This window comes from Bacillus sp. NEB1478 (assembly GCF_031582965.1).
Classification (GTDB): domain Bacteria; phylum Bacillota; class Bacilli; order Bacillales; family Fictibacillaceae; genus Fictibacillus.
The window spans coordinates 2,709,417-2,767,087 of the sequence record NZ_CP134049.1 but is presented as its reverse complement, the minus strand read 5'-3'; the positions used below and the strand labels follow the sequence as shown (position 1 = coordinate 2,767,087).

The 57,671-nt window shown below is 34.9% G+C and carries 59 protein-coding genes and 1 pseudogene (1 of these 60 only partly in view); 48 read left to right on the top strand and 12 right to left on the bottom strand.

The features are described from left to right. The 6 genes from RGB74_RS13790 to RGB74_RS13765 all read left to right on the top strand — a co-directional run. Positions 1-395, top strand: partial view of a DinB family protein gene (locus tag RGB74_RS13790; protein WP_310759875.1) — the 3' portion only. It extends 94 nt beyond the left edge of the window; 395 of the gene's 489 nt are visible here — the last part of the coding sequence; the start codon falls outside the window, past its left edge; the stop codon is at positions 393-395. A gap of 109 nt (positions 396-504) precedes the next feature. Beyond that, the gene (locus tag RGB74_RS13785) at positions 505-879 is read left to right on the top strand and encodes a YciI family protein (protein WP_310759874.1); all 375 of its coding nucleotides are present in this window, start codon (positions 505-507) and stop codon (positions 877-879) included. A 295-nt stretch (positions 880-1,174) separates the two neighbouring features. Next, positions 1,175-1,585, top strand: coding sequence for a DinB family protein (locus RGB74_RS13780; RefSeq protein ID WP_310759873.1), 411 nt, complete (start codon positions 1,175-1,177; stop codon positions 1,583-1,585). Between the two features lie 67 nt (positions 1,586-1,652). Continuing rightward, positions 1,653-1,883, top strand: coding sequence for a hypothetical protein (locus RGB74_RS13775; protein WP_310759872.1), 231 nt, complete (start codon positions 1,653-1,655; stop codon positions 1,881-1,883). 260 nt (positions 1,884-2,143) lie between these two features. Beyond that, positions 2,144-2,791, top strand: a complete 648-nt coding sequence (locus tag RGB74_RS13770; RefSeq protein WP_310759871.1) for a pentapeptide repeat-containing protein — start codon at positions 2,144-2,146, stop codon at positions 2,789-2,791. A 77-nt stretch (positions 2,792-2,868) separates the two neighbouring features. Next, a complete protein-coding gene (locus RGB74_RS13765; protein ID WP_310759870.1) occupies positions 2,869-3,714 on the top strand; it encodes a cupin domain-containing protein in 846 nt (281 codons plus the stop codon). A 56-nt stretch (positions 3,715-3,770) separates the two neighbouring features. Here the strand turns inward: RGB74_RS13765 and RGB74_RS13760 are convergent, their stop codons facing one another. Together RGB74_RS13760 and RGB74_RS13755 are read right to left on the bottom strand one after the other, a co-directional pair. Next, complete coding sequence (locus tag RGB74_RS13760; RefSeq protein ID WP_310759869.1) at positions 3,771-3,902, bottom strand: bacitracin ABC transporter ATP-binding protein; 132 nt, start codon at positions 3,900-3,902, stop codon at positions 3,771-3,773. A gap of 186 nt (positions 3,903-4,088) precedes the next feature. Further along, positions 4,089-4,232: a hypothetical protein gene (locus RGB74_RS13755; protein WP_310759868.1), complete on the bottom strand. Its 144-nt coding sequence runs from the start codon at positions 4,230-4,232 to the stop codon at positions 4,089-4,091. Positions 4,233-4,543: 311 nt separating this feature from the next. On the opposite strand from RGB74_RS13755, the gene RGB74_RS13750 reads away from it, so the two are divergent. From RGB74_RS13750 to RGB74_RS13695, 12 genes are all read left to right on the top strand, one after another. Further along, positions 4,544-5,050, top strand: a complete 507-nt coding sequence (locus tag RGB74_RS13750) for a hypothetical protein (RefSeq protein WP_310759867.1) — start codon at positions 4,544-4,546, stop codon at positions 5,048-5,050. A gap of 259 nt (positions 5,051-5,309) precedes the next feature. Continuing rightward, positions 5,310-6,239 (top strand): phosphotransferase, encoded by a 930-nt coding sequence (locus RGB74_RS13745; protein ID WP_310759866.1) that lies wholly within the window; start codon positions 5,310-5,312, stop codon positions 6,237-6,239. 378 nt (positions 6,240-6,617) lie between these two features. After that, positions 6,618-7,718, top strand: coding sequence for an AI-2E family transporter (locus RGB74_RS13740; RefSeq protein WP_310759865.1), 1,101 nt, complete (start codon positions 6,618-6,620; stop codon positions 7,716-7,718). A gap of 116 nt (positions 7,719-7,834) precedes the next feature. Then, positions 7,835-8,272, top strand: a complete 438-nt coding sequence (locus RGB74_RS13735) for a YybH family protein (protein ID WP_310759864.1) — start codon at positions 7,835-7,837, stop codon at positions 8,270-8,272. Between the two features lie 582 nt (positions 8,273-8,854). Further along, complete coding sequence (locus RGB74_RS13730) at positions 8,855-9,415, top strand: cysteine hydrolase family protein (RefSeq protein WP_310759863.1); 561 nt, start codon at positions 8,855-8,857, stop codon at positions 9,413-9,415. A gap of 364 nt (positions 9,416-9,779) precedes the next feature. Continuing rightward, the gene (locus RGB74_RS13725) at positions 9,780-10,202 is read left to right on the top strand and encodes a DoxX family protein (RefSeq protein ID WP_310759862.1); all 423 of its coding nucleotides are present in this window, start codon (positions 9,780-9,782) and stop codon (positions 10,200-10,202) included. A 78-nt stretch (positions 10,203-10,280) separates the two neighbouring features. Next, complete coding sequence (locus RGB74_RS13720) at positions 10,281-10,610, top strand: ArsR/SmtB family transcription factor (protein ID WP_310759861.1); 330 nt, start codon at positions 10,281-10,283, stop codon at positions 10,608-10,610. Continuing rightward, positions 10,607-11,044, top strand: a complete 438-nt coding sequence (locus RGB74_RS13715) for an SRPBCC family protein (protein WP_310759860.1) — start codon at positions 10,607-10,609, stop codon at positions 11,042-11,044. Before RGB74_RS13720 ends, RGB74_RS13715 begins: the two co-directional genes overlap by 4 nt. A 236-nt stretch (positions 11,045-11,280) precedes the next feature. Continuing rightward, a complete protein-coding gene (locus tag RGB74_RS13710; RefSeq protein ID WP_310759859.1) occupies positions 11,281-11,874 on the top strand; it encodes a YdeI/OmpD-associated family protein in 594 nt (197 codons plus the stop codon). A 267-nt stretch (positions 11,875-12,141) separates the two neighbouring features. Then, positions 12,142-12,633 (top strand): DinB family protein, encoded by a 492-nt coding sequence (locus RGB74_RS13705; RefSeq protein WP_310759858.1) that lies wholly within the window; start codon positions 12,142-12,144, stop codon positions 12,631-12,633. Positions 12,634-12,828: 195 nt separating this feature from the next. After that, positions 12,829-13,302, top strand: a complete 474-nt coding sequence (locus tag RGB74_RS13700) for a DinB family protein (RefSeq protein WP_310759857.1) — start codon at positions 12,829-12,831, stop codon at positions 13,300-13,302. 551 nt (positions 13,303-13,853) lie between these two features. Next, positions 13,854-14,486 carry an FMN-binding negative transcriptional regulator gene (locus RGB74_RS13695; RefSeq protein ID WP_310759856.1) on the top strand — a complete coding sequence of 211 codons (633 nt, stop codon included), beginning with the start codon at positions 13,854-13,856 and terminating at the stop codon, positions 14,484-14,486. Positions 14,487-14,773: 287 nt separating this feature from the next. Here the strand turns inward: RGB74_RS13695 and RGB74_RS13690 are convergent, their stop codons facing one another. Further along, on the bottom strand, positions 14,774-15,169 hold the full coding sequence (locus RGB74_RS13690; RefSeq protein WP_310759855.1) for a hypothetical protein: 396 nt from the start codon (positions 15,167-15,169) through the stop codon (positions 14,774-14,776). Positions 15,170-15,364: 195 nt separating this feature from the next. Between RGB74_RS13690 and RGB74_RS13685 the strand changes: the two genes are divergently transcribed. Both RGB74_RS13685 and RGB74_RS13680 read left to right on the top strand, forming a co-directional pair. Next, positions 15,365-15,907, top strand: a complete 543-nt coding sequence (locus tag RGB74_RS13685) for a GNAT family N-acetyltransferase (protein ID WP_310759854.1) — start codon at positions 15,365-15,367, stop codon at positions 15,905-15,907. A gap of 538 nt (positions 15,908-16,445) precedes the next feature. Further along, positions 16,446-17,864 (top strand): MDR family MFS transporter, encoded by a 1,419-nt coding sequence (locus RGB74_RS13680; protein ID WP_310762883.1) that lies wholly within the window; start codon positions 16,446-16,448, stop codon positions 17,862-17,864. A gap of 256 nt (positions 17,865-18,120) precedes the next feature. Here the strand turns inward: RGB74_RS13680 and RGB74_RS13675 are convergent, their stop codons facing one another. Continuing rightward, a complete protein-coding gene (locus tag RGB74_RS13675; RefSeq protein ID WP_310759853.1) occupies positions 18,121-19,236 on the bottom strand; it encodes an SGNH/GDSL hydrolase family protein in 1,116 nt (371 codons plus the stop codon). A 175-nt stretch (positions 19,237-19,411) separates the two neighbouring features. Here RGB74_RS13675 and RGB74_RS13670 point away from each other — a divergent pair, with 175 nt between their 5' ends. The 8 genes from RGB74_RS13670 to RGB74_RS13635 all read left to right on the top strand — a co-directional run bounded on the left by RGB74_RS13670 (position 19,412) and on the right by RGB74_RS13635 (position 25,218). After that, a complete protein-coding gene (locus tag RGB74_RS13670; protein ID WP_310759852.1) occupies positions 19,412-19,573 on the top strand; it encodes a hypothetical protein in 162 nt (53 codons plus the stop codon). Between the two features lie 17 nt (positions 19,574-19,590). After that, positions 19,591-19,989 carry a hypothetical protein gene (locus tag RGB74_RS13665; protein ID WP_310759851.1) on the top strand — a complete coding sequence of 133 codons (399 nt, stop codon included), beginning with the start codon at positions 19,591-19,593 and terminating at the stop codon, positions 19,987-19,989. Positions 19,990-19,991: 2 nt separating this feature from the next. Then, a complete protein-coding gene (locus RGB74_RS13660) occupies positions 19,992-20,486 on the top strand; it encodes a hypothetical protein (protein ID WP_310759850.1) in 495 nt (164 codons plus the stop codon). A gap of 64 nt (positions 20,487-20,550) precedes the next feature. After that, entirely contained in the window at positions 20,551-21,135 is a 585-nt protein-coding gene (locus RGB74_RS13655) for a hypothetical protein (RefSeq protein ID WP_310759849.1), read from the top strand. Between the two features lie 137 nt (positions 21,136-21,272). After that, positions 21,273-21,743, top strand: a complete 471-nt coding sequence (locus RGB74_RS13650) for a GNAT family N-acetyltransferase (protein ID WP_310759848.1) — start codon at positions 21,273-21,275, stop codon at positions 21,741-21,743. A 457-nt stretch (positions 21,744-22,200) separates the two neighbouring features. After that, positions 22,201-22,893, top strand: coding sequence for a response regulator transcription factor (locus tag RGB74_RS13645; protein WP_310759847.1), 693 nt, complete (start codon positions 22,201-22,203; stop codon positions 22,891-22,893). Next, positions 22,871-25,084: a sensor histidine kinase gene (locus RGB74_RS13640; RefSeq protein WP_310759846.1), complete on the top strand. Its 2,214-nt coding sequence runs from the start codon at positions 22,871-22,873 to the stop codon at positions 25,082-25,084. The genes RGB74_RS13645 and RGB74_RS13640 overlap by 23 nt, the downstream gene beginning before the upstream one ends. Continuing rightward, positions 25,081-25,218 (top strand): hypothetical protein, encoded by a 138-nt coding sequence (locus tag RGB74_RS13635; RefSeq protein WP_310759845.1) that lies wholly within the window; start codon positions 25,081-25,083, stop codon positions 25,216-25,218. The genes RGB74_RS13640 and RGB74_RS13635 overlap by 4 nt, the downstream gene beginning before the upstream one ends. 193 nt (positions 25,219-25,411) lie before the next feature. Here RGB74_RS13635 and RGB74_RS13630 read toward each other — a convergent pair whose 3' ends face one another. Continuing rightward, the gene (locus tag RGB74_RS13630) at positions 25,412-26,155 is read right to left on the bottom strand and encodes a DUF1385 domain-containing protein (protein ID WP_310759844.1); all 744 of its coding nucleotides are present in this window, start codon (positions 26,153-26,155) and stop codon (positions 25,412-25,414) included. 341 nt (positions 26,156-26,496) lie between these two features. On the opposite strand from RGB74_RS13630, the gene RGB74_RS13625 reads away from it, so the two are divergent. Continuing rightward, positions 26,497-27,627, top strand: coding sequence for an AIPR family protein (locus RGB74_RS13625; RefSeq protein WP_310759843.1), 1,131 nt, complete (start codon positions 26,497-26,499; stop codon positions 27,625-27,627). 64 nt (positions 27,628-27,691) lie between these two features. Continuing rightward, positions 27,692-27,907 carry a helix-turn-helix domain-containing protein gene (locus RGB74_RS13620; protein ID WP_310759842.1) on the top strand — a complete coding sequence of 72 codons (216 nt, stop codon included), beginning with the start codon at positions 27,692-27,694 and terminating at the stop codon, positions 27,905-27,907. Between the two features lie 142 nt (positions 27,908-28,049). Here the strand turns inward: RGB74_RS13620 and RGB74_RS13615 are convergent, their stop codons facing one another. After that, complete coding sequence (locus RGB74_RS13615; RefSeq protein WP_310759841.1) at positions 28,050-29,141, bottom strand: Gfo/Idh/MocA family protein; 1,092 nt, start codon at positions 29,139-29,141, stop codon at positions 28,050-28,052. Positions 29,142-29,319: 178 nt separating this feature from the next. On the opposite strand from RGB74_RS13615, the gene RGB74_RS13610 reads away from it, so the two are divergent. Further along, a complete protein-coding gene (locus RGB74_RS13610) occupies positions 29,320-29,469 on the top strand; it encodes a hypothetical protein (RefSeq protein ID WP_310759840.1) in 150 nt (49 codons plus the stop codon). Positions 29,470-29,511: 42 nt separating this feature from the next. Here RGB74_RS13610 and RGB74_RS13605 read toward each other — a convergent pair whose 3' ends face one another. Then, positions 29,512-29,697, bottom strand: coding sequence for a hypothetical protein (locus RGB74_RS13605; RefSeq protein ID WP_310759839.1), 186 nt, complete (start codon positions 29,695-29,697; stop codon positions 29,512-29,514). Between the two features lie 117 nt (positions 29,698-29,814). Between RGB74_RS13605 and RGB74_RS13600 the strand changes: the two genes are divergently transcribed. Both RGB74_RS13600 and RGB74_RS13595 read left to right on the top strand, forming a co-directional pair. Next, on the top strand, positions 29,815-30,660 hold the full coding sequence (locus tag RGB74_RS13600; protein WP_310759838.1) for an alpha/beta fold hydrolase: 846 nt from the start codon (positions 29,815-29,817) through the stop codon (positions 30,658-30,660). A gap of 507 nt (positions 30,661-31,167) precedes the next feature. After that, positions 31,168-31,374, top strand: coding sequence for a DNA cytosine methyltransferase (locus tag RGB74_RS13595; protein ID WP_396136070.1), 207 nt, complete (start codon positions 31,168-31,170; stop codon positions 31,372-31,374). 33 nt (positions 31,375-31,407) lie between these two features. Here the strand turns inward: RGB74_RS13595 and RGB74_RS13590 are convergent, their stop codons facing one another. Then, entirely contained in the window at positions 31,408-32,628 is a 1,221-nt protein-coding gene (locus RGB74_RS13590; protein ID WP_310759836.1) for a hypothetical protein, read from the bottom strand. A 750-nt stretch (positions 32,629-33,378) separates the two neighbouring features. Between RGB74_RS13590 and RGB74_RS13585 the strand changes: the two genes are divergently transcribed. The 5 genes from RGB74_RS13585 (at position 33,379) to RGB74_RS13565 (ending at position 41,157) form a co-directional block, all read left to right on the top strand. Continuing rightward, positions 33,379-33,558, top strand: a complete 180-nt coding sequence (locus RGB74_RS13585; RefSeq protein ID WP_310759835.1) for a hypothetical protein — start codon at positions 33,379-33,381, stop codon at positions 33,556-33,558. A gap of 488 nt (positions 33,559-34,046) precedes the next feature. Beyond that, positions 34,047-35,483, top strand: coding sequence for an ATP-binding protein (locus RGB74_RS13580; RefSeq protein ID WP_310762882.1), 1,437 nt, complete (start codon positions 34,047-34,049; stop codon positions 35,481-35,483). Beyond that, complete coding sequence (locus RGB74_RS13575; RefSeq protein ID WP_310762881.1) at positions 35,470-38,187, top strand: Z1 domain-containing protein; 2,718 nt, start codon at positions 35,470-35,472, stop codon at positions 38,185-38,187. The genes RGB74_RS13580 and RGB74_RS13575 overlap by 14 nt, the downstream gene beginning before the upstream one ends. Next, the gene (locus RGB74_RS13570) at positions 38,153-39,100 is read left to right on the top strand and encodes a PD-(D/E)XK motif protein (RefSeq protein WP_310759834.1); all 948 of its coding nucleotides are present in this window, start codon (positions 38,153-38,155) and stop codon (positions 39,098-39,100) included. Before RGB74_RS13575 ends, RGB74_RS13570 begins: the two co-directional genes overlap by 35 nt. Positions 39,101-39,114: 14 nt before the next feature. Beyond that, entirely contained in the window at positions 39,115-41,157 is a 2,043-nt protein-coding gene (locus tag RGB74_RS13565) for an AIPR family protein (RefSeq protein WP_310759833.1), read from the top strand. 283 nt (positions 41,158-41,440) lie between these two features. Here the strand turns inward: RGB74_RS13565 and RGB74_RS13560 are convergent, their stop codons facing one another. Further along, positions 41,441-41,857 (bottom strand): very short patch repair endonuclease, encoded by a 417-nt coding sequence (locus RGB74_RS13560; RefSeq protein ID WP_310759832.1) that lies wholly within the window; start codon positions 41,855-41,857, stop codon positions 41,441-41,443. Between the two features lie 317 nt (positions 41,858-42,174). Between RGB74_RS13560 and RGB74_RS13555 the strand changes: the two genes are divergently transcribed. The 7 genes and pseudogenes from RGB74_RS13555 to RGB74_RS13530 all read left to right on the top strand — a co-directional run bounded on the left by RGB74_RS13555 (position 42,175) and on the right by RGB74_RS13530 (position 51,784). After that, on the top strand, positions 42,175-43,896 hold the full coding sequence (locus RGB74_RS13555; protein ID WP_310759831.1) for a DNA cytosine methyltransferase: 1,722 nt from the start codon (positions 42,175-42,177) through the stop codon (positions 43,894-43,896). A 152-nt stretch (positions 43,897-44,048) separates the two neighbouring features. Beyond that, positions 44,049-44,734: pseudogene (locus tag RGB74_RS20145) on the top strand (phosphorothioated DNA-binding restriction endonuclease); the annotation flags it as partial. A 255-nt stretch (positions 44,735-44,989) separates the two neighbouring features. Then, entirely contained in the window at positions 44,990-45,217 is a 228-nt protein-coding gene (locus tag RGB74_RS13550; RefSeq protein ID WP_310759830.1) for a single-stranded DNA-binding protein, read from the top strand. 47 nt (positions 45,218-45,264) lie between these two features. Beyond that, entirely contained in the window at positions 45,265-46,338 is a 1,074-nt protein-coding gene (locus RGB74_RS13545; protein WP_310759829.1) for a DNA cytosine methyltransferase, read from the top strand. Position 46,339: 1 nt separating this feature from the next. Then, on the top strand, positions 46,340-47,548 hold the full coding sequence (locus RGB74_RS13540; protein WP_310759828.1) for a DNA cytosine methyltransferase: 1,209 nt from the start codon (positions 46,340-46,342) through the stop codon (positions 47,546-47,548). A gap of 86 nt (positions 47,549-47,634) precedes the next feature. Further along, positions 47,635-48,624 carry an HNH endonuclease gene (locus tag RGB74_RS13535; RefSeq protein ID WP_310759827.1) on the top strand — a complete coding sequence of 330 codons (990 nt, stop codon included), beginning with the start codon at positions 47,635-47,637 and terminating at the stop codon, positions 48,622-48,624. Positions 48,625-49,204: 580 nt separating this feature from the next. Next, positions 49,205-51,784 (top strand): Z1 domain-containing protein, encoded by a 2,580-nt coding sequence (locus tag RGB74_RS13530; RefSeq protein ID WP_310759826.1) that lies wholly within the window; start codon positions 49,205-49,207, stop codon positions 51,782-51,784. 244 nt (positions 51,785-52,028) lie between these two features. On the opposite strand, the gene RGB74_RS13525 is transcribed toward RGB74_RS13530, so the two are convergent. The 3 genes from RGB74_RS13525 to RGB74_RS13515 all read right to left on the bottom strand — a co-directional run bounded on the left by RGB74_RS13525 (position 52,029) and on the right by RGB74_RS13515 (position 53,494). Continuing rightward, positions 52,029-52,352 carry an ArsR/SmtB family transcription factor gene (locus RGB74_RS13525; protein WP_310759825.1) on the bottom strand — a complete coding sequence of 108 codons (324 nt, stop codon included), beginning with the start codon at positions 52,350-52,352 and terminating at the stop codon, positions 52,029-52,031. After that, on the bottom strand, positions 52,352-52,771 hold the full coding sequence (locus RGB74_RS13520; protein WP_310759824.1) for an SRPBCC family protein: 420 nt from the start codon (positions 52,769-52,771) through the stop codon (positions 52,352-52,354). The genes RGB74_RS13525 and RGB74_RS13520 overlap by 1 nt, the downstream gene beginning before the upstream one ends. Positions 52,772-53,143: 372 nt before the next feature. Then, the gene (locus RGB74_RS13515; protein ID WP_310759823.1) at positions 53,144-53,494 is read right to left on the bottom strand and encodes a YkgJ family cysteine cluster protein; all 351 of its coding nucleotides are present in this window, start codon (positions 53,492-53,494) and stop codon (positions 53,144-53,146) included. 341 nt (positions 53,495-53,835) lie between these two features. Here RGB74_RS13515 and RGB74_RS13510 point away from each other — a divergent pair, with 341 nt between their 5' ends. The 3 genes from RGB74_RS13510 to RGB74_RS13500 all read left to right on the top strand — a co-directional run bounded on the left by RGB74_RS13510 (position 53,836) and on the right by RGB74_RS13500 (position 57,558). After that, positions 53,836-54,666 (top strand): aminoglycoside adenylyltransferase domain-containing protein, encoded by an 831-nt coding sequence (locus tag RGB74_RS13510; protein WP_310759822.1) that lies wholly within the window; start codon positions 53,836-53,838, stop codon positions 54,664-54,666. 343 nt (positions 54,667-55,009) lie between these two features. Beyond that, positions 55,010-56,524 (top strand): malate:quinone oxidoreductase, encoded by a 1,515-nt coding sequence (locus RGB74_RS13505; RefSeq protein ID WP_310759821.1) that lies wholly within the window; start codon positions 55,010-55,012, stop codon positions 56,522-56,524. A gap of 386 nt (positions 56,525-56,910) precedes the next feature. Further along, positions 56,911-57,558 (top strand): DsbA family oxidoreductase, encoded by a 648-nt coding sequence (locus tag RGB74_RS13500; RefSeq protein WP_310762880.1) that lies wholly within the window; start codon positions 56,911-56,913, stop codon positions 57,556-57,558. Positions 57,559-57,671: the final 113 nt, after the last annotated feature.

Here is a 57,671-nt window from a genome sequence, read left to right as displayed (position 1 = left end):
CATTTGAACAGGCACTTTGGAAACCAGCTGAGGGGGCACATTCCATTTGGGAATTAGTCTGTCATTTGCTTTTCTTTGAAAAAAGAATTCTGTTACGATTTCTTGGTGAAACAGCAAATGAACCAAAGGCAGAAAATAATGATGCTACATATCGATTACCAACTGAGACGTCTCAAAATTGGCAGAAAACAAAACAAGAATACTTTTATGTTCATCGTGAACTAGAAAAAATACTAGCAACATCAGAACTAGAAGATTTGTACAGAGAAATCCCAAAAGACAATCCATTAATGATTGAACTGAAGAGTTTAGCAATGCACGACGCCTATCATATTGGGCAAATTGTATTCCTTAGTAAAATGCAAGGAGTTTGGGCAGCGAAACGCAGCTTTTAAAACAAGCTAAAAATTGTATGAATAAAAAATAGTACAGTTTAGTCGCTTTTTCATTTTGCTGATCGTATTAATAGATTTATAAAATTTGAGTGATCTAGGAGAGATGACAATGATATTTTTATGCATGGGCTATTTCAACCCTGAAAAAATGGATGCACGCCCAAGGGCGGAGATTGATGCCGTAATGAGTGAATGCCAGCCGCACATTGAGAAATTTTACGAAAGCGGTAACGTGCTGATTGATGCCGGTCTAGACTCAGAGACCAAAAGCTTGCGCCGTGTGGACGGTCAGGTGATTGTTACAGATGGTCCATTAACAGAAACGAAAGAGAGGATCGGCAGCGTATTCATTTTTGAAGCAGAGAGTATGGATGAGGCGATTCAGCTTGCCTCTCTTCATCCGACAACACAAGTCGACAGAGCGGAAGAGTTTGGCTGGCGCACCGAAATCCGTCCTGTTCATTTTTTTAAGAATGATAAATAGGTTACTATAATAAGCGTATTTCTTAGTGATTAATAGTGAAGAGCCTTGTTCGTTTGTAGTTTAACTGAGTCGAAATGGGTAAATTCATATTACAGTTCTGTAGTGAAAAAATTTTATTAGAAGGTACCAGAATGACTCAACTTATACGATTTGAATTGTTAGGTTTCTAAACGTAATTGAAAGGAGCTTTTTAACACATGAGTGATCTGAAATTGATCAAAACATATATAAGTTTTTTGATTCACTTGAGCAACTAAGACATAAACCTGGGCAAGGGGTTTGGTCTATTGGTCAAATGTATGACCATTTAATTGTCGTGGCTCATGAATATCTTGATAGTGTTGAAGCTTGTGCGACAACTGTTGGGGAGCAGAAGCAGGGTAAGACGGAGTTTGGAGAATATTTATTTAATATTGGTGGATTCCCGCCAATTAAAATCAAATTACCGGATGAACTTGATACCCCACCTGACAATACAAAAAGTAAAGAGGACATTATGCTTGAGCTCAATCAACTAATAAATAGAATGAAAGAATTGGAAATGAAAGTAGAAGATATAAACCCGAATTACAAAGATAAACATGGAGGCTTTGGCTGGCTGAATGCACAAGAATGGTTTGCACTTGTCGGGATGCATTTTCGTCATCATCTGCGTCAGAAGTATGAGCTGGATCAAAAACTTGGTTGTATCCAAATATTTGGATAACAAATGTTATTCCTAATAACTTAACACGGTGCTGTATTTGATCGCGTTTGCTTGGAGGTGCACAACATTGAGAATAGTCAGTGTTGGATTCAGCTTTATTTCTGTGGGGATGTTTATTATGCTTGCTAGATTCTTTATTACTTCTGAATTAGGTCCTAATGCTACTTTTAGGATAAATGAAAATTTAGAGGTCAAAATGAGCACTTTTAAATTATTGGCTGACACATTCTTTATTACATTAGTATTTCTTGGGGTAATCTTATTTATCTTTAACAAAAATAAATTAGCAAATAAGTAAAGATTTTTTCTTCCACAATAGGGTGCGTTGATCTAAGAAGGATTAAGGCCTTTTGTTAAGTAGCAAGCTTGTGGAATAAGGGTTTCTGTATTTACTCCACAAAAGGGTTAGTTGGGTAAAAAGAAGAACATTAAGTAAATTAAATATTGAAAGTTCTAACGAATAAAATTGCTCACAATCGCTTTAAAAAATAAAGACTTATATACTTTTTTATTTTCTTGTAGAGTTTATTATTAGCTAGAAGAAAATAGAGGTGTATGATGGCAAAGACGATAAAAATTGAATCCCCAAAAATCCTTTCTGAATTAAAAACCGCTAACTTCAATGATATTTTTTATGAAGAAGAGCCCGAACTATTCAACTGTGAAATCACAAACTCCCAAGTAGACAATGAGGTAATCAATCGAGCAGTCTTTTCAAAGGTTATTTTTAAAAATATAACGTTTATAAATAGTACATTTTTGAATATAGACATGACCGATGTGGTTTTTGATCATTGTAATTTATCCAACACATGTTTATCTGAAGGGATTATACATAGAGTCGAATTTAAGAACTGCAAACTTTTAGGTTTGGATGTGTCAAAAGCAAGTCTGGGTAATGTAGTTTTTAGAAACTGTGACTTAAAATTAAGTAACTTTTCAGATACTCGCTTAAAACAAATAGGATTTGAGGAGTCGTCTTTGAGAAGTGCTAATTTTTTTGAAGCCAAATTGGATAAGGTTCAATTAAACCGGTGCGACCTGAATGATGTTGATTTTACACAGACAATCCTTAAGGGGATTGATATTAGTACTTGTACGTATGAGCAGATCAATGTGTCTCCTGAAAGCTTAAGAGGATGTGAAGTCTCATCCAACCAAGCAATCGGATTTTCAAAATTATTAGGACTGAAAATTAAGGAATAAATCTTCATAGAACATTTTCAAACAACCTGCATTCTCGAGTCTTAGGCATATGATAATTTTATACGCCTTTGAAGGGAATGAACAAAGTGTATAATTCTAACTGGAGTTATGACCATTCACAAGTGGAACCCTTACTTGCGGGAATCAAACGAGAGGCTTCTTCAATTGACCTTTATAGCCGATTAGTAAATGCTGCACCTAATCAAAAGCATAAGAATCACATTCTTTATGCTTTAGAAGGTAAAAAAGTTCATCTGAGGCAATTTACGGATCTTTATATCACACTTACAGGAAGGCAGCCGGATTACCAAATCGATAAAGTGATTTTTCGGGGATATAAAGATGGTTTAGTAAAGGCATATCAAGCTGAAGCTAAGGGGTATCAGGAATATCATAAAGAATGTTTGCGTAATCAAGATCCATACATTCACAATGTGTTCTCACAAGCTCTTAATGAGAAAAAAGATAGTGCGGCGCGATTAGATTGGCTTTATAAGGAAGCTCGGACCGAGATTAAAGATTATGGACGCCAGCCGTTTGTCATTGATATTAACGAGGCCGCGAAACAAAACAATACGTATCGAACCGCTTTATGGACAGGGGAACATTTGCAAGTAACATTGATGAGTATAGATGTTGGAGACGATATCGGCTTAGAGGTTCATCCGACAACCGATCAATTTTTGCGTATTGAAGAAGGGCATGGAATTGTTCAAATGGGGGATAGCCAGAATCATTTAAATTTTGTGGCAGAAGCTTTTGATGATTATGCGATTATGATCCCTGCTGGCAAATGGCATAATGTAACGAATATCGGTGATAAACCGCTTAAGCTATATGCAATTTATGCGCCGCCTGAGCATCCATTTGGTACAGTCCATCGAACAAAAGCAGAGGCGATGGCTGCTGAAAGAAGCATATAATTTAGTAAAAAAATAGAGGCTGCCGGTTTTATCCTGGTCAGCCTCTTTCGTGTTACTTAATCGTTTTCTTCATCATCAACAATATCCTGTTGAGACAGTTGATCAGGAAAACCGTATTGATTATTAATTTCCTCAGCTAGCTCTGTTAAAAATTCTTCCGAAATTAAGGACTTTTTTTCTTTAGTCATAAGGTTCTCCTAAGTATCTTTGAGTTTTCCTGCAATTCTAAGCAGTATAAACACTATGGACAAATATTACGTAACCTATTCTAAATTAATGAAAAGAACTTGGATTTGTGTAAATAAAAGGACAAATACCTTTAATCTCGAGCATCTTCAAAGAAAAATTGATATTTTTTTATCGTGTGGAGCTTGTCACGATTTATTAGATTCTTCTTTTTTTGTCGCTTCTATAAGCTTATTTGTTTTGGAAATAAGAACGGTGCTAAAAATAAAAGACGAAACAAGGCCAATGATAGCAAAGAAAATTAATGCGGCAAATCCAGTTTCAGAACGCATACAAACCCCCGAATAATTTGATTAGTAATCATAGTATTTGTATTCCAAAAAATTTTATCCAAAATGTCTCTTAAATACTATTTAGGAATGTTAACCTGGTTTAGCAGCTGTTCAAACTGCAACTTACCTGAGATGCTGGAGGAAATAAGATAGGCTCATAATCGTTACCAATAAGGCTGTTAAAGACCGTTGTGGATTTTTGATAATTGTACGAAAGATCAGCTTAATTACATAAGAAAATAGAGGCATTCAAAAAGGGCTGATGGAATATATTAGTAATTAAATGAGCGTTATAAAATGGGGATGAGAGGTTGAAAATAAAATCAAAATTAATCGTAATTTCATTGATTCTATTAATTATAGGTGCTGTTTTTTTATCATTTGTTCAATTAAGTAACCCTATTCGCATTGATGGGGTTTCTACTAGCACGAAAGAAGATGGAAAAAAGACAGTAATTTTTCAAATTCATAACATAGGTCTTAAGAGGATAACAATAAAAGAAGTTACTTTAAATCATAGTAAACAACCTAAAGAATTGGCACTAGGGATTAGTTATGATACTGGACATTTATTACAAAGTGGTATTGATAATCCAATGATTAAGTTTATGAAAGTTGACTCAGCACCCATTATTCCAAAGTTAAACAAAAAAGAAATTACTGATGCTATTAATAGAAAAGAAAATACACCCATTTATTATGGAATTAAAGTGGAGTCTTATAAGGAACCCATCAAAAGTATGACTGTTAAATATAAGTATTTTGGGTTTCTGGTTACCAAAAAATATAATTTAGAATCGTGGAATTTAGAAAACTAAATTAGAGCTTTAGTGGAAGAAGATTCTACAAAAGAACTCATAAAATGGGTTCTTTTCTTGTTTCATGATTGATTATTCCCACAATTACAGAATCAATGATTAGAAATTTTAACCATCTATACAGGAACGAATTTGTTTTTGAAGATCTTATTGAGTGGAACTGCGGCCAGTGTTACTAGAACGTAAATTAAGGCAGGGATAGAGAGACCTAACTAGAAATAGGAACTTGACGCTTATTTTAAATAGATGGGGTGATAGAATGCCTGCGATTCAAAATAAAACATGGATTTTCGATCGATACCAAATATCTCAATCTGATTTTTTGGGAGCCGGGATGGAAGCCGAAGTCTATGCCTGTGATAGTGATAAAGTGCTGAAGTTGTATAATCACCTATCAGATGTTCATAAGCAAAAAGTACTTAAAAGCTTTTATCAATCAATAGAACGAAATGGTTTGAGCTACGAGTTACCTAATATATACGAGATCAATGAGGAAAAGGGAAGTTTAATAACGTTTGAAAAAAGAATAAAAGGCACACCCTTGCAAAGTCAATTGCCACAGATGAACAGTGCGAAATTAGAAGAAATAATGAGCATTTATCTAAATGCAAATATTGAAATGAAATCCATTACTCTGAAAAAAGATTTAGAAGGGTATTGCTTGTTTGATCATTTCGGAATTCCGCAATCTAAAATAAATAATTGGTTTGATCTGCTCAAAGAAATGGTGGTGAAAAAGCAGATCGGACTAGAAAGCCATTTTAATAAGGATGTAGTGAACTACGAAGGGAAATTAAAATCAATCCTTCAAATTTTATCCGCAGGATACAAAGGGGAGTATTCCATTATTCACGGTGATTTTTATCCCGGAAATCTCCTTATGGACAAGGATAGAGTTAGCGGTTTAATCGATTTTGGTATCATGACGATGTATGGAGATTACTTATTCGATGTTGCCATTGGATGGGTGTGCTTTGATATGTACGATGTGCTAAATGCAAATATTCGAGAGAGATATTTGAACATGATCCTCAACACTTTAGGTGAGAACGTAAAAAGCAGGCTTTATCTCTATGTGCTGGTATACAGTATGATTACAGCGAACTTTTATGCAGAAGATTGCAGCGACGGTCATTATCAATGGTGTGTGGACAATTTAAATAATGAAGAATTCTGGAAAACGATTTAAATTGATCCGATAAAAGGACAAACTAGCATAAAATGATCCGAAATAAATTTTAAAAAAGGGGAAGGTGGTTAAAACCATCTTCTTTTCCTTTAAAATGTACCTCGAACCTAGTTCATAAGAGCATACAGTTCCATATATCCACGGTAATCCTTCATAATTCCTCGGTAAATACGAATAATCCCACATTAATTTTAATAATTCCACGTTAAATTCGATTTAAGCACGAACCGACATAAATCGACAAATTACGCCACCTATCCTTCATCCATAAAAACTATGAAAATACTATTCTAGGTATAATTTTTTCCCTTTAGGGAATAATAGACTAATCTCTGGGGAGAAAATGGCATTTTAATTTATACAAAAAGAGGTGATGTTATGCCGCAGTCAAAAGCATTTCGGTTCGGATACGGCCTATTATTAGCATTTCTCATTATCTATGTTGGGATAAAGATCGATTTTATTTTTCATCCTATATTTATTCTCGTAAAAACACTTTTTTTTCCGTTTTTAGTAGCTGGCGTTTTATATTATTTATTTCGTCCTTTAGTAAACTACTTAGAATCCAAGAACCAGCCCCGGGTATTATCCATTTTATTAATTTATCTTGTAGCAGCAGTTGTGATAACGGCACTTATTTATGGGGTCGGACCTATCCTGCAGAAGCAAGTGAATAACCTTGTGACGAATACACCAGATTTAGTAGATTCAGCGCGTTCTAAATTGGAAGAGATCCAGAAAAATAAATGGGTCAATCGATTTCAAAAGAACGAAGATTTTAATACAGCTGAAATATCAGATAAGGTAACGAATTATCTTTCAACGAGCTTATCCAATTTTGGAAGGAATATCACAGGGTTAATTGGTGTGATAACAAGTATTATTACGGTATTAGTTACCGTTCCGTTTATCCTTTTTTATATGCTTAAAGAAGGTGAAAAAGCTCCGCAGTTTGTGTTAAGACTGCTTCCGGTAGTGCAGAGGAAAAATGGCATCAAAATTCTTCGGGATCTGGATGGTGCTCTTAGTTCATATATTCAAGGCCAAATTATCGTTAGTGTTTGTGTAGGGGTCTTGTTGTTCATTGGCTACTTAATCATCGGTCTTGATTATTCTTTGATTTTGGCTCTGATCGGTATGTTTACAAACGTTATCCCTTTCTTGGGACCAATTATTGCTATCATACCTGCACTGATCGTAGCTGCAATCACATCACCGTTCATGTTAGTCAAAGTGCTGATTATCATGGTGATCGCGCAGCAAATCGATAATCATATTATCTCCCCGCAAGTCATGGGAAGATCTTTGGAGATTCATCCATTAACGATTATCTCTATTCTCTTAGTATCAGGAAGTCTTGGTGGTGTGTTAGGGCTAATATTAGCAGTTCCTTTTTACGCCGTTCTAAAGGTGATCGTGCAGCATACGTATCGCTTATGGAAATTAAGAAGAGAAAAAGAAACTGATCCAGTAAATTGATCTTATATGTGTTCAAAGAGAAACAGTTCATCTGCTTCTCTTTTTCTTATGATAAAAAGGTAATTGCTCCTAACAAGCAGAATACAAATTTAGTATTAAAAAAGGAGCTGTTATTCATGCCGGTTGTTTTGAGTAAAGTGCAGGACGTTCTGGAAAATTATAAAGCTGCTATTTATGAGAAAGATGTTGAGAGATTAGTATCTTCCTTCTCGCCTAACATTCATATTTATGATTGCTGGGAAGATTGGGAGTGTACGGGTATTGCTCAATGGAGAGAAATCGTGAAAGATTGGTTTAACGGTTTACGTGAGGAAGGGGTTCTACTTAAGACTGAGTTTAATGATGTAGTTATTGAAGAAAATGCAGACCTTGCTTTCGTTCATTGTGCTGTTACATTTGCTGCCCATAACCAATCAGGGGAGAAACTGCGTCAGATGACAAATAGATTTACATTCGGTATAAAAAAAGAAAATGAATCTTGGATCATCACTCATTTCCATTCATCACTGCCAATAAGCATGGCATCTGGAAAGGGCATTTTTAACTTAAAGTAAGAAAATTGCAAAAAAAGAATTGCCAAAATCATCCTTACTTGTATAATGGAATTGTTAGGAAATAAATAATGAAGGGGGTTTTTATCATGTGTACATTTAAACTTCATACAAGAACAATGTCCGATATAAAACCTCACTATGAATATTTTTAACCTTTTACACTCTTTTGGTTATTAGTGAGACTATCGAACTTCGATAGTCTTTTTTATTGGCTGTTTTCGTAAACTTTGTTGCTTTTGAAAGAGGTTAATTTCCGTTGCAGTGGCTCGCTTTCCGCGGGGCGAACGGTGAGCCACATTCGTACGTTTCACTTTTAAGTGTCTCACCTGTCCCACTCGTCCCGCAGGACAAGGAAAGCTTCGACAGCGTTACATCGCACGAAGAAAATGCGATTTTTCATTTTCGAGGAGTCTTACCCTTCCACTCCAATTAACTATTCAATGAAGAACTTTTAAAAATCTCTCTGTAGCAACAATCTTTTAGAAAAGAGCTTTTTTATTTGATTAATAAGTTCAAAGTTTGAGTGGGTATTGGACGTGATCCTGACATCTTTGTTCTTGTAAAAATGAGGAGGATAATTGGATGTTATCTCAAACAGCCTTGCTTGTCATAGATGCCCAAGTCGGTATCGTTGAAGGTCCCTCGATTGGACCCGTATTTAAGAAGGAACAAGTACTCAAAGTCATGAAAAATGTAATTGATCGAGCAAGAGAACAGAATATCCCTGTTCTTTATATTCAAGATTTAGATGTTGGAAAAGATGACCCAGAACAGCATGAAATTCATCCATCCCTTTTACCAGCATCTGATGAAACAGTGCTTAAAAAGAAAGCAACAAATGCCTTCTTTTCTACCGATCTTCATTCAAAATTAACAGAATTGAACATTAACCATGTCGTAATGGTGGGAATGAAAACTGAATATTGTATAGATACAACAGCAAGGGCAGCAACAACTCTTGGTATTGATGTAACCTTGGTCGAGGACGGTCATTCCACAACGGATAATAAAGTTTTAAATGCCGAGCAAATTATTTCTCATCATAATTGCAACTTACACGGACTCGACAACATCAATCACTTTATCATGGTAAGAAATTCAGATGAAAACGTTTTTGAACACAAGCATTTAGAATATAAGTAAAAAAAACTAAAAACATGGATGAACACCTGGTGCATTTCTTCTTGAAGGAGGAATGTACCTTTTTATTGAAAGATTTTTATTACCGGTGATGTCGATTTTTTAGTAGATTCATTAAGCACTCGTGATTCTCAAGAAAACCGAGTTACTATCAAAAAGCTTCCGCATCGAGGTGCGGAGGCTTTATTTAATCAGGTGACAATCGTTTTCATCAGGATTAAAAAGAAATTATTGACAGAACACTGAATGGTGTCATATTATAAAAGTGACACCAAATAGTGTCCAGTTGGAAATTAGAAATTGGTAATTGTTAAACTGTTTGAAACCTGAATAAGTTTCACTTGAAACATTATGAGGAGGGAAACAAATGAGTAAGATGATCGGTGCGGAAACAACCGTGAAAGCAGACTTAATGCCCCGAGGAAAAATGATTGCTTATTGGTCAGTCACATTACTGCTCTCAGCAGCTGTTATGTTAAGTGGTATTGGGCAACTAATGCAATATGGCGGCAACGTCGAGCTTGTGACGAATCTTGGTTACCCATTATACATCTTGACTATTCTCGGGATTTGGAAAGTACTTGGATCCATCGCTCTCGTCGTGCCGGGTTTTCCACGGCTTAAAGAATGGGTTCACGCTGGTATCTTCTTTTTAATGACTGGAGCAGCTTTATCTCATGCGTTTGCTAACGATTATGGTGATTACGGGTTTAACCTTATCCTTCCGCTTTCATATGCTGCACTAAACATTGCCTCCTGGGCTTTACGTCCGAAGAGCAGAATGCTTTAAGAGGTGATGAAATCCAGAGATCCCTTCTTACTACCAATCGATATCTATTACAGCAAATAATATTTTGGAGGGGATGCAATGAGCGAGAACGACCAGTTGCGGGATGTGTTTAACGCGATTGCAGATCCAACCCGGCGTCAACTGATCCAACTGTTATCAGAGGCAGAGGAAATCCCTCTACATGAGTTAACGACACAGTTTCAAATGGGGCGTACAGCGGTTTCTAAACATTTGAAAATTCTTAAAGAGGCCGGATTGGTATATGACCGAAAAGTCGGCAGAGAAACACTATTTAGGTTAAACGCCACTCCACTCAGTGAAATTCATGATTGGGTTGCTTTTTACAGTAGGTTCTGGAGTTCGAATATGGTGCGCTTAAACCAATTTTTAGAGGAGGAAGAAGAATGAGTTTAACATTATCATTGGATTTTCAGTATAAGACAACGATCGAGAAGCTTTGGTCTGCTTTAACCGATTCAAGTAAGCTTGCCAAATGGGTGTGCAACATCCACACCGGTCAAGCGATGGAAAATGATTTTAAAGCCGTCGTAGGGCACCATTTTCAGTTTCGCACTCAACCTACCGAATGGTGGAATGGGATTATTGACGGCGAAGTGCTGATCGTGGATGCACCAAATCGTTTGTCCTATACTTGGGCGAGTGGAGGAGAGACGCACACGGTCACCTGGACACTAAAGGATTTAGGGGACGGAAAAGTTAACCTACATCTTGATCAAACAGGAATCTCAAATGATCAAGCAGTAGCTGGCGCTAAGTATGGCTGGGGTAAATGGTGCAGCGAGCTTGAAAAGATGCTGGAACAATCACCTCATTCGGTATAAAAATATCGCCTTACCAATTTAGTGGAGAACTTTTTATACAGACAAATTGACGATCTTCCATTTGATGCAAACTAGAATTTATGCTCGAATGGAAGGTTTTTTCAATGATTTACAGTATTTAAAAAGGGGCAGGAGGCAAACCTTGTATTGGGGCTAGATAACACGATTGTGGAGAATGTGAGAACGTTCATGCTTGACTGTAAGCTGATCGGAAAATTAAAGAGGAGTGTACCTGAATGACAAATCATACAATGAATCCCAAGGTTGATGAATTTTTAAGTAAAGCTAAAAAGTGGAAGGAAGAATTTGAGAAGTTGAGAAATATCATTCTTGACTGTGAACTGACCGAAGAATTTAAGTGGATGCATCCTTGTTACACATTAGAGAAAAAAAACATCGTATTAATACATGGGTTTAAAGAATATTGCGCACTTCTGTTTCATAAAGGTGCCTTGTTAAAGGATGCCAATGGGATACTAATCCAACAAACAGAGAATGTACAATCAGCGCGCCAGATTCGGTTCACAAACGTTCAAGAAATAGTTGAAATGGAAACCATCTTGAAAGACTATATCTATGAAGCCATTGAAGTTGAAAAAGCAGGCTTGGAAGTGAATTTTAAAAAGAATACAGAGTTTGTAATTCCTGTAGAGCTTCAAAATGAATTCGATGAAACCCCAGACTTGAAAACTGCCTTTGAGGCATTGACACCGGGACGGCAAAGAGCATATATTCTTTACTTTTCTCAAGCGAAACAACCCAAAACGCGACAATCCAGGGTTGAAAAATATACACAGCAAATTCTAGATGGAAAGGGATTAAATGATTAATTCAATCATTGGGGTATAAACTTTTTTTATTAATATCGAATTTGGGATTGATTTATAAATCAAAACTGTTATTTATCAATGAATAGAATGTCTTGCCTAACGTGTACATTAAGTTGATGTCAAAGAACTGTTAAAGCAGTTCTTTTTTATTGGAAAGTAACAAAAGGAAAAGAAGATGTAAAAGAGAATAAATTGTAACATGTTTTAATAGTTTGGCTTGTATATACTTTTGGATTATAAGAAACATAGATTGGGAGTGTGAAATTCATGGTTCATGCAAAAGAATTGTTAAATGATCAATTATTAGCTAATGCTAATGACCCTAGCTGGTATCTTCCATTTTCCGAATCCGTTGAAAATCTAACCGAAGAGGAAGCGTTTTGGAAGCCAAATGAAAATTGTAATAGCATTGCTGAAATTGTCCATCATCTGCTGTATTGGAATGAAACATGGCAAACCAGATATCAAAAATCTGATGTCAACGCTGTTCCTTCCATAGGCGATAATAATAAAAGTTTTATCATTCCGGAAAATGAAAATTTTAAAGATCTTAAAGAGCGTTTATTAGAGGTATTGTTACAATGGCAAGGGTTACTATCGGAAGAAAAAATTGAAAGTGAAGTAAATGGATTCCCTGTCCCTGTGCAGTGGTGGGCAGTAATTGGAAATGTTGCAACACATAACGCCTATCACATTGGGCAAATTATTTTCATTCGAAAGCTTCAAAAGAGCTGGAAAGTGGATGCTGTCGAAGTTTAAATTTTATATTAGAAAAAGCGCTGTCTAAATAAGGAAAGCATCTTTTTTTATCGGTAAGTAAATCCATAGACTTAAAAAGGTTATATAACAAACGCGAGCATTTCTTCAAGAAGGAGAAATGCTCTTTTTAATTGAAGTATGGGAAAGGAAAAGTTAAATTAGGATGTTCTTAACATTTTAAGGGAGAGTGAGAAAATGGATGTATTCGTAAGGCAGTATGATTGGATACAAAGCACGAGAGAAACATTATTTCATTACTGTGAAAGTATATCACCATCTGATTATGTTAAAGAGCTTGAAGCTTTTGGCGGAGACTCAATTCGCAGTCTCCATGCTCATGTTGCGGATTGTTATCGCGTATGGTTGGGAAATCGTGCACTTGGCCATTCGATCCCCAAAATTGACCCATTGTCTATCGATAACGTACAGGAAATGCGCGAAGTTTTTAGTAAAACGGATGCACTAGTTCATGAATTCCTGAATGAATTTGAAAATAAATGGGATCAAAATGTTCATGTGTCCTTTGAGCATGGCGGAAGTGCTAAGTTTACCTCCTTATGGCTATTGACACATACGATTACTCATGAGTTTCATCATAAAGGACAAATTGTTAAAATAGGAAGAAAACTCGGGTATATCCCGCCTGATACAGACTTGATCGAACGTTAGAATAATCGGACAAAAAGGTGCATAATTCAATATGGATAGATAAAGAATTAAGGGGTTTTTGCACAAGATATCATAGTTAAGCATATCGTTAGCTAACTTATTTATAGGAGAATATAAACAATTTCTTCTCTAGTAACCTATCAAATGAATGATTGGACTCCATTTACATGACATTAGTCTACACAACTTGTCTCACTTTTTCATAGGATATAAAGATATCGATTTAAGTAATTATTGGTATCATTTAGTGAGGTGACGTATATTATGTGTTCCGGTTGTAATCGTAAATCCAGTAGATGCAGATGTGAATCTTCTTCATCCTCTTCATCTCATAGATGTAGAAGGTGCAGAAAGAGAAAATGTCGATGCCACGACTTTTGGAGTAACCTTTTGTTTTAGTAAGAAGAACCCCGTTTAGAGGGGTTCTTTTATTGTAAATTCATGTCTCCTTGATAGAGGTGACATTTAAGGGTTTTCTTTATATTCTATACGTAAGGCAACCATTAATACTTGAGAGAGTTAATTTCATTAAAATCTGAAAGGAGAAACCTATGTACATTCCTGAATATTTTAAACTCGATGATGAAGAAACGATCTATGATTTTATAGAAAAATACAGCTTTGCGACTTTATTTACGCAGCATAAAGGACAGCCATATGCTACTCATCTCCCATTGATATTAAATAAAGATGAAAATTCTTTATATGGTCATTTTGCACGTCCGAACGAACAATGGGAAGATGCAGCGAACCAACAAATTCTTGTGGTTTTCCAAGGTCCCCACTGTTATATTTCACCTTCTTGGTACGAAACGACGAAAGCAGTCCCTACTTGGAACTATGTATCTATCCATTTATATGGAAAGTTAGAGATTATCGAAGACCAAGAAATCATTCTCGATTCTTTAAATGACATGGTAAATAAATACGAAAGCTCAGAAAGTCTATATAATTTAGATGCTGTAGAATCCAGTTTTATCAAGGGAATGAGTAAAGGAATTGTAGCATTTAAAATAAATATCACAAAAATAGAAGCAAAGGCTAAGTTAAGTCAAAATCATACTGTTGAACGTCAAGAATTAATCATTAAGGAACTTGAGAAGACTTCCAATTATGATAATAAACAAGTAGCAGAACTTATGAAAAAAAATCTACTGAAAAAAAGTAATCCTTTTTCAACGTAAATTGCATGATAGAGAAGGTAATTTTATATTGAACACAAGGGAGTTTTAATGAAAAAGGATTAAAGACGTCTCGTCGTTTTTTTTACTTATCCGTGTATGTTGCTTTTTAAAGCCTTAAAAAAATTTATAATTACGGTTTTCTGGATATAAAACACAGTTTGACATGAATATCAAAGGCGATATTCAGCATTCACTAAACTTACATTTGAGGGAATGGAATTAAAAAAGAGCCTTACTAGGGCTCTTTATATTAGGATTTAAATCGGGAATCATCAAAAATACAAAAATTAACAATGCTCTCTTGCATCAACAACATTGCAATGTCTTGCACCTTTTCTAATTGCACACTTAGCTTCTTCTAACGAAATTTTAACGAATACAGCGTGGTCTTCTCCACCTTCTTCTACATCAAAAAGGGCAAAAGCCATGTCTCTGTCAATAAAAATACAGATAAACTCTACTTCTCTATCAGGTGTGGGTCTAGGTACCTTATTTGTGATTTCACAACATTCTATTCCTGCATCAAATAGTCTCCTAGCTGTTTCCTTATCAATTCTAGCTATTGTGAAAATTTCTAATTCTACACCTGGAACATCTGCTTCTACTTCAAAGACAAGAAAAAAACGATCCTTTAGTCGTAATATACAATTGGCTCCTATTTCTAAAACTTCTTGTTGGTTCATATGCACGATCCTTTAACCATTAATTTTACGAAAAATATTCGTTGATATATCATATTCGGATTGGACAAGCGGGTTACAAAGTTAATGAATAAACCCATTAGGTTAGCAGTATTCTTTATGCATATTTTCAAGAAGGGGAAATGCTTTTTTTATTGAATTAAAAGTGGCCAAGAATTTCGATGAGGGGTGGATGGTTTGAAAATTAGATGTGTTAAAAAAGAAGAACATCGTTTTACTGAAGATTTCGTGTATGAAGTATTCAAAAATAGTACGAATTCAGACGGCATCATTCAAAGAGATCTAGTAAAAGAAATTAGAGAAAAGCCATTTTATATTCCTGAACTTGATTTGGTAGTCGAGGATGAAGGAGTGATTATAGGTCATTTTATCCTCTCTCGATTTCCTATTAGTAATAAGCATGAAAATGAAGTGCTAATGTTAACACCAGTTTCAGTGGATATTCAGAAACAAGGTCAGGGTATCGGTAAGTTTATGTTGCGAGAAGGCATTAAACGAGCTGCCAAGATGGGATATAAAGGAATTATTGTAGAAGGGGATTTTAGATACTATAGGCAATTTGGATTTAGAACGTCAACGTTTTTTGGCATTCAAGCATCTAAGAAAAACCTGCCGCCAGCAGAGGAATATTTAATGGCGATGGAGTTGTGTGTTCAGGGGCTGGCAGAAATCTCAGGTGAAGTAGACTATTCCATGTATAAGGTTTTAACTCATGGTTAATTAGACAAGATTAACAGATTGTTAGAATGTTAACGGGTGCACTTCATTATTATGATGTGTGCTCTTTCTTTTTGGATTTTTCGCAAAAATTACGAATAAAGGGGTATTTTTTATTTAAAAAAAACCGAAAATAGGATGTATGATAGATTGGCAGATTCTTCATAAATGTGATAGTATTGGTACGAATGTTTGTTCTGTTTTTGATTCTGAAATATATTTGTTTCTGTGGCATTTTTGAAATTACCTTCAATGAAAGGTTGTTTGAGTGCAAGGTGCAAAGCGCCAGGGAGGCTCACCGCACGCCCTGTAGAAAGCGAGCATCCTGCAACGGAGATCAACTACTTTCAAGAACAACAATGATCGCGAAAACAGCCTAAAAATTGTAAGAAATTAAATTCTAGTAATCGATAAATATCATTTTCAAGGTACTGTATGAGATTGCACACCATTGAAATGAAAGGAGAAAAAATTGAAAAATCAAGATAGATCGACTCAAACTGGAGGGACATTCGGGAGCAAAAGCAACTTCTTGCTCGTGATGATTATGATTCTAGGTGTTTTTGTTGCCATCCTAAATGAAACGTTGCTTAACGTCGCATTGTCAAAAATCATGGATGACTTCGGAATCAAACCGAGTACAGCTCAGTGGCTGACTACTGGATATCTCCTTGTTATCGGTGTTCTAATACCTGTCACCGCCTATCTGATACAGCGATTTACGACAAGAAGCTTATTTCTCGGAGCCATGACATTGTTTACAGTGGGAACATTTATAGCGGCTATTTCCCCAGGGATCGAAGTACTTATTTTAGGAAGGCTACTTCAAGCAGCAGGTACTGGATTACTTTTTCCTTTACTGACCAATGTTGTATTTTCGATCGTTCCTTTTGAAAAAAGGGGTTCGGCGATGGGGACGATAGGGGTAGTCATTACCTTTGCTCCAGCGATTGGCCCTACTCTTTCAGGGATTATTGTAGAGCATTTCAGTTGGCGCGTTCTTTTTTACGGAGTGCTTCCAATTGCTCTATTGGTCATTATTTTTGCATATGCCAAGCTTACAAACGTAACGGAGACAACCAATCCAAAGGTAGATCTACTCTCACTTCTGCTTTCAACTTTAGGATTTGGGGGGCTTGTGTACGGGTTCAGCAGTTCTGGTGAAGGGCATGGCGGATGGTCGAGCAATGATGTATTGGTACCAATTGCAATCGGAGTTGTATCTTTAGCACTGTTTACTTGGAGACAGCTATCAATCACTGAACCGCTGCTAAACTTAAGGACGTTTAAATATAACATTTTCAGGATGTCGACAATGATCATGATGATCGTTATGATGGCGATGTTTTCTGCTATGATGCTGCTGCCGATTTTTCTGCAGAATGCGTTAAGCTACACTCCATTTGAAGCTGGATTAATCATGCTGCCAGGCGGGATTGTCATGGGAATCATGTCACCGATTACAGGCCGCTTATTTGATAAATTCGGTGCGAAGTGGCTCGCGCTGATCGGATTAGGATTGATTGCCATTACCCTATGGCAATTTGCCAGCATCACATTAACGACCGCATACATCACGATTATGATTTTCAATACGCTCTTAATGTTAGGTATTTCCATGGTGATGATGCCGATTATGACGAATGCTTTGAACGAATTGCCACCACCTTTGTATCCACATGGAACAGCAATTATCACTACTCTTCAGCAGGTATCCGGGGCAATCGGGACAGCATTGCTTGTGTCAATTATGACGAACAGTTCTGCTCGTTATTTGGAAAATCATTTAACAAAAGAAAATACAGCGACATTACAGATTCAATCGATGATTGCTGGAATGAAGAGCGCATTCATACTCGCATTTGGGCTTGTTGCCTTCGCCTGGATCATTTCATTATTTATAAAACGAGCTATTCCTCAGGATCAAACAACAGAAGTCAAACAAGGTGCTGCACATTAAGGAAAATGGAACGACTCAATAGAGAAAGTTATCCTCTCTGAGTCGTTTTTTTGTTATTTTTGCGGCTGTTTTTTCGCACTTGGACGTCATTTTATAGACAGGGCGTTACAGTCAGACAGGTCGCCTCACCCTAAAATTCATGTGGTCTTTGATCGTATGAAGCTATCATTTCTAATTAATTCCACGGTAAAGTCCAATATACCCACGTCAATAATTCCACGATAATGCGCCATTTATCCACGAAACCCTCGTTGCATTATTTTAGTTCAGGATCTGCTGCTCTAATTGCTTTCGCGTATTCTTCGGCAAGAAACGCATGACCTTCTTCGCTCGGATGAACGCCATCTGAACTGATGTATTTCGTATAGTTCGTCTCGTTCCATTTGTTTGCCATATCGATATACGTACAGTTTGATACACTCTCACACGCTTTTTTAATGGCAGTGTTTTTAGGTGCCAGATCCTCTTCAGAGTAATGAGAGACGGATGGTATACCGCTCGCGAAAACCTTTGTATCAGGCAACGATTTTTGAAGAGTAGTCAAAAAGGTTGTGTAATCAATCTGGTATTGCTCAAGATCTCTGGAACTCGCATTATATCCGTATACCAACAGTACATAATCGGGTTTAAGATCGATCACATCTTTTTGCAGCCGGTCCAGACCGCTGTTCTTTCTAGAAGCAGGGACGGAAACGTTCAGATCTGTTTTACTCACTGCTTGATTGATGCTCTCTACACCCAGTTTTTCACTTAACATCCCTGTGAATGATTTTAGTGCAATATTGTCGCTTCCATAACCTTCTGCATAACTATGACCCATCACGACCAGCTTCTTTTTATGATCAGCGGGTTTCCTGACATTTGATTCTTTACCGATAAACAGGCCATCAAGTTCGCTTAACGAAGAGTGGACAATCTCGATCTCGTGCCATCCCGATTTATTCTCAAACACTGGTATTTTTAGCACCTTACCATCAGCCGGGAGTTCCTTTTCTACAGCAGGTTTTCCATCCACAAAGATCATAAGTGTGCCTCCGATTCCCACTTGTTTTAATACGGCAAAAGGGCTATCTGTTTCAATCTTTACACGTCGGCCAAAGTGAGGCTTGTCACTGCCTAACAGCCATCCTTTCATTACTTTTCCGACAGCGGGATCATCGATTTCTTTCCAGGGACCGTTTGTAAACAGCCATTCTGGACTTGTTGGTTCTATAAATTTCATCTCTTTCTCTGAAGTTGTTTTACTTGAAGAAGCTTCTTTTGGAATAGTAGTTGTTTTTATTTCGCGGTCTGAGAAAAATATGGCAGTTGTGATAAACAATACAAAAAGGGTTAAGGCAATACTCCACATCATTTTACTTTGCTCTTGCATTTGTTACACCCCCAATTTATTCCTTTTCTCTTATTAAAAATATTCAACCCGATCATTAAGATACCTGTTCATTAATTCCTAAATTTAACAGGACTTTTTCATAAAGAATAGAAATTTAATAGTCATCAGGTGTACGTATATTTTTAGGTATGGATTGTTAAATTGGAGGAGAAGAATGAAAAAGAGAAGAGCTATGTTATTCATTGGTTTAATCCTGTTCATGGTAGGAATATATATATCCACGAGTTGGACTGTAATAGGAACTTTGATGGCCATCATAGGTGGATTTGTCATGGGAAGCAGTTCTTATTTTCTTGCTGCAAAAAAAATCAAATGATAAAGGGAGGACAGGGATTGAGCACAGCGACAGTTGAAATGATCAAAAGCAAAAGAAAGATGGTTCTTTTATTTAATTATATTTGGATGGTTCTTTTGGGTGGTGTGCTTTTTCCGATTGGATTTCAGGATGATCTCTTGTTTTCAATAAGTATGTTAGCTCCCTATTTTTATATGGGCTATATATTCTCAGTGTTATATGAAAAGAAAATATTTGTTGTGTTTTTATCCGCTTTTCTATTAAATGGAATAGGGTTATTCTGGCGTGTTCTTTTAGAATGGGGAGAAGACTCCATGATCAGAGACCTAACCGCTTGGAATGCAGGGATTTTTCTAATCTCCATCCCACTCTTTATCACGATCGTATCCTATTTTTTACAGAGTGTAAGTAGACATAAAACTACATCTGGAGGCTGATTTTGCAACATAAACGATTGACCGAGAAAAAAGTAATGAAATATCTTCTGATCTTAGGACTCGCCTTGGTCTTATTTGTTACTTTTTTAACACCCGTTATCCATTTACCGATTAGCTGGTCCAATTTTTTGGTTGGCATTACAGCAGAGCCGAGTTCTCTGCCATTTAAGTACGAGAAGAGTTATATGACGAGCATATCTTGCGGAAAAAGCTGTGAGAAGCTGAAGCTGCATTATGAGGCGCCAGATACCGAACTCATCATATTAGCGACAGACTATGTAAGCTGGTATGATGACCCGAAATGGGATAAGAAAACAAAAATCAAAGGAACGAAATACTATTATCGAGAGAAAAATAAGAAACAATATTTATATTGGAAAGAAGATAAAGAAGAGCTGGAATTAGGTATTGAATACAAAGGGAAAAATAGATTGTCTAAATCAGAAATGATAAAAATTGCAGACTCTATTACAGCTGAGGGTAGATTATTAAACTAGTTTCAGTCACTTTAAAAAATTAGAGAGAAGGAATTGTCCTGAAACAATTCTTAGGTGTAAGAGTTTGAATAACCAATTAAAGGCTTCCATAATAAGCAGTTTGCTCATCCTTTTACTTCCGTTTTTACAATGGAAGCTTATGGATCTATTGACTTTACTTCTCATGCCTTTTGCATGGCTCGTTGTTTATGGATCCTTCATCGTCATTTTTATTTTATCTATCATACGATTATTTAAGAAAAAGGATTGGAATCCATTGGGGATCCAAATAATTGCGATTGTATTATGGATTCTCATCCCATTCAACCAGATTGTAATCGACCTGGACTTCAAGTGGAACGAGTCGCAAAGAAACGAAGTCATTGCAAAAGTGAACGATGGAACATTGAAACCGAATGTATCTTATAATCCAACGCTCATCCACTTGCCAAATGAGTATAAAAACTTATCAAACGGTGGCGGTGATATTGTCATCGAAAAACACGGAGAGAATTACGCTGTCTTATTCTTCACGTTCAGAGGAATACTGGATAATTTCTCAGGCATAGTCTACTCACCAAATGATCGAAAGCCAACACACTTCTTCGGTGAAGATTTTATAGAAATAGAAAAGCTTGATGATCACTGGTATTTTGTTGCCGCTAATTAAAAAGCAGTAATTAAGAATTCTAGTAATCTATTTAAATATCCAAACAACGACCGCTTTAAACTATAGCCCTAATTGTTAGAATGTGTCGGCAGGGGCCAAAGTGCTGAGTGAGTTTTGTAATAAGGGGTGTCTAGAAAGTGAAAGTAAGTGTAGAACATATGAATGAAAAAACGGCTGAGGAAATTCTTAAATGGAGTTACGAAAAACCCTATGATTTTTATGATAATTCATTAACCGAAGAGGCGATGAATGAACTGCTTAATGGTTCCTATTATTCTCTAAGGAAAGACAATAAAGAATTAATAGGGTTCTATTGTACGGGTGAGGCTGCTCAAGTTCCGATCGGAAATCAGCATGGTGTCTATAAAGAACAAATGATTGATATGGGGTTGGGAATGAATCCCAGTCATACTGGCAAGGGGAATGGTTTTCAATTCGTGTCGACCATAATGGATTTTATTAAAGAAAATAACGGCGACATTCCCATTCGGCTAACGGTAGCTGAATTCAACAAAAGAGCGATGCATCTCTATGAAAAACTAGGGTTTGTAAAAGACGGTGAATTCAGCACTCAGAGAGCTGCATTTATTACGATGATAAAACGGTAAGCCATAAAGAAAAAAACACCGATTACATGTAGTAGAGAGAGGATTAATTCATACATAGGTACGATCACCCGCATTATGAATGATCTTCCCTTTGAGATGACAATCCACCGAGTGTTTCTATTATTCTAACGGAAATGTCCGTTAATCCAACGAGAATGGCCAATAATCCAACGAGTTTTGATCATATACTCCCGAGTCGACTAATTTCGACACCCGCCTGCTGCATTGTACAAATTTTCTATTACTCCACAAAACTTGCATTTCTCCAAAAAGGAGAGATGCCTTTTTTATGCAATGAATGGGGCTCAGTCTGATGGAAATGAGACGAGTTTCAATTTCAATCGCAATATTAAGAAAGTCTTAAGATTTATGCTAGGAAAATGTAAAGAATTTCAGGATAAGATGAGAATAATTTCAAATATATACCATGCTATAATGCAGAAGGGAGAGTGAAAAAATGAATGAATGTAACGTGCTGGTCGTGGATGATGAGAAAGAAATCCGCGATGCAATTGAAATATATTTGAAGAACGAAGGAATAAATGTCGTACAAGCGAGAGATGGGATCGAAGCAATTGAAAAATTAGATGCGCACCACATACACCTCATCATATTGGATATCATGATGCCGAGATTAGATGGCATCTCGACGACATTTCGGATACGTGAACAAAAGAACATCCCAATCATTATTCTAAGTGCAAAGAGTGAAGATACCGATAAAATACTGGGCCTTCAGATTGGTGCAGATGATTATGTGACAAAGCCGTTCAATACACTGGAGCTGATTGCCCGCGTCAAGTCCCAGCTCCGCCGGTACGTCACACTCGGTACATATGAAGGGAAAACCAACGTCATCAATCTGAACGGACTGACACTTGATAAGGAAGCGAAAGAAGTTGCCGTAAACGGTGAATCTGTAAAATTCACACCGATCGAATATAAGATTGTGGAGCTGCTGATGTCCTATCCGGGCAGAGTTTTCTCCATTACGGACATTTATGAGCGGGTTTGGAAAGAGCCTAGTTATAATGCGGAGAATACAGTCGCTGTCCATATCCGAAAGATTAGAGAAAAGATCGAGATCGATCCGAAAAATCCAAGATATTTAAAGGTGGTATGGGGAATTGGATACAAAATGGAAAAGTAGAACCAAGATGTTCGTTTGGGTCCTGTTGTTGACCTTTGGGATCAGCGGAATCGTCTCCATTTTTGAGAACGGCCATTGGTACTTTAACAAAGATTATTTTCATACAGGAGAGTTTAACGTTCAACTAGATGATTATATTGACTACATCGGCATTGCTGAAATTAATAAACCTTCAGAAAAAGAGTTAAAGGACAACATCAAAGTTAAGAAGGAAGATATTGAGGAGCATCGCACTCGTTACGGAACTTTGTCCGAGCAGGTGACCAACTTGAGAGATCAGTACGCACCGAAGATCGATGATGCCAGGGCTGCCGGAAATGAAGATGTCGTGAAGCTTTATGAACAGCAAAGAGATGAGAAGATTAAAGATATCATCGAAAATTTTAAAAGTGATGAACATGTCAAAGGAAAGGTTATCAAAGAGAAAGAAAAACAGATTGATACATTTTTGGATGCGCGAGAAAGGTATTTGGCCGAATACGATCCTAATCTTCTTGGCTTCCAATACTATCTGGAGGATGCGAAAACTGGAGAGGTTTTTACAAATGTAAAGAATACAGACAGCCCGGAAGATTTGGAAGATAAATCGAATTTGTTCACAAGGAAATATTCTTCCTCTTCCGAAAATGGTTCTTTGCAGATAAATGGTCATTATTCCTTTTTAGATTATACACAGGATGAATACTTTGCCCATAAACCAAGATTGCTTCAAGGAATCATTACTTTGCCAGCTTCTGCTTCTAAAGGGGATTGGCTCCAAAAGCAGAACGATGATTATAAAAACAGGCAGATGTTCTTTTATGCAACTTCAATCGGCAGTCTTTCCGTGTTATGCCTCGTGTTTTTTTGGGCAAGGAAACTTCATCCTATAAAGATGATTGCTGCATCGGAAAAAAGAAACCTATACAAGAAAATCCCAATCGATATTCGCTTGGGGAGTCTATTAATTACGATTTTTCTTATGTTGTTAGCACTCGTGATGAATGCGCAAAACTATGATCAACTGTCCTTTTCGTTCTTATATAGTGACGGACTCTTTGAATTTCTGATCGCGGTCTTCATGGTCGGGGTCACTCTTATCCAAGCGGTATGGATCTACCCGGAGATCGGTAGCAGAGAATTGTATAGAGAAGCTTTTCTCATAAAAATGTCCCGATGGTTCTATCGATTGGGATCAGATGTGTTTTACAACAGAAGTGTGGGTATTCAGATTCTGTTGCTCCTTATCGTGATTTTTTTGTCTGGATTTGGTGCGGGGGTTGTGTTCATGTACCCGGAAACATTCATCCTTTATTTCTTTCTGTTTATTGTTTTCACTGTACCTGTACTGCTGTATCTGTTCAAACGGATCGGATATTTGAACCGGATCATCCAGCATTCCAAAGAACTTGCAGCCGGGCAATTGGAACAAGATCTGCCTCATAAGGGAAAATCGGCATTAGCCATGCTTGCTGGGAATCTGAATCTCTTGAAACACGGTGTGAAAACGTCAAAGAAAGAAGAAGCCAAAAGTGAACGCCTGAAAAACGAGCTGATTACAAATGTAAGTCATGACCTCCGTACACCGTTAACTTCAATCATCACGTATACAGAACTTCTGAAGTCACCCGGGGTGACGAAAGACGATCATGATTCGTATCTGGAAATCATCGACCGCAAATCGAAGCGTCTGAAGATCTTGATTGATGATCTGTTCGAAGCTTCTAAAATGGCAAGCGGCAAGATTGAACTTACGAAACAAAAGGTAGATATCGTTCAGCTGCTGCAGCAGGCGATGGCCGAATATAACGAAACGATCAAGGAGTCATCCTTAACTTTTAGACTGGCAACCCCAAACAGTCCGATCTTCACCTATGTGGACGGTCAAAAAATGTGGCGGGTGTTTGATAATCTAATAGGAAATGTTCTTAAGTATTCACTTGAAAACACAAGGGTCTACATGTCGGTGACGAATGAAAAACACAAAGTGAAGATCTCATTTAAGAACGTCTCTAAATATGAACTAGGCGGAAACATCGAGGAGTTGTTTGAACGGTTCAAGCGGGGAGATACTTCGCGTCATACAGATGGATCCGGCTTAGGTCTTGCGATTGCTAAATCCATTGTCGACCTGCACGATGGAACGATGGATATTGATGTAGATGGGGATCTATTTAAAGTCACGATCGAATTGGATGCGATGGAACCATGAAAATAAATAAGAAGATTGTTATCGGTGTAACCATTGTATTGTACAGCGTCTTTGGATTTGCCAAAAATGCGGAAAGTCCTCCAATGAAAGCATCGATTGAGACGATACAAATTTCAGAAGCTCTATCAGACTAATGATTTTATTAATTGCTGAATTTGTAAAAGTAAGCGATGACGAGTGAAAAGCTTAAGCAAGTCATCTCTTTCAATAAAGTTGGAGCTACAGTTGTACAAAAGTCAAAGCTAATTCTGCTCTACTGGAGAATAAGTTAAAAGATTTTGTGAGTGATAGATAGTAGAAAAAGACGTACACAAAGTACGTCTTTTTCTAAATGGATTTCTCCAGTTGAATTAAGCGATTTATACCAATTACAGCTGGTTCCAGTTCATAAGTTGTTGGTTCGGCAGTTGTCAGTTTCTGAAAAAATTCCCCGATTTTAATAAACGGTTTACTCAAAAAAGCTAACTTAGTTTCTTGCAGCTCAAAGATTTCATAAGCGATCATCCAAACAGACAAATTAACAATCGGGCTGTTTATGTGTAAACCTAGGGTGATAATTTTCAGCATAATAACAATAAATACAAGATTTGTCCCACACCTAGAGGATATACGTGTTGCTTTCTTGACTTGTTTTATTTCAACTTTTCCAAACTCAAGATAAGTATTTATCGCCTTATGTTCTGCGCCGTGGAATTTACCATATATACGATATATCAGCCAGAAAAGAAAAAATATAAAAATGATATAGAAATATTGGAATCCTGTATTGATTTCATCAATATTGGAATCATTAATAATATTATATTTTTCGAGGAGCATGGTAACTGGAATTACGATAATACACGTAATTATAAGAACTTTCTTTGAATCCCACAAAATCCTTAAGAGTGCAACCAGACTTCTCAGAAAGGGTAAGGAACTTAAAAATCTGACAAGCCAGTTATCTAATACAAATGATGTGGATTCTTCTGTGATGGTGATTTTACCATCACTATTATATCTAGCTTTTACTATGTAGTTATCCGATTGGAACATGATTCCGTTTTTGAGAGCACGACCACCAATATTCATAGAGACTCCTTAGATGTTTATGATACTTCAATTATAGTTCATTAGTCCCTTTTTTAGAATATAATTTGTGTATGTAATTCCCAGTGTTATTACTTATTTTTGATTACTATGATTCAACAGGGGAGTTGGCCGACAAAAGGGGAGTTGTACCTGAACTGGAACATAAGCTGGGTGAATGTATATGATGGCTAATTATTTTAGCGAAACGTATGTATTGAATTATTTAGAAAAAATTTCAAAATTCTAATTGACGTAATTACGATATTGCGTTATTATGTATTTATAAACCTGCTGAACTTACTCATAGTTAGCTAGGCTACTAAATTGTAGGAGGAAGAAATATGACTATGTTAAAAATTAAAGCTACTCAATTCAAACGAATGGAAGATCCAATTGGACGAGGAAACAAAAGAAAATATGTATGTTATGTGCATATTAATGATTTACCAAAAGATATTTCATTTGGACCGAATCCGCGTGATCAGAAACTAACTACATCTGTGGCTAAACAAATTGAAGATTCCTTATTAAGTAACGATGGTGATTTCCATCTTAAAAATCGTGGAGTAGTGGTATCGGCTGAAAAAGTCCAATATGATACAAAAAAAGGTGAAATGATGTTATTTTTAGATGATGACTATGAACATGGAAATATAGATGGCGGTCACTCTTTAAAAATAGCTCTTAAACATCAAAATAAAGGACTTAATCAATTTATGGCGTTTGAAATTATGGTTGGTGTGGAGGATATAATAGAGCCATTAGCAGCAGCTCGTAATACTTCTGTCCAAGTTGACGATAAATCATTAGCGGAACTAAGCAATAAATTCGATTCAATTAAGGATGCTATTGGTGGTATGCCGTTTTTCGAAAGAATCGCATTTAAACAAAATCAGCAATTGGCACCGAAGGTCAAAATGATCGACGCACGTGAAATTGTGGCAATTCTTACAATGTTCAATCGCAATGTTTATTCGCAAACAGTTCATCCTACACAAGCATATAGTACCAAAGCTAAAGTTTTAGATGATTATTTAGAAAATCCAGACCAATTTGAGATTTTTTCAAATATTGCCCCTGATATATTTGATTTGTATGATCAAATAGAAAGGGATTTTCCAGAAGCTTATAATGCTACTGGTGGACGCTATGGAGGAAAAAAATATTCAGGATATAAAGAAGGAAAAGTAGTTGCAAAAACAAAGTTCCGCCAAGAAGATTCGATTTATAGAGTACCTGATGGTTTAATTTATCCCTTAGTTGCGTCATTCCGTGCAGCTGTAGAACTTAATATCGACACAGGTAAATATGAGTGGAAACGCGATGTATTTGCACTTTACGATGAATTAAGAAAACAATTAGCTACAAAGATAATGAAGTATACGGAAGCAATTGGAAACAATCCTAATGCAGTTGGAAAAGATGCTAACGCATGGGATATTTTATATATGACTGTTGAACGTGCAGTATAAATTAAAGAGGTGCCGTGAATTTTCTAATTTATGGTACCTCTTATAATTTAAGAGGTGAGTATATATGTTAGAAGTAAAATTTAAATTAAAAGAAATACTTGAAGAACGTGGTTTAACACAAAAAGAATTATCAAAAAAATCCAATGTTAGAGAAGCAACAATTAGTGACATTGTCAGAGGAACACGTACTGTTATTAATTTTAAACATTTAGCTGCTATTGCGGAAGCATTAGATATAAAAACAATTGAAGACATCATGGAATTTCAAGAGAGAAAATAAATAGCTTAATTAAATCTCCTTATTGTATAAGAGATTTTAGTCTGAAAACGCTTAGTTCTTGAGAACTAAGCGTTTTGAATTATAGCATTCAATAATAATCCTCAAGCTCACAACGAAAACCAGTCTTATTGTAGTACTCAGCTTACATTTTATCGAGAAGCTTCCGCCGTTCTTCGTTCGACAGTCCCTTGATTAAGTTTAACAGTCCGTCTGCAGTTCTGTCGTTCGGTGTGTAATCCACGTCATCGAGTGAGCGGGTATCAGCAGGGAACACGAGTCCAATCTGCTTTCTAGCCTCATCCATGATCTTCATGACTCTTAAACTGTTTTCATGGGAGTTGATCTCAGACTCCAGCTTTCGTAGTTTCGCGAATTCGATAAATTCCTTAGCTTCATAATACATGGATGGTTTGTCCTGCACTTGTGTGATATCTTCTGTGGATCCATCTTTATAGCGGATCTCCACTTTCGTCATGTTCTGGATATGGTCGATCAGAATGCTGCCTTTCTCGCCTTGAATCTCTGATGGTGCATAAGAGTTCGAAATCTTCGAGTACATCACAACTGCTTCTTTGTCTTCATAGTTTAAAAGGATGCTTCCTTCACCGTCCACACCAGATCCGAGCAAATAGCCGTTTGCTTTTACGAGTTCAGGCTTACCAAACAGTACGACCATAGGATACAAACAGTAAGTCCCGATATCCATGAGAGAGCCGTTCGAGAAAATTGGATTGAACGCGTTTAATACCTTTCCTTCCTTATACGCATCATAGCGGGAGGAGTACTGACACGAGCTTCCGACGTAACGGCGGACAGGTCCAATTTTATGTATGTTATCCATTACACTTTTAAAGTTAGGGGTCATCGTAGAACGCATTGCTTCCATTAAAAGAACGTTGTTTTCTTTTGCGGTTGCAATCATTCGCTCAAGTTCCTTCGCGTTAGAAGCGACTGGTTTTTCACAAAGCACATGCTTGCCGTGTTTCATGAAGATCATGGACTGTTCATAATGAAAGGACGTTGGACTTGCAATATAGACTGCATCAATCTCGCCACTTGAAGCCATCTCTACGATATCAGTAAAAGTCGAAGTAACGTTATACTTCGCTGCAAATTCCTTTGCACGATCTTCTGTACGGGAATAGACCGCATTCAATGAAAAATCCTCGATCATACTTGCTGATTCAATAAAACGTTCTGTTATAAAGTTTGTACCAATCACACCAAATCTCAAAGAATTCATCCCTTTCACAGGAGAGGCAAAAGCCCTCTGTTTATCATAATATGTATCATAACGCTTTAGTCACGCTTAAGACAACTCATCAGGACTGAAGCCCTATTTTTGCTAAAAAAGGTTTATTAAGATAATAACGAGGGAACATTATGAGTAAACCTGGTAAGGAGGGATAGTTATGCTGTCAATGACGAATCCAGAAAAGCAAATCATGAAACCAATTGACCTGCCAGTATCTAAGTTTGTATACAGCGAAAAATCACTACTCGAACAAGAAGAACACCAAAAGCCCGAATTAGAACTCACGCCTTTGAATCCAAAACTATAAAAAAATGAGCTTAGGAGAATGATCCATCTCCTAAGCTCATTTTTATTTCAATACAACATTTTTATTTTGAAAATACTTATAAAGACGCGAGCCACCCCAGCCGCCAGCGATCATAACTGGGACGAAGAAAAAGTCTACACGGACCTCTTTATGAAGTATAAGTTTTACTCCAAAATAAATACCAAATGCTAATATTCCGAAAAACAAACGAATCAAATAATCTTTCATGAAACGATCTTCCTTTATTATCAATGTATATTCCTGATATTAACATAAAAAAGCAGGAGGAATTATACTACTTTTATCGAACGTATATTCGTGAATAAAAAGAAACGAGGGATCGTCATGTCATATTATCAAGCAAGTAAAGCCCATATGTATTATGAAGATATAGGAACAGGTACTCCAATCGTTATGATTCACGGGTTCTCACCGGACCACCGATTAATGGAAGGGTGCATGGAACCGATCTTTCAAGAGAAAAAGGACTACAGAAGAATCTATCTTGATCTGCCCGGCATGGGGCAAACGAGAGACTATGAAACCATTAATAACTCAGATGAAATGTTAGAAGCTGTAATAGAACTTATTGAAAAGCTAATTCCTAATGAATCATTCCTCCTCGCAGGACAATCTTATGGCGGCTACATGATCAGAGGGATCATTACGAAAATGCCTGAGCGAGTGTTAGGTGCAGCACTAATCTGCCCGATGATTATACCTGATAAAGAAGACCGAACACTTCCGGAGCATCAGGCGTTACAAGTGGACGAAGGTTTTCTATCTACCTTAACAAAAGAAGAAAGAGATGACTTCAGAGGAATCAATGTGAAGTTAAATGAACACACATGGAAGAGGTATTCAGAGGAAGTTGTTTCAGGATTGAAAGCTGCAGATTACGTGTTTCTCGGTAAAATCGAAAAAGCTTACGGATACAGCTTTGAAATTGACAAAGTTGAGTTCAATAAACCAATGGTGTTACTAACAGGTAAACAAGATCACATCACTGGCTACAAAGATGTTTATGACATTCTGGACAACTACCCAAGAGCATCATTCTCTGTACTCGAAACAGCAGGACACAATCTGCAGATCGACCAGCCACAGCTATTGAATCTGCATATTAATGAGTGGCTAGATCGAGTTTTATTGTTACAAAGAAAAAAATTAATTCTTGAAAATAAGCTTTAATAAAAATGAGGAACAAGAGAATCATCTCAGACTTCAAAAACTAAAACATAGAGTATTAATGCAAAGCAGACGTTTTTTTACATTTGGAATCTCGTGTGCTTTTTTATTACAAAGGGTATTTTTATTGAATTTTCACCATTACCGAGAATACTTACATGAAAAAGGAAAAAATAATTTGAATAAACGCAAAATCAGGAGACCGTTTTTTAATAATAACAAATTGGCTTTTTATAAAAAAGAATGCGTTAAACTGTTAGGGATGGAGTTGCTGGTCTCCCTAAATTAATAACTTTCGAAAGAGATTATCGGGAATGTTAATAAAATATTCACATCAACCAGGTACAAAAGAAGTTAATGGGCATGTTCCCATGGAACACAAGAGATATTTAGAATAATTTCAGATAATCAATCCACTAAATCATTAAAGAACTATACACATAGCTGAGTGGGAAATCATCAAATATTTATAAATATTATGTACTGCGTTGGGGTTAGCCCAGTAACACAATCCCTGCTCACCTAAAAAAGGATGGTCTAAGACATATTCATCCAGATCCTAAACAGGCTAGATCAATTACTGTGTGTGAAGCGTTAAGAACACAAACATTTGAAGGTGATTTTGAATTAAAAGGAAGTGTGGTTCAAAATTACGAAATGATCGGAAATGCAGAACCAACGTTATTTGCAAAAAAAACTAGATTATGTATTTATTAGCGAAAAAGGAGTGGTATAACTTAGTCATTCCTTTTAAATTAAATATTTAGTTATGTTTAAGTCTTCTTTTTTATTCTGCCTAATAGTAAACTCATTATCATTTTGGAATATTTCAACATGCCAATAAAATTTATCTTCACTCTTTACAGTTTTCCCTAAAAAATTCAATGTCTTCTCAAATTCTTCATACGGTATAAAAATCACTTTATTTTCTGAACCACATCCAAATGCTAAGTAAGAATTCTTATTTTCAAGCAAAAAATCTTGTTGTGCTGGATGAAAGGCATACCAATATCTAGTTGAATTTTTTCTTATGTATTTTTTTGAGACAATACAAACTAAATGATAATCATCATTTGCCCCATTGTATAAACAACGACCTAGTTTAACTAAATTTGTATTAAGATGCTTTGACACCTTTTCTATGCATAATTCATGAAATTGTGCTGTAGCTGTCTTAGGTGTTAGTGTATTTAATGCTATTTTATCTATATCTTGCCTGTCATCAAGTTGTAGTGATTTTTCTTCTTCAATATTTTCAGGTAATGTATTTTCAATTTGTAAATCTTCTGTGGTATTAAAGATTATATCTATTAATGGGTCAACCTTTGTATACTCTAAAGGCTTCAAAATTTCATTGATCTGCTGAGATGTTTTGGTATCGTTTATATTTTCTTTTAAAATCATAAGTTTTAATAATGAATCCGCACTTATTAGCCTTACATCCCAGGCATGTCTTGAACCCCTAATTTGTGCTTCTAAATCACCGGTATCTTGTCTTCCGACTATAATCAGAATTGAAGATGACTTTGTTGAAATTTTCTTATCTTCTATAAGTCTATTTCGGTAATCTGCTATAGTATCTAAATTTATACGGTAAGCATCAGTTGTCTTAACTTCTACTACAATTTGATGGCCATCTTTTGCAATCCACATTCCATCAAAACCGATTGTTTCTTTCCTCTTGGTTCCCCTGTACAGTCCATTTTCTACTTTATAACCAAGCCTTACCCCTATTTGATTCATAATATCCTGCAATAAAAAACCGCTATTAGGGAAAGATTCAGAAAGGCACTCATCTGCATATTTAATAAGGTAATCTGACGAAATGTTTTTTAAAAGTTCTCTAAATTCCATGGATGTAACACCGTTATCTCTTAGCTCACCATTTCCACAAATCGAAATAATTTGTTTAACATTTTTCAATTCAAAAAACTTTTTATTTTCTTTCCAAATATTTAGAAGTGTGCTCATTATCTTACTCCTTAGTTCCTAAGTTACTACTAATAATACCATATTTTATATTAATATTATTTAAAGGAAGTAGTACTAAAAAGGTAATTTACTTTAAGAGTTTAGTAAATTGCTAACATCACATTAATATTGATATTTATTGTTTAGAAGGATTCTAAAAGGGATTAGGGGATGATGACTTATGGCATAACCAAAAAGATGGTATGAGGAAGTTTGGATACCTAAGGGTTGCTAATATGGATCAACTAGAAAAATTCTAAAGAAATACCAAATGAGTTTCAAATTGTGGTTAATACTTTAAAAAAGATTAATGTTAATATTGATAATTTACCTAAAATGATTAATTATCAATTCTAGAATAGTTTTCCCCATTGTAAATCACAGGAAAGGTGATCACTGAAGCTGTATGTACTAGTTGACTAGCTTCATTAAATAGTCCCATAGTCGAAGACAATCCTAAGTATTCTTATAAACCACTCGTCTAACATCTGAACTAAATTTTTTCTTATCGTTCCTTCAAAGCTTGAATTGTTTTTACTTGATGAAGAATCTTTTCATCAGTTTCGATTTGGTCCTTTGTATTCAATACGGTAGAAAAGGACCTTTTCATTTGGTGTAAACCAGGAGTGATTCCCTCGAAAACGAATTTTAGCTCGTTTATTTACATATTCAAAAGGTGCGTAATAGATTTCTAGCTTTCTATTACCATTCGCCTCTAATAAAAAATTGATCATCTTGCAGAGATTCATCATGATAAATGAAGAAAAATGTATTGCACAAGAAAATTTAGAAAATGTAACTAAAGAACTAATGAAGTTAAAAAAGGCAACTTTTAAATTTAAAAGCGAATCAATTGGTATTAAGGAACTAATTGAAATTTTTCCTAATTCTATTAAATTATTCTGCTGTTTGCACTTGCTTCAAGAGTAGCAATCTAAAATAAACTAACGTAAAGACTTATACTCTGATATTGAAAACCCAAAAAATAAAGTTCAGGACATCGACTCAACAGTTGAGTTTACAAAAACAATGAAGCAATAGCATGAAGAATTACAAACTGTATAATATTTTTTTATTAAAAGGATGAGGTGTCTCATCCTTTTTGTATATATTGTTTTTAGAATTACTTTTTTTGGTATAAATTTATTGGTACTATTAAATTATTATTCAAAAATGTAAATTTAAGCCTGGTCATAAAGAAATTAGCTCTTTCCTTTCATCGTTATCTAAACAAAAAAATTCTTTCAGATAAAGTGCTCAAAAATGGCCGGAATATGACGAAAAAAAGGTTGCTAGATTGATTGCAACAAAAAAAACCACAAATTAATATAGTGGCTTGCCATTAATAGAGTAACAATATAATAAAAGTTACATTAAGCTATAAACAAAGATCAAAGATGAAAAATAATTTAAAGTTGGTGAGAAAATTGATAACTGAAGTAGTACAACCAATTGTATCAAATTTTATTAAGTCCTTAAGGGATATTGGTTATGTTTTCGAAGTAGCTGTAGCTGATGTACTTGATAACAGTATAACTGCAAAAGCAAACAATATACATATTTCATGTATTCCGAATCCTGAAACAGTGTTTACAATTTTAGATAATGGTCTTGGTATGAACAATAAAGAACTTATAGATGCTATGCGTTTAGCTACTAATGATCCTGATACACATAGAGTGGCTGATGATTTAGGGAGATTTGGATTAGGCTTGAAAACAGCTTCTTTCTCACAATGTACCGATTTAACTGTTATTTCTAAAAAAAACGGCGAGATCTCTATTAAACAATGGGACTTGGATTATATTTCAGAAAAGAACGAATGGTTACTAATAACGCCTGACATACTTGGGTACGAAAATATACCGTTATTTAAAGAGTTTATGGAGCAAGAATCTGGAACATTAGTAGTATGGCGCGGAATCGATGCTTTTTCAGAATCTGACATACCTAATAAGATTGATATTTTAAACAGTCATTTATCTTTAGTTTTTCATTGCTATTTGGAAGGAATAGTACCTGGGAAAAAAGCTTTAAAACTTTTTGTGAATGGGCAACAATTAGAACCATTTAACCCATTTAATCCTAAACATATAGCAACGCAACAATTGGTACAGGAGAAAATAAAATTTTTGGATTCGGAAATTATTGTACAGCCATTTATATTACCTCATCATTCCAAATTATCTCAACAAGAATTTGAAAATTACGCTACGAAAGATGGTTATACAAAATCACAGGGATTTTATTTATACCGTGCCCACCGATTACTTATTTACGGCACATGGTGGGGTATGCATAGAACAAACGATGCTCATAAGCTTGTCCGTATAAAAATAGATATACCAAATAATCAAGATTTTGCATGGGGTATTGATATAAAGAAGTCTTATGCAAATCCCCTTAGTGTAATAAAGAAAGATTTAAAACGGATTATTCAACAAGTAACAGTAAAAGGATCGAGACCTTTTACTGGTAGAGGAAAAAAAATTGAAGACATTACAACTACTCGTTTCTGGGAACTAGTTGCTGATAAAGATGAAATTCAATTTGCCATTAATAGGAGTCATCCAATTATCAGAGATTTTGAAAATAAACTTAATGATGAGCAGCATAAATTATTAAATGTCATATTAATGGGATTAGAGGGTTATCTGCCATTAGATGCAATTGTAGCTCAGTTAAATACGAATCCACTGAAAGTGAAACAAGAAACATTATTAAATGAAAACGAAATAAAAGCACTTGTTGAAAGTTGGCGATCAAGTGGAATCAGTGAAGCTTTTATTAAAGAGTTATTAAAGACGGAAGTATATAAAAATAAGGAGGCTTATTTTGAAGATGCCACTCATTGATGAAACTAAAAAAAATATTATGTTTAACCATGTAAAAGATAAAATTATGGAAAATCTTACAAAACAAAGTATGTTGCAAGAAGAAACGATAGCGCAAGAAATTGAAGAATGGAAAAAAGTAATTGAATTTACTCCTCCTTCAATCCTAAAGACTATTTTAGGAATTGAAAATGAGCAACTTATACGTCGATTATCAAAAGAGGAATGGACTTACATAATAAAGGAATTAGAACAGTCTTTCATTGTCCGTATTTCATCTGGAATTCTTGTTGTAGGGGAAGAACAGAGAACAAGAGATCTCTCTTGGTGGACGAGTAAAAAACAGTTGGAAAGCGATAACTATTATTCAAATAACTATATGAATTACATGAAACGTAATTTACCAACAGAAATACTTAATACGATTAGTGAAGATACGAATGCAGTCATGAACAATTTAGCTGATCCTAATTTAGATGCATTTTCAATATACGGGATGGTTGTCGGTCACGTCCAATCAGGAAAAACATCAAACTATGCCTCTTTGATTTGTAAAGCTGCAGATGCAGGTTATCGTTTTATTGTCGTAATTGCGGGTGGGCAAAATAACCTTCGAGATCAGACACAGAAGAGATTAGATGAAGTATTTATAGGAGCAAACTATAAAGGTGTTGGACAATTAGCTGGATTTAAAAGGGAAAAAATGCCTGATAGTCTAACAAATGCGGATAATGATTTTAAAATTGAGACAGCAAAAGCTAGAGGGACTACAAACTTTGAAAATATGCAGTTGCCTATTTTAGTTGTTATAAAAAAACATACCAAGCCGTTATCTAACCTTTTAGATTGGTTAGATAAACATTATAAAAATCAAGTGGATAAAGCTATGTTGGTTATTGATGATGAATCAGATTATGCATCGATAAATACCAAAAATGAAGAAGACCCTACAGTGATAAATGAGAAAATACGGTTACTTTTACAAAAATTCAAAAAAAGTGCATATGTTGCATATACAGCTACACCATATGCTAATATTTTTATTGATCATAAAGCACAAAACAATGATATTGGCAAAGATTTATTCCCACGTGATTTTATTTACGCTTTAGATGCGCCATCAAATTATTTTGGAGCTGAGAAGATTTTTGGTAACGAGGACAAGAAATATGTAGTTGAAATTCCAAATAATGAGGTAATGTTTGAACTAGATAAGGATTTTAAATCTATTCCCAAAGATATGCCTTTTCTGATAAAGCACAAAAAGGATTATAACAAAGAATTAATCAGATTACCCGAAAGTTTACATGATGCGATTCGCTTATTCTTAATTAATATAGCTATTCGAAACTTGCGTAATCAAAAAAAACATAATAGTATGCTAATTCATATTTCCAGATTCACAGATGTTCATATCCAAATAAAAAAACTAGTAGCAGAATATTTCGAATTATTGAAGATACATATAAAAGCATACGGACGGGTAGCGAGTCCTTTTAAGCATTCGCCTCATTTACAAGCTATGAAAGAAACTTTCTATTCTAACTTACAGAATATCGAGTTTGATTTTGAAACGATATTAAAGGAATTATGTCTTTCTGTTGATACTGTACTAATTGTGGATGTACATCAACGAGCAAAAACACCATTAGCATATAGAGATGATATACAGTCAAATGTGATTGTCATCGGTGGATTGAGTTTGTCCCGTGGTTTTACATTAGAGGGTTTAAGCGTAAGTTATTTCTTAAGAACGACGATTTATTACGATACATTAATGCAAATGGGACGATGGTTTGGATATCGAATTGGTTATGAAGATCTCTGCAGGGTGTACTTAACAGACGATTTATATAATAAATTTGCTTTTATAATTGAAGCTACTAATGACTTAATAAATCGTTTAAATGATATGCGTGAGGAGAATTTAACCCCTGAAGATTTTGGATTAGCTGTTCAATTACATCCAGACAGTCTCTTGCAGGTTACAGCTCGTAATAAGTCAAAAAATACAGAAGAGATGTATTTAGAAATGAATTTAGATGGGTTAATTAAAGAAACTAGATGGATTAGTAATTTAAATGAAGATCTTGAAGCAAATGAGGTTCTTTTAAAAGAAACCACTAAAGAGCTAATAGCAAGTAATGCTGAGCATATAGAAAATAACAGTCATGTCTGGAAGAATGTAGATAAGTCTATTATTCAGAACTTTGTTAATAATTATTGTTTATACAAAAATGATCCTCTTGGTATAAAATCGAGACTGCCGATTGATTTTATAAAAGAATATATTCGAAAGAGTAAATTAGAATGGGATGTAGTTTTGTTTAATGGAAATGGAAAAGAAATTTTCCAAGAGGGTAATATTACTTTAAATCGTCAATTACGTAATGGAAAGCAGAAACAAGGATATTTTGAAGTGGCAAAAAGACAGCTTTCACGAGCAAGACCGGAAAGTATAGTAATGCAAAAAGAACATAAAAATTTAAGCTCCCGTGAAATGCGAAAGAAATTAGAAAAACCTTTACTTATGTTACATGCTTTAGAATTAAGTTATGAAGAAAGCAGTACCAATTATAATGCTGTTGGTTTTGGCATAAGTTTCCCTGACTTAAAAAATAAACAGACTAATAGTATAAAAGTTCGAATTAATAATGTATACAGAACGCAGCTTGAAGAAGCATATAAGGATGAAGTTGGTGAAGATATTGACTATGATGAATAATCCATGGTTCGGACTAAGTACGCTTAGTAAAATTAGAATCAAAGATTCTATTAATTACAATGTCTTTTGGATTGTTGATGCGTTAAATCAGTATGGGTTAATGATTCAATGTGATGAAGATTTTATTTATCCAAAAGAAATTAAGCTTAAAGGCATTCAAATTAAGGTTGATAATACTACAGCTCCGAATCAACTTATATTGATATTAAAGGAAATGAAAGATTGGGAGCTTTTCTATGTACTTTGCAATGATCTAATTAATGTAATGAAGGGGCATGATGAAGTAGTTATAGAAAAGGTGATGAAACGGTTAGAAAGGTGGCAGAAGTTATTACAAAAAACTTCGCTGAAAATAATGTCTAAAGAGGAACAAATGGGATTATTCGGAGAACTAAAAATTTTAAATGATTACATAATCCCTGCCTATGGAAATATACAAGCTATACACAGTTGGGTTGGAGCACTTGGAGATAAACAAGATTTTCTACTGGGAAACTTAGCAATAGAAGTGAAATCCTTCAGGTTGACGTCCGGTAATTATGTTTGGATATCCTCTAAGGAACAATTGAATTCAGAAAAAACACCTTTATTTCTTTTTGCTTGTGGTTTAAACGAAGTTAGTACCGGTAAGACTATTGTCGATTTAATCGAAACTATTGCATTACAAATAGAAACGGAAAATGTGTTAAATGAGTTCATAGAAAAGATTGAACAGTATGGTTATGTATCAGAACTACAGAAAGATGATTTATCAAAATTCAAATTAGAAAAAGTTAATGGATTTGAAGTAAAAGAAGAATTCCCAAGAATTTCTTTAAATCAAGTTTCCTCGCTAATAAAAGACATGAAATATAGTGTTGATTTATCAGGTTGTTCACAGTTTAAAGTGAATATTCCCGATATATTAATATAATGGAGATGTAAGCCATGATAACTTTAGAAGAGTTCCATCAAGATTTTTTACAATCAATTCTTTCTGATTCCGAAAGCCGTGGACTACTTAAAGCCCAATCATTTTTCGAATTAGTTTGTGAAGACCTTATGCAAGTGGGAGATTTAACAAACGAGTATGCAATGGCAGAATTTATAAAAATCGGTTCCGAAGTTTATGGATATGATTATGATGAAAGCCGAAAAATATTTACATTAATTAATTTTCAATTTTTCCAAAATGATGAAATTGAGACATTAACAAAACAACATGTAAATATAAAATTTAATAGGTTGAAAAAGTTTGCCGAGTTATGTGTGGAAGGATTATTTATAAATTTAGAAGAAACCTCTGATGCTTATTCACTGGCATTTAATATACATCGTTTTATGCAAAATAACTTAATTGATAAATTTCGTTTGCTTGTATTAACGGATGGTAAACTAACTAAAAGTATTTCCCAGATACCTAACAATTTAATATCAGATATAGTGTGTGAACATCAAATTATTGATATTACTTATTTATATAGTATCTTTATGTCTGAAAATAGTTCAGGTTCGTACGATATTGAATTAAATATCCCATATATAAAAGTTGTTAACTCATCTAGTGAATATCAGTCTTATTTAGGAATTATGGATGGGGAACAATTATTTAAAATATATGATGAATTTGGTCAAAAACTCCTCGAACAGAATGTACGTACCTTTTTGCAATTCAGAGGAGGGGTCAATAAAGGAATAAGAAATACCATACAGTATAAACCTGAAATGTTTTTTGCTTATAATAATGGGATAACTGCAACTGCAACTCAGCTGGAAACAAAAGACGGTTATATCACCAAAATTACTGATTTCCAAATTGTAAATGGCGGTCAAACAACTTCTGCTATATATGCTGCAAAAAAAAATTCGAAATTGGATATTTCAAATGTATCTGTACAAATGAAATTATCTGTTGTTAATAACATTGAGAAGAAAAGTGAGTTTGTATCAAGTGTGTCCCAGTATGCAAATACTCAAAATAAAGTTAATAAATCTGATTTCTTTTCAAATAGTCCATTTCACAAAGAAATGAAGGATTATTCCAAGCGTATATGGGTGGCTACTCGTGGAGGATCTCAGAAACGCACTCATTGGTTCTATGAAAGAGTACGTGGAGAGTATCTAAATGAACAGGCTTATTTAACCCAAGCAAAGAAAAAGCAATTTCAAATTGAAAATCCAAAGAATCAGCTAATTGAAAAGACTTTTCTAGCAAAAAGTGAAAATTCTTGGGATAGAAAACCGCATATTGTTTCAAAAGGTGCACAATATAATTTTGAAGACTTTGCAATTTCTGTAACTGATATGTTAGAGAAAAATCATTTGGCAATCACAGAAAATTATTTTAGAGATGCAGTTGCAAAGGTTATTTTATTTAGAGAAACGGAAAAAATTATTTCAAAAGCTGCATGGTATGAAAATGCTTTTAGAGCACAAACTGTTGCCTATTCAATAGCATTACTCTCTCATACTATTTATAAAAAGAAACTCTTTTTTGATTTTAATAGAGTCTGGGATGATCAACGATTACCAATTGAACTAGAAAATATAATGAAAATAATTACAAGGGAAGTATATGAAAGGATAACGAATCCCCCACCTGGATCAGCAAATATAGCCCAATGGTGTAAAAAAGAATCTTGTTGGAATGATGTTAAAAGTATTGAAATTGATTTAGAACCTATCAAAAAAATGTTTAAAGATAAAGAAGATGTACAATATGAACAAAAATCAGAAAAGCAACAAAAAGAATTAGACAATGGTATAGAAATTCAAGCATTTGTTATTCAAACCAATATTGAAGAATGGATACAATTATATGGATATTATATGACAAATAATAATTATAAATCTCTCACAATTACTCAAAGGGACATTTTAAAAAAATATTCGGAGGGCAGAATCTCGTTTCCATCTGAGAAACAGTCAAAGGTTCTATATAATTTATTTCAAAAAGCGGTTAAAGAAGGATGGGAAGTTATCTATAGTTAATGTTTATTTACAAGTTGTTTTTTAAAATTTAATATAAAATTCACCAATTGCAATTATAAATTATCGGTAAACTGTCTTCATTTGAGCCGTGCTAAGATATAATTAATTTTCTAAATGTAAATTGCTAGCATACTTTTAACTCATCAACTCTTTTGGATTTATTTTCCATTACGAATGAGGTGAATTTTAAGAGCTAGCAATTTTAATATAAAATTTCAAATCTCTGAGTACTTGACTTTTCCGTAATCATCAAATGCCATAACTATTATAGATTTAACAGCTATCAGTGAGTTTTTCTCTCTTTAATAAATGACTCGAGTTCATTTATAACTTTATAAAAATCTTTCTTTAATTCATGCTCCCAAACCCTCTTATAATGCCAGTCATTATATAAATAATATTTTTCAACTTCTAAATCTCTAATTTTGTTTCTCTTTAATTTTCTAATCCAATACTCTTGATTCGTTTTAGGAATATTACCATGAAGATCACAAGCATGCCAAAAGCAAGAATCTATAAAGATAACCACTTTATATTTTTGAATTGCTATATCAGGCTTTCCATATAAGGTTTTAACATTCTTTCTGAAGCGAAGTCCTCTTTTCCAAAGTTCACGTGAAACCATGTTCTCTAACTTGGATTGTGATTTTATAGCTTGCATATTCTTTCGTCTTTGTTCTTTCGTGAGTTTTTCTCCCATTACAATCACCTATTAAGCTTTTTTATATGGTATACCCTACATTTCTATTTTTAGTTCTGTAGATATATTCTATTTAACGATTATTATAAATTATAACCATTTAAGGAAGTTATCCTTAAAATGGGAAGTGTAATTACTTATAATTATGCTGTAAAATAAGTAAAGAGAAAAATCTAATCTGCTACAGTTGTTCTGGCTTTCATTAGGTTAGGGTCTGAAGAGAAGTAATTTCTGTTGTAAAATAAAAAGTTGATTTGATGTATTAGTTGCTAAAATATTAAAGTACATTCGTATGTACAATTTTTAGGAGTTTTTTTATGGAAAAGTTAAAAGTAATTGATTTATTTGCTGGAGCTGGGGGACTAAGCAACGGGTTCGAACAAACAAAAAGTTATGAAGTGGTATGTGCTGTAGAATTAAATAAAGAAGCTTTAGAAACATATAAAGCGAATCATAAACAAAATGATAAGATTATATATCGTCAGGATATAACCACTTTTTTTCCTAATAAAGAAAAAGAATTAATTAATATTCCTCAAAGTGAACTGGTTGTAATTGGTGGACCGCCTTGTCAAGGGTTTTCTAATGCAAATAGACAAAAAAATTATTTGTTATCAGGAAATAATAAGTTGGTTAGGGAGTTTGTAAGAGTCATAAGGGAAATAAAACCTGCTGGATTTTTAATGGAAAATGTTAAAGCTATGAAATCTGATAAGCATAAATTTTTTGTAACTAAAAATGGAATAGACACCAACAATAAATTTCTAGAAAAGTATGGTGTGAGGACTGTTAAAGAACATATTATATTAGCTAGTTTTGGAGATCTTGAAACAATTGATCCACATATAATAAAAGAATTCCTGAAAAAAAGTCATTGGCCTGAGCCTATATTTAAATTAGATGAAATGTTATCAAAAATAAGAATGATCGAACGTGCTATAAAATATAAAAGAAGTATTTCATTTACTAAACAATCAGATTCTCTTTTGTTACATAAAATGGTAATGGCATTAAAAGAATTTGAGAATAAGTATAAAGTAACTTTTAAGAATACAATTAATTTATTATTAACACTTGCAGATAAAAAAAATGTACTTTTAGAAAATACTAATGAAATAAATGAATTAATTAAACTAAATCGATTATTGTTGCATTGTAAAGAATTAAATACTGAAGACATACAATATGAAATCATTGTACAAAAAAATAGAGATACTGGGTTGGAAATAAAAGCTGAAGTATTTTCCTTTAACGTTGTTGATTATCTGTTAAATATATTTAGGAAAGAGCTTGGATATATAGTAGATGATCAAGTCTTAACAGCTTCAAATTATGGAGTACCTCAAGAAAGAAAAAGGTACATGATTTTAGGGGTTAACAAAGAAGTTAATAATATATTAAAGATTGATTTTCCGAAAAGACTTGAACGTATTAAAGATTCTCTAACAGTTTATGATGCTATATACAGTTTGAAAAATTATGCTCCATCAAATAATGTTTCTGGAAATAACTCCTTTACTATTCCGTTAAAAGAGCGTTTAAAAAGTGAAAGTAAATTAGAAAAATACTACACAGCTGGTTTTACTAGATTTAAAGTTTCGAATCATGTAACTACTGAAAGTCGTGAAATTAGTAAAAACAGATTTGCTCAATTAAAAGAAGGGCAAAACTTCCATAATCTAACGGATGATTTGAAATCAAATTATACTGATATTTCAAGAACTCAAAACACAGTATACTTAAGGTTAAAGTATAGTGAACCATCGAGAACAGTTGTTAATGTAAGGAAATCGATGTGGATTCACCCTGAAATAGACAGAGCATTGAGCATCAGAGAAGCAGCTCGTCTTCAATCATTTCCAGATTATTTTGTTTTTAAAGGAAGAAAAGACTCGCAATATCAACAAATTGGAAACGCAGTACCTCCGTTAATGGCAAGAGCAGTTGCAGAGTCAATGTTAAAAATGTTAAACCGAGAACCAAAAAGAAAAATTGGAGAGGAATTATTTGAAGAGGTGGAGGGAGTACTAATTTACTAAATAATATTAATCCGTTACATTTTTTACCGCGTTTCAATAGCGTCATTCTTAAATTAAATAATGTGAAGGACCAATTTCTTAAAAGGTTGGCAATTCATCTTCCACCCTGAAGAATTAAAGGATTGAATTTAAAATGCAGCAATATAGAATAAGGAAGTCAAAGAGCTCTTCATAAACCCTTGGTTTTGTTGTATGCACTATTACAAGTAGATATGAAGAACAACAGGTATATAATCTATGATACAGTACGTGAAAAACTAGGATACCTTCTTAAAGAGTTTGGACCTGCTCGGAAATCATATTATCCTGAACACCCTTTTTTACGAAAAAAAAGGAATATGGAAATCGATCCAAAATGACAGATCTTCAAACAAGTTATTATTTGATAAGCAAGTAATGGGAGGGTCATTAGGGAATTCTGAGCTTATACAAAAATTAACGCAAATAATTCTAATCAACACTTCCCTAAAACATTTCATGAAGATTGAATGCTTTAGGGTTGGATTTCCATGTTAAAAGAAGATTGCTTTTAGAGAAAAAGTACTTAAAGCATATAAATATAGTTGAGCGGTTTGTCTATTCAATGTCAGGTTATCAGAGCAGTTAGTTGGTATTGAAGCAGCAAATATTAAGTGGCATCATGTGGGTGGTCCTGATACCGAAGTTAATGAAATAGCACTATTCGCTCCATCATAAGCTTTTTGAGAGATGTGTTTTTACTTTTTCAGAATCAAGGCGTCTTATGGTTTCTGAGTTCACTCATGGTTATAACAGCTTTGGAGATTAGTTATTAAAGTATCATGATCAGGAGATTTAAAAACATATTCATCCTTCCTATTAAGCTAAGATGAATTTTTTGAACTGGCATTTAAAAAAGTATTTAGAAGCCATGGCAGTTCATAGTGCAATATCAGCTTCATTCATAGTGTTATTATTGATAAAGATTTTACTTATCATGAAATCTATATTACTATGCAATAATTGAGTTCGAAGATAAGTTATTTTTCTTTACATATGTGAACGTATGTTCTAGCATAAACATATGCATATGTTTATGCTTCATGATAAATTCTTAAAGGAGCATATTAAAATAATGGATTGCATGAAATTCGCTATTCAAGAAGTTGAAAATTTAATCGATGGGGAGATATTTTTAGTCAAAGATTTATTTAAAGGCTATGAATGGAACCGTTTAAGCATTGGTGATAGACGTTCATTAGGTTTACTATTTTTACAGGAAGTAAAATATGGGGGACTCAAAGGTTGTATAGAAGTTGGTTTGAAAAGCAGTGCTAATCAACAACAATATATTAAGAGATAATAGATTAATAATATTTATTTAGAATGAATTAGTTGGAGTTGGATAACATGAGAAAGAAAAAACCTACTGTTATAGATATGTTTTGTGGTTGCGGTGGTTTATCAAGAGGATTTTTGGATGCTGGATATGATGTTTTATTAGGTATTGATAATAATATACCTGCTTTGAGGACTTTTAAAGAAAATCATGAAGGTGCTATTGCAATGGACGGTGACTTATTTCAAGGCTCTACAATTTTAGAAATGGCCCATCTTACGAATAATAAGAGTATTGATTTAATTATTGGAGGACCACCATGTCAAGGTTTTTCGTTAACAGGAAAACGTAATGAAAATGATGAACGTAATACTCTATTCCAGTCTATGGTTAATGCGGTTGGATTTTTTCAACCTAAAGCTTTTGTGTTAGAAAATGTTCCTGGCTTAGCGACACTATATAATGGTAAAGCTAAAGAAAATATAATTAAAGAATTTTCAGAAATGGGATATAAGATTAATTATAAGGTTTTATATGCTCCTGATTACGGAATTCCACAAATAAGAAAACGGCTATTTATTGTTGGATTGAATAATGGAATGAAGTATGAGTTTCCCGAACCAGTATGTACACCAGATAATTACATACCTTGTGAAGCTGCAATTGGAGATCTACATGATTTTGAAAATAATCTGGGATCAGATGTTTGTAATTATATAAATCCTCCAAAAACAGATTATCAAAGAAAAATGAGAAAAAACTCAAATTACTTATTTAATCACGTAGGAACTAAACATACCCCCGAAGTAATTGAAGTTATTTCACAAGTTCCTGAGGGAGGGAATCATAAAGACTTACCTCCTGGTGTAGGGGAAAGCAGGAAATTTAATGAAGCATGGACTCGTTATCATAGCAAAAAACCTTCTAAGACTATTGATACAGGACATAGAAACCACTTCCATTATAAATATAATAGAGTTCCAACTGTAAGAGAGAATGCAAGACTTCAATCTTTTGCGGATGACTTCAGGTTTTTAGGTAATAAAACGGAACAATATAAACAGGTTGGTAATGCTGTTCCACCACTGTTAGGTTATCACTTAGGAATACAATTAAAAAAATATTTAAATATACATGGTGAATGATATGATTCAATATAATTTAATAGATATTTTTGCAGGTTGTGGAGGCCTATCAGAGGGTTTTGAAAAGAATAACAATTTTAACGTATTAGGTGCAGTTGAGTGGGAAAAGCCTCAAGTACTAAATCTTATTAATAGAATGGAAACTAAATGGAATATACATGATGCTGCTAGAAGAGTACTTAGATTTGATATTCAACGGACTGAGGAATTAATTAATGGATGGAAAGAAGACCTTGAATACGGTAGCCATGAAGGACTAGATAAATTATTAAATCAAAAACCATTAGATTTAATTATAGGTGGCCCTCCATGTCAAGCCTTCTCAGTAGCTGGAAGAATAAGAGATGAAAATGGTATGCGTAATGACTATAGAAATTACTTATTTGAAAGTTATATGAAGGTAGTTAGGAGATATAAGCCCAAATTATTTGTTTTTGAGAACGTGCCTGGAATGCTTAGTGCTAAGCCTGGAGGTATACCTGTTTCAGAGCTTATTAAAAATGATATTGAAAATTCTGGATATCATATAATTGATGATTTAAAGATGCATGCACAAATAGACTTATCTGAATACGGTGTTCCACAGAAGAGAAAACGTGTTATCATTATTGGATTAAGAAAGGATGTATTTCCTGATGCACAAGCTCAATTAACGCATTTCTATGCAGTGCACCTTCCTAAATATAAAGAATCTATTAGTACTGTTCGGAATACGATTGGAAATTTACCTAAATTATTACCATTAGACGACGAAATAAAAATTAATGGTAAAAGATACTCTCATTCACATAGTAATGAAATTTCTAACCATATACCACGATTCCACAGTAAGCGAGATATTGAGACTTTTCGATTATTGGCAGAAGATCTTGAAAGTGGTTATTGTAAATATATATCCAGTGAGTCTTTAAAAGAACTTTATACACAAATCACCGGAAAAACTTCAAATATTCATAAATATCATGTCTTAAGATGGGATAAACCTAGCAATACTATTCCTGCTCATCTTTATAAAGATGGATTAAGACATATACATCCAGATTCTACACAAGCACGTACAATAACTGTTAGAGAAGCTGCTAGGCTACAAACATTTGATGATGATTATGAATTTATTTCAAGTGCGGGAGACAACTATAAGATGATTGGAAATGCTGTTCCACCAAAGTTTTCAGAGAAACTAGCAAGTGCATTAGAGATATTTTTATAACCTTTTTTTGAGAAGCTTATATAGCTTCTCCTTTTTAAAATATGTAAAATGAGATTGTATTAGCATTTTCATAGAGGAGTAAATTTATGACTTATTATCTGAAAAAACTAGGATCTCAGGAGTTAGGAAGTATTAAAACACCTGGAGGTAAACCTTCACGTGGAAGATATATATATGTTTCTAAAGACGAAAGAATACTTTCTTTCTTTCCACCTCTATCAAAATATATAAAAAATGATTCATCACTTTTACCTATAATACCTCTTTATTTATCAAACTTTGAAAAAGTCTATTGTAACTATATTTACCATAATGATAAATATAATGGCAGTTTGTCTGCAAAACCAAGAGATGAGTTCCGAATATACTCTAATCATTCTTTGGAAATGAATCAATATTTATTCGAACCCGAAGATATTATTGTGATGAAAAAAGATGAGATTAAAGGGGAACAAGAAAAACAAATTGTATATTTTCTAGACATTGTAAAACCTATTGAATCTAAATTTTATCAAAAATGTGAAAATATTATTGCTACACATGAAATAAAAAGTAATCATGCAATTTATGAAAATACTCTTTTGGAAATAGAAAATAAAATAAATTCATTAACTTTAAATCCTTTAAGTGCAGTTGTAGATTCAACCGTAACCAATAAAATTAAATCTTCAAATACACAGATTTCTGATTTATTTACACCAACAAGTTTTAGAGATTTTACTATGGTAGCTTATAATGGAAAGTGTGCTGTTACAGGAAATGTTGTTAAATACGGAAAATTTTTAAATTTAGAAGCGGCACATATAAAACCTAAAAGTCATGGCGGATTTTTTTTACCAAGTAATGGTATAGCCTTAAGTAGAGATATTCATTGGGCTTTTGATAAAGGTTTTTTCACATTAAATGATAATTATACACTACTAGTACATCCTGATATTGAAAGTGATTTCTTAAAAAGTTATGAGGCTGGAAGTATATTTATCCCTGAGGATGATTTCTTAAAACCTTCACTTGATAGTATCCAATATCATAGAGAAAATGTATATGGTTTATTTTTAACATCAGGAAGATTATAGGATTGAAAATAATTTATCCTGTATTAGTACAAAAATACTTTAGGAAAAAATGAAAGCAAGCAATTCTTAGGAATTGCTTGCTTTCTATCACTTTAGATATGAATTTTTGTTTATTAAAATATACTCAATATTTTTTTTATTAGCTTCAGAATTTTTAATGTCACATTTGTCACAAATAGGCAATGTGGAGTGATACTTAAGAATCTTCCAGTCAGTTGTATGTAGTCTTATTCCACATCTGATACAACATACTTGTTTTTTCAATTACTTCCCCCCAATATCATTTATTTTGATTCTTTCTATATTTTAACATTTTTATCCATTTGAGGCGACTTGTATAATTTAATCTATTAGTTTTTTGCTAGGCTCATTTGGATGTGGGTAAATAACAGTAATGAAATCTCTGAAAACTTTTCTCTGGCTGAGATTAAGAAAATTTTAAGCTTTTTTATATTTTGTTGGTAATATTAACCTTCATCAATATCCTATCTAGTGGTCTTTCGAAAAAATATAGATATTAATTCCATTTATTGATAAAATTTGAAAGATCAACATCTATAAATTTTTAGGGGGTTTCATAATGGAGAAGCAATTAATAGCGGAAGAGTGGGCCTTAATCTCTGCTGAAATGTATTTGAATGGTGTCACAAAGCTATCTGTTGAGGAGATAAGAGAATTAATAGATAAAGTTGTACACGAAATATCTAATCATCCTACGTTAAAAGATACGGATTTAAATAATGATGGTATTAGGACGGTCCTTCAGAATTTTTTGAAACATTACAGAGAGTATGGTGATGAAGAAACTGTAATATTAACAAATGATGAGGATGGTGTGAACTGGCTAGAAGTATATCAAGGAGAAAATAGATGGGAACGGTGGAGGAGATTTAGAAACTATCTTACTAGTCAAAAAAAACGTTCTGCCTTTCAGGTAAACCAGCTGAATAAATTAACTCGAACAGTTCTTTCGAATATAGGCAACCCTGATTTGGAGAGTTTTGATAAGAGGGGCCTAGTAGTAGGGTATGTACAATCTGGTAAAACAGAAAACTATATTGCTCTAGCTAATAAAGCTATTGATGCAGGATATAAGATAGTAATAATCTTATCAGGAATTCACAATGATCTTAGAACTCAAACCCAAAAGCGAGTAGATGAAGAAGTAATTGGGTTGGATACCGAAGATTTAACGACGATTATAGGAGTAGGAGCAATAAAAAAATTAGAAATTCATCCTGTAACTAGGCGTATTAGGGAAGGTGATATAAGTAGTTTTACAGCTAGAACTACTATTCATCAGGTCATTAATAACGAAATCCCTACAATTATCGTAACCAAGAAAGTGGCTACTGTATTAGAGTCACTAAGAGAAATTTTAAGTAGAGTCGATAAAGATTTACCAATTCTTATTATAGATGATGAGGCTGATCAGGCGTCAATTGACGTAAAAAATTCACCTCTTGATAGAAGTGATAGGATTTATTCGCCGTCTACTATAAATGGATGGATTAGAGAAATTTTCATGCTCTTTAATAAACGATCTTATGTTGGCTATACTGCAACACCATTTGCAAATGTATTAATTGACCATCGTATAGACCATCCCATTTATGGACCGGATCTGTTTCCGAAAGACTTTATTATTGATTTGCCAAAACAAGAAGAGTACTTAGGTCCGGAAGAGTTATTTGGTTTTAAAGATGGAGAAGGCTTACCATTGATTAGGTCTATAATAGATCCTGATAAATCGGAAGAGCAGATATATGAAACTACTGAAGTGCCTGGCGATCTATCCAAAGCAATCAAATCTTTTATTATGTCTGGAGCAGTAAGACATTTGAGAGGGCAAGTAAATGAACACAATTCCATGCTAATCCATATTAACAGATCTGTTAACTCTCATGATAAAATTGCCGAGGTAGTTAGAGAAGAATTTAATTCAATAAAGACCAAGTTAGATCAGGATGAGGAAGAAATTATAAATGAATTCCAGGATCTATGGAAAGATGATTATATTCCTACATCTCTACAAATGCAAATTTTCAATGAAATTGAACCTTGGGATGAAGTAATCTCTGAGATAAAACAAGTTGTTTCCCTAATTAAAATAATGGTTATAAACGGGGAGTCAGATGATAGTCTCGATTATCAAAAGTATGTGGAAGAAGGCTTATATGTAATTGCTATTGGAGGAGATAAACTTTCAAGAGGTTTAACGCTTGAGGGGCTCACTGTAAGTTATTATCTACGCTCTAGCAACACTTATGATACATTGATGCAAATGGGGCGTTGGTTTGGGTATAAAAAGGATTTTGAGGATCTTTGCAGAATCTACATATCCCCTGATTTAGTAAGAGATTTTAGAGCAATTGCAGTAGCAAACTTTGAGTTTAGGGAATTACTTCAATCAATGCAGAAAGAAAAGAAAAAGCCAATTGAATTTGGATTGCGAATAAGATCACATTCTGTTATGGAAGTGACGAGTCTTTTGAAATTAAGGAGTGCTACAACAAGTGTAGAGATGAAATCGTATGCAGGTCGTAAACCACAAACTATCTTCTTTTATTCTGATAATGAGATAATAGATAAAAACTATTTAAGTACAGTAGAGTTCCTGGAAAGTCTTCCTAAAACAGATCTTAACTTAGGATCTAATGGTATGGTTCGACAGTGGAATCGAGTTAGCGCAGAAGAGGTAATCAATTACTTGGAAAAAGTTGAAATGCCGGAAGACGTTACTTTTGGTTCACCTGAAAAATGGCTAAAATATATTAAGCACGAAGTCACCAAAGAAAATTTCGGGACTTTTAGAGTTTTTCTAATGTCAAATCAATTGCAAGGAAATGCTGCCACTGTTAGTGGGTATGTATGTAATAGGCCAGGGAGACGAATATATCCAACTGGAATGGATGACAGACTTTCTATTGGCATTTTGAGGAGTGGGAATGACTTAAGTGATATAAGTTCATATCTTGAAGAAGACCTTGAATCTATTCAAGAACCCATTTTATTATTATATCCAATTATTATTACAGAGGGGAAACTGCCAATTGAAAATATCAATCAAAAAATAATAGGTTTATCCATTGTTTTCCCTGATAGTAATACACGAGATTTGGAGTATACTGTAAATACAGTTGAGGTAGAAAATAATTAATTTAAAACAGGCGCATCTTTATTTGCGCCTGTATTTAATAGAAAGGTCAAAAATTTTAAACAACTATTTGAGTAGAAGTATTATGATACGCATTAATTATATGGAAAGCCTTTGTCGGTCATGATGTGAAGTCCTATTTATATGCCCCATAGCATTTTGCTACAATTGCGAGAGTATAGAATTCTTTTCATTGCAAATAAAACAAGAAATGCTTAAGGAAGCGTTTATCCTTAAGCATTTTTTCTTATTTCTCGTTTTCCACGATATGTCTTAGCATCGCCAGCTTGTTGCTCCAGAACTTCTCGTAATAAGAGAGCCACTGTTTCACTTCGGTTAACGGTTCTGGATTGAGGTGATAGATCTTTTCTCTACCTTCTTTTCGTCCTGTGATTAGTTCTGCATCTGTTAAGATCTGCAGGTGCTTTGTTACGGCTGTGCGGGTGATGTCGAAATGATCGGCAATTTCGGAGATCGGTCGTTCGTTTTCTGAGAGAAGACGCAATACTTCTCGTCTTGTCGGATCGGCAATTGCTTTAAAGACATCGTGTTTTTCTGCTGCTGCAGACATTAAGCCTCAACGACCTTTTTCAATCGTTCGTTTACAAGACCCACCCAGCCGCCGTTCATGCGGTCGCGAATAATCGAACTCTTTTCGCCTGCTTTTCCAATAATCGAATCTGCATCTTTCCATCCGCTATGAATGAGTGTGAACTCTGTTCGATCACTTACTTCTTTTAATAAGAACGTAACGATCCAGCCGTCATTATCCCAAGCAAATGAGAGCTTGTGAGGCTCATCGATCTCCAGCACTTTACAAGGCGATGGTCCAAAAGGAGACTGGATGTGGAACTCGTGTCCTACTTCCGCTTCAAAATCGTTCGGCATGAACCATTCTGTCATGCCTTCTGCCGTAGAAACCTTCTCCCACACTTTTTGAATAGGCGCGTTGAATATCGCAGTTTGTTTAATGTCTTGTAATGTTGTCATGTTTTACCCTCCATTATTAAATAACACCATTTGGTTATACGTTTATGATATAACACCTTTTGGTTGTATGTCAATTGATGTTTTTATTTAAGTCTCTTTTCTAATGATTGTTGCCATGAAGAGATTTTAAAGAAGTTCTTCATAGAAAAGTTAATTGGAGCGGAAGGGCGAGACTCCTCGAAAATGAAAATCACATTTTCTTCGTGCGATGTGAAGCTGCCGAAGCCTTCCTTGTCCTGCAGGATAAGCGGGACAGGTGAGACCTCATATGGCGCAAAGTGCCGAGGGGGCTCACCGCACGCCCTGCGGAAAGCGAGCCACTGCAGCGGAAATTTACATTATTCAAAAGCTACAAAGTTTGCGAAACCACTCTTACTTAAAATCTTTCCATGTAAAATCCAAAGTCAATATTCCAATATGATTCTCAGAAAAAGAGGGATTTATGTTTTTAGTTGCTATTGCAGGTTTACGAAAACAAACAAGTTCTTTGTAATAGCCAAACTTACGACAAATTTCAGGTCTGGCCGAATGGATTCCACATCGATCTTTATCGAGATCATAGAAAATGCATGTTCCATAGTATCTATTTTGATTTTCCAGTTCTGAACGGGTTTTAGAAGGCAATGTTTTTATTTTCTTTTTTATCTTCTTTAATTCATTTTCTGTGACAGGTACTGGTCCACAACACAACCCTTTACAGCCTTCGCATGGTAATGACTCCATATTAATACCCTCCTGATTTTTTATTAATAACGACAAATAGACCCCTTTCCACAATGAAAAAAGCCTCGCAAATATGCGAGACTTTAAAAGTTATTGTGAAGGAGTCAGAAAGTACTGTAAGACTCATAGCATTGTTAAAATGGTTGGATGATTGGTCCAAGCAATAAGGGCTTGGCAAAAACGATAAAGAAGTATTATTACATAAATTATAGCAATATTTAGGAGAAATATCAAAAGAAACAAATTCTCACTTTTGAGCTTGATATGATTAGAATAGCTTTCTGGATATATATGTTAAAATAAATATGGAGAATAAGTATTGGAAACGGGGTTTTAAAATCATGCGCGATTTAATTTCACCGTATGAAACAAAACACATTCCAGATAAAGTGGATAGGGTATTACAAACGTACTTTAAAAAGCTTGATGATCGTCTGCCTAACTTACTGGAATCCTTTTATCTTTTCGGCTCTGTTTCAATCGGTCCATATCAAGAAGGATTAAGTGATATTGACTTTTATGCGGTGATAATAAGGAAGTTAACAGAAGCTGACATTGTGATTTTAAAAAAGATACACAAAGAGATGAAAAGTAGATTTGCCATAAGCTTGGATGGCATGTATGTGATGAGAGAGGATTTAGAAGGAAAGAACGAAGGTGAATCATCTTGTCCATATTTTAATGATGGAAAGCTTCAAGGATTCAGACCGTTTCAGCTAAATTGGATCGATGCTTTTCAGCTAAAAAAATACGGGATAGTCGTAAAGGGTCTTCCGATTGAAAAGTATAACTTATCCGTTGACTGGAATCGTTTGAAAACGAACCTGATGCATAACATCAATGGCTATTGGCTGAACTGGGTGAATAGGTGTGAGAGGATCTCATCGCCTCAATATTTTGGCTTGTTTGTGAGCAGCAGCATGATCGAGTGGGGAGTCCTTGGTGTGACACGTCTGTTTTACTCATTGAGAGAAGAGGAAATCACTTCAAAAATGGGGGCAGGGAAATATGCTCTAAGCGTTGTTCCAGAAGAGTATCACCTTATCATCCGTGAAGCTTTAAGAATCAGAAATGGGAATAAGTTTTCTCTCTATAGTTCCATTTTCAAGAGAAGAACAGATGCGCTGAAATACATGAAGTTTGTGATAAAAAAGTGCAATGAACAGATCTAAAATGAACTTTTTCAAAAATAAGGAGTTTCGTTTGATGTCATTTTTTCACACAATGTATATTTTAACAATATAGTAAAAGATACTTTTTGGGGTGATGATTTATTGGTCAAACCATGGATTTATTTGTGCTCTTACACCTTGTCAGCACACTTAATACGCGAATGAGCTTTCAAATAATTTATAATTATCATATAATAGTAGATAGATTGAACTATAAATAATTGAAATAAACTGATGATATGGTTATAAGTGAGACAGAAAAAGTGTGTGACGAGGATCGCGCCTTAGCTTGGTGTGCCGCCTGCATCTTATCTGCAAATTTTAAGTGAAAAGGTTGGTAGAAATGAGCAACAGAGAAACTAAAACAGACGTCATTTTAATTGGTGCCGGTATCATGAGTGCGACTTTAGGGACTCTCTTGAAAGAACTAGTACCTGAATGGGAAGTTAAAGTATTTGAGAAGCTCGAAAACGCTGGTGAAGAAAGTTCTAATGAATGGAATAATGCAGGAACGGGACATGCGGCATTGTGCGAGCTTAACTACACGTCCGAAAATCCGGATGGATCTGTTGATATTAGCAAAGCGATAAAAATAAATGAACAGTTTCAGCTCTCTATGCAGTTTTGGTCTTATCTTGTAAACAGCAGGCTGATCCATAATCCCCAGGACTTTATCATGCCATTGCCACATATGAGTATGGTACAAGGGGAAGACAACGTATCGTTCTTAAAGAAACGTTTTGAAGCGATGTCTAAAAATCCTCTGTTCAAAGGGATGGAATTTTCCGAAGACCCGGTAAAACTGATGGAATGGATCCCGCTTATTATGCAAGACCGTCCACTTAACGAAGCGATAGCGGCTACAAAAATCGACGCTGGAACGGACGTCAACTTTGGTGCATTAACACGCATGCTGTTTGACCACTTAGAAACACAAAACGTCGATATCAAATACAAACATAGTGTTGAAAATATTAAACAAAAAAACGATGGTTCTTGGGAATTAAAAGTGAAGAATCTTAGTAGCGATCGCATAGAACGCCATAACGCAAAATTCGTCTTCATCGGAGGCGGTGGCGGAAGTCTGCATCTGCTGCAAAAAACCGGTGTTCCTGAAGGGAAACATATCGGAGGGTTCCCTGTAAGCGGTATCTTTATGGTATGTAATAATCCGGATGTTGTCGCACAGCAAAATGCGAAAGTATACGGCAAAGCGAAAGTTGGAGCTCCGCCGATGTCTGTTCCGCATCTGGACACTCGATATATTGAAAATAAAAAATCATTGCTGTTTGGACCATTTGCCGGCTTCTCGCCAAAATTTTTGAAGACGGGTTCCATGTTCGATCTCGTAACTTCTGTAAAACCGAATAATGTCTTAACGATGCTCGCAGCAGGTGCAAAAGAGATGTCACTGACAAAATACTTGATTCAGCAAGTTTTGTTATCGAAAGAACAGCGCATGGAAGAATTGCGTGAGTTTATCCCGAACGCGAAAGCTGAGGATTGGGACCTGGTGGTAGCCGGCCAGCGTGTGCAAGTGATCAAAGATACGGAAGCTGGAAAAGGAACACTTCAATTTGGTACAGAAGTGATTACTGCAGCTAACGGTTCGATCGCAGCATTACTAGGAGCTTCTCCTGGTGCATCGACTGCCGTTCATGTCATGCTTGAAATTTTACAGAAGTGTTTCCCGCAGCATATGGCAGAGTGGGAACCGAAGATCAAAGAGATGATTCCTTCCTATGGCGTGTCACTGATGGATAACCCAGCTCTTTTGAACAAAATTCATACTTCAACAGCAGAGACACTTGGACTAAGTGTAAGTAAAAAGAAAGAGCGTGAGCCAGTCTTAGTTTAATTTTAAACCAGAGAACCTTTAATCTTTCATTGATTGAAGGTTCTTTTTAATTACTTTTTTAAAAGCGGATCTTTGAAAAAGAAGTTGATTGTAGCGGAAGGTGCGAGACTCCTTCGGGAGCAGCGGGACAGGTGAGACCCCGCAATCACAAAGTGACAGGGAGGCTCACCGCACGCCCCGCGGAAAGCGAGCAACCTGAAGCGGAGATCAACCACGTTATTTTCACATTGCAACAACGTTTAATTCATAGTGGGACTTTAAAGACACCGAATCAAAACACGTGTAAAAATCAGGCGCAGCTTCTATACTAAAGATGAAACCAACAATTGGAGGGAACACATATGTATATTGAAATGTGGACAGACTTTGCTTGACCATTCTGCTATATTGGCAAAAAGCGTCTGGAGGACGCTATTAAGCAGATTAACCATCCGATCGAAGTAACGTATCGCTGCTTTGAGTTGGATCCGGCAATGGAACGGGATGTAAAAGAAAACGTATATGAAAAACTGGCTCGAAAATATGGGATGAGTATAGCGCAAGCAAAAGCAAACGCTGGGAACGTGGTGCAAACGGCGAAGGAAGCTGGATTGGAATTTAATATGGATACGGTGATTCAAACCAACACCTTTGATGCTCACAGACTTGCGGTGTTTGCTCAAACCCAAGGCTTAATGAAAGAGATGACCGAGCGGATATTACGTGCCTATTTTACCGATTCCAAACATATTGGGGATCATGAAACATTAACAGAGCTGGCAGTAGAAGTCGGATTGAACCGGGAAGCTGTAGCAAAAATGCTTGCAAGTGATGAGATGGCAGACGCCGTTCGAGCCGATGAGCAAACAGCACAGCAGTATAACATTACAGGCGTTCCATTCTTCCTCATTGATAAGAAATATGCCCTAACTGGTGCGCAGCCAACTGATGTGTTTGTTCAAGCTTTGAAACAAATCATCGCAGAAGATGATAGCGCCGTAAACCAAGATGGTGCGACATGTGACGACGATGGATGTGAAATTCCTGAAAAGTAAAACAAGTTGAATCGCATAGTAATGATCACCATAAACCGCAGCGGAATTCGTTGCGGTTTTTTCTTAGCTTTATAAGGGTTTTGATTGAACATCGTGGCAAAAAGTGTTGCCAA

Bases quoted from the DNA above. Each gene is read 5' to 3' on its own strand.
- RGB74_RS13740 (WP_310759865.1), top strand. From the start codon at position 6,618: ATGCCGCAGTCAAAAGCATTTCGGTTCGGATACGGCCTATTATTAGCA.
- RGB74_RS13690 (WP_310759855.1), bottom strand. From the start codon at position 15,169: ATGAACCAACAAGAAGTTTTAGAAATAGGAGCCAATTGTATATTACGA.
- RGB74_RS13520 (WP_310759824.1), bottom strand. From the start codon at position 52,771: ATGACAACATTACAAGACATTAAACAAACTGCGATATTCAACGCGCCT.
- RGB74_RS13715 (WP_310759860.1), top strand. From the start codon at position 10,607: ATGAGTTTAACATTATCATTGGATTTTCAGTATAAGACAACGATCGAG.
- RGB74_RS13510 (WP_310759822.1), top strand. From the start codon at position 53,836: ATGCGCGATTTAATTTCACCGTATGAAACAAAACACATTCCAGATAAA.
- RGB74_RS13770 (WP_310759871.1), top strand. From the start codon at position 2,144: ATGGCAAAGACGATAAAAATTGAATCCCCAAAAATCCTTTCTGAATTA.
- RGB74_RS13725 (WP_310759862.1), top strand. From the start codon at position 9,780: ATGAGTAAGATGATCGGTGCGGAAACAACCGTGAAAGCAGACTTAATG.
- RGB74_RS13760 (WP_310759869.1), bottom strand. From the start codon at position 3,902: ATGACTAAAGAAAAAAAGTCCTTAATTTCGGAAGAATTTTTAACAGAG.
- RGB74_RS13550 (WP_310759830.1), top strand. From the start codon at position 44,990: ATGGATTGCATGAAATTCGCTATTCAAGAAGTTGAAAATTTAATCGAT.
- RGB74_RS13585 (WP_310759835.1), top strand. From the start codon at position 33,379: ATGATAAATGAAGAAAAATGTATTGCACAAGAAAATTTAGAAAATGTA.
- RGB74_RS13605 (WP_310759839.1), bottom strand. From the start codon at position 29,697: ATGAAAGATTATTTGATTCGTTTGTTTTTCGGAATATTAGCATTTGGT.
- RGB74_RS13565 (WP_310759833.1), top strand. From the start codon at position 39,115: ATGATAACTTTAGAAGAGTTCCATCAAGATTTTTTACAATCAATTCTT.
- RGB74_RS13535 (WP_310759827.1), top strand. From the start codon at position 47,635: ATGACTTATTATCTGAAAAAACTAGGATCTCAGGAGTTAGGAAGTATT.
- RGB74_RS13625 (WP_310759843.1), top strand. From the start codon at position 26,497: ATGACTATGTTAAAAATTAAAGCTACTCAATTCAAACGAATGGAAGAT.
- RGB74_RS13590 (WP_310759836.1), bottom strand. From the start codon at position 32,628: ATGAGCACACTTCTAAATATTTGGAAAGAAAATAAAAAGTTTTTTGAA.
- RGB74_RS13545 (WP_310759829.1), top strand. From the start codon at position 45,265: ATGAGAAAGAAAAAACCTACTGTTATAGATATGTTTTGTGGTTGCGGT.
- RGB74_RS13710 (WP_310759859.1), top strand. From the start codon at position 11,281: ATGACAAATCATACAATGAATCCCAAGGTTGATGAATTTTTAAGTAAA.
- RGB74_RS13705 (WP_310759858.1), top strand. From the start codon at position 12,142: ATGGTTCATGCAAAAGAATTGTTAAATGATCAATTATTAGCTAATGCT.
- RGB74_RS13670 (WP_310759852.1), top strand. From the start codon at position 19,412: ATGAAAAAGAGAAGAGCTATGTTATTCATTGGTTTAATCCTGTTCATG.
- RGB74_RS13675 (WP_310759853.1), bottom strand. From the start codon at position 19,236: ATGCAAGAGCAAAGTAAAATGATGTGGAGTATTGCCTTAACCCTTTTT.
- RGB74_RS13525 (WP_310759825.1), bottom strand. From the start codon at position 52,352: ATGTCTGCAGCAGCAGAAAAACACGATGTCTTTAAAGCAATTGCCGAT.
- RGB74_RS13635 (WP_310759845.1), top strand. From the start codon at position 25,081: ATGAAAATAAATAAGAAGATTGTTATCGGTGTAACCATTGTATTGTAC.
- RGB74_RS13730 (WP_310759863.1), top strand. From the start codon at position 8,855: ATGTTATCTCAAACAGCCTTGCTTGTCATAGATGCCCAAGTCGGTATC.
- RGB74_RS13555 (WP_310759831.1), top strand. From the start codon at position 42,175: ATGGAAAAGTTAAAAGTAATTGATTTATTTGCTGGAGCTGGGGGACTA.
- RGB74_RS13745 (WP_310759866.1), top strand. From the start codon at position 5,310: ATGCCTGCGATTCAAAATAAAACATGGATTTTCGATCGATACCAAATA.
- RGB74_RS13695 (WP_310759856.1), top strand. From the start codon at position 13,854: ATGTACATTCCTGAATATTTTAAACTCGATGATGAAGAAACGATCTAT.
- RGB74_RS13610 (WP_310759840.1), top strand. From the start codon at position 29,320: ATGCTGTCAATGACGAATCCAGAAAAGCAAATCATGAAACCAATTGAC.
- RGB74_RS13515 (WP_310759823.1), bottom strand. From the start codon at position 53,494: ATGGAGTCATTACCATGCGAAGGCTGTAAAGGGTTGTGTTGTGGACCA.
- RGB74_RS13700 (WP_310759857.1), top strand. From the start codon at position 12,829: ATGGATGTATTCGTAAGGCAGTATGATTGGATACAAAGCACGAGAGAA.
- RGB74_RS13560 (WP_310759832.1), bottom strand. From the start codon at position 41,857: ATGGGAGAAAAACTCACGAAAGAACAAAGACGAAAGAATATGCAAGCT.
- RGB74_RS13530 (WP_310759826.1), top strand. From the start codon at position 49,205: ATGGAGAAGCAATTAATAGCGGAAGAGTGGGCCTTAATCTCTGCTGAA.
- RGB74_RS13540 (WP_310759828.1), top strand. From the start codon at position 46,340: ATGATTCAATATAATTTAATAGATATTTTTGCAGGTTGTGGAGGCCTA.
- RGB74_RS13785 (WP_310759874.1), top strand. From the start codon at position 505: ATGATATTTTTATGCATGGGCTATTTCAACCCTGAAAAAATGGATGCA.
- RGB74_RS13680 (WP_310762883.1), top strand. From the start codon at position 16,446: ATGATTATGATTCTAGGTGTTTTTGTTGCCATCCTAAATGAAACGTTG.
- RGB74_RS13620 (WP_310759842.1), top strand. From the start codon at position 27,692: ATGTTAGAAGTAAAATTTAAATTAAAAGAAATACTTGAAGAACGTGGT.
- RGB74_RS13600 (WP_310759838.1), top strand. From the start codon at position 29,815: ATGTCATATTATCAAGCAAGTAAAGCCCATATGTATTATGAAGATATA.
- RGB74_RS13765 (WP_310759870.1), top strand. From the start codon at position 2,869: ATGAACAAAGTGTATAATTCTAACTGGAGTTATGACCATTCACAAGTG.
- RGB74_RS13735 (WP_310759864.1), top strand. From the start codon at position 7,835: ATGCCGGTTGTTTTGAGTAAAGTGCAGGACGTTCTGGAAAATTATAAA.
- RGB74_RS13720 (WP_310759861.1), top strand. From the start codon at position 10,281: ATGAGCGAGAACGACCAGTTGCGGGATGTGTTTAACGCGATTGCAGAT.
- RGB74_RS13645 (WP_310759847.1), top strand. From the start codon at position 22,201: ATGAATGAATGTAACGTGCTGGTCGTGGATGATGAGAAAGAAATCCGC.
- RGB74_RS13570 (WP_310759834.1), top strand. From the start codon at position 38,153: ATGAAGTTGGTGAAGATATTGACTATGATGAATAATCCATGGTTCGGA.
- RGB74_RS13630 (WP_310759844.1), bottom strand. From the start codon at position 26,155: ATGAATATTGGTGGTCGTGCTCTCAAAAACGGAATCATGTTCCAATCG.
- RGB74_RS13755 (WP_310759868.1), bottom strand. From the start codon at position 4,232: ATGCGTTCTGAAACTGGATTTGCCGCATTAATTTTCTTTGCTATCATT.
- RGB74_RS13780 (WP_310759873.1), top strand. From the start codon at position 1,175: ATGTATGACCATTTAATTGTCGTGGCTCATGAATATCTTGATAGTGTT.
- RGB74_RS13575 (WP_310762881.1), top strand. From the start codon at position 35,470: ATGCCACTCATTGATGAAACTAAAAAAAATATTATGTTTAACCATGTA.
- RGB74_RS13505 (WP_310759821.1), top strand. From the start codon at position 55,010: ATGAGCAACAGAGAAACTAAAACAGACGTCATTTTAATTGGTGCCGGT.